At 66.9% G+C, this 57,671-nt stretch carries 46 protein-coding genes, 1 tRNA gene and 6 pseudogenes (1 of these 53 running past the window's edge); 28 read left to right on the top strand and 25 right to left on the bottom strand.

All coding sequences use genetic code 11. From position 1 onward, the window contains the following. Window positions 1–310, top strand: partial view of a hypothetical protein gene (locus GGR47_RS14270; protein ID WP_063685562.1) — the 3' portion only. Its footprint begins 155 nt before the window's first position; only the last 310 of its 465 coding nucleotides appear in the window; its start codon lies beyond the left edge, outside the window; it ends in the stop codon at window positions 308–310. Window positions 311–322: 12 nt separating this feature from the next. Here GGR47_RS14270 and GGR47_RS14265 read toward each other — a convergent pair whose 3' ends face one another. Then, complete coding sequence (locus GGR47_RS14265) at window positions 323–694, bottom strand: DUF4175 domain-containing protein (RefSeq protein WP_221204809.1); 372 nt, start codon at window positions 692–694, stop codon at window positions 323–325. 103 nt (window positions 695–797) lie between these two features. Here GGR47_RS14265 and GGR47_RS14260 point away from each other — a divergent pair, with 103 nt between their 5' ends. Further along, on the top strand, window positions 798–1,466 hold the full coding sequence (locus GGR47_RS14260) for a hypothetical protein (protein ID WP_246343067.1): 669 nt from the start codon (window positions 798–800) through the stop codon (window positions 1,464–1,466). Further along, on the top strand, window positions 1,463–2,260 hold the full coding sequence (locus GGR47_RS14255) for a DUF6630 family protein (protein ID WP_147034877.1): 798 nt from the start codon (window positions 1,463–1,465) through the stop codon (window positions 2,258–2,260). The genes GGR47_RS14260 and GGR47_RS14255 overlap by 4 nt, the downstream gene beginning before the upstream one ends. A 51-nt stretch (window positions 2,261–2,311) precedes the next feature. On the opposite strand, the gene GGR47_RS14250 is transcribed toward GGR47_RS14255, so the two are convergent. Continuing rightward, window positions 2,312–2,884 (bottom strand): hypothetical protein, encoded by a 573-nt coding sequence (locus GGR47_RS14250; RefSeq protein WP_147034878.1) that lies wholly within the window; start codon window positions 2,882–2,884, stop codon window positions 2,312–2,314. Window positions 2,885–2,945: 61 nt separating this feature from the next. Between GGR47_RS14250 and fumC the strand changes: the two genes are divergently transcribed. From fumC to GGR47_RS14235, 3 genes are all read left to right on the top strand, one after another. After that, entirely contained in the window at window positions 2,946–4,334 is a 1,389-nt protein-coding gene (gene fumC / locus GGR47_RS14245; RefSeq protein WP_147034879.1) for a class II fumarate hydratase, read from the top strand. 79 nt (window positions 4,335–4,413) lie between these two features. Continuing rightward, entirely contained in the window at window positions 4,414–4,629 is a 216-nt protein-coding gene (locus GGR47_RS14240; protein ID WP_017979343.1) for a hypothetical protein, read from the top strand. Then, window positions 4,626–4,826: a hypothetical protein gene (locus tag GGR47_RS14235; RefSeq protein WP_147034880.1), complete on the top strand. Its 201-nt coding sequence runs from the start codon at window positions 4,626–4,628 to the stop codon at window positions 4,824–4,826. The genes GGR47_RS14240 and GGR47_RS14235 overlap by 4 nt, the downstream gene beginning before the upstream one ends. A gap of 58 nt (window positions 4,827–4,884) precedes the next feature. Here the strand turns inward: GGR47_RS14235 and GGR47_RS14230 are convergent, their stop codons facing one another. Then, complete coding sequence (locus tag GGR47_RS14230) at window positions 4,885–5,487, bottom strand: DUF2585 family protein (RefSeq protein WP_183949572.1); 603 nt, start codon at window positions 5,485–5,487, stop codon at window positions 4,885–4,887. Between GGR47_RS14230 and gmk the strand changes: the two genes are divergently transcribed. Continuing rightward, on the top strand, window positions 5,486–6,151 hold the full coding sequence (gene gmk, locus GGR47_RS14225) for a guanylate kinase (protein WP_024310297.1): 666 nt from the start codon (window positions 5,486–5,488) through the stop codon (window positions 6,149–6,151). The genes GGR47_RS14230 and gmk overlap by 2 nt on opposite strands. Before the next feature lie 210 nt (window positions 6,152–6,361). On the opposite strand, the gene GGR47_RS14220 is transcribed toward gmk, so the two are convergent. The 3 genes from GGR47_RS14220 to rplU all read right to left on the bottom strand — a co-directional run bounded on the left by GGR47_RS14220 (window position 6,362) and on the right by rplU (window position 7,691). After that, on the bottom strand, window positions 6,362–6,925 hold the full coding sequence (locus GGR47_RS14220) for a GNAT family N-acetyltransferase (RefSeq protein ID WP_244304929.1): 564 nt from the start codon (window positions 6,923–6,925) through the stop codon (window positions 6,362–6,364). A 172-nt stretch (window positions 6,926–7,097) separates the two neighbouring features. Further along, window positions 7,098–7,367, bottom strand: coding sequence for a 50S ribosomal protein L27 (gene rpmA / locus GGR47_RS14215; RefSeq protein WP_018250697.1), 270 nt, complete (start codon window positions 7,365–7,367; stop codon window positions 7,098–7,100). Between the two features lie 27 nt (window positions 7,368–7,394). Then, window positions 7,395–7,691 (bottom strand): 50S ribosomal protein L21, encoded by a 297-nt coding sequence (gene rplU / locus GGR47_RS14210; RefSeq protein ID WP_017979337.1) that lies wholly within the window; start codon window positions 7,689–7,691, stop codon window positions 7,395–7,397. Between the two features lie 254 nt (window positions 7,692–7,945). On the opposite strand from rplU, the gene GGR47_RS14205 reads away from it, so the two are divergent. Continuing rightward, a complete protein-coding gene (locus tag GGR47_RS14205; protein ID WP_147034881.1) occupies window positions 7,946–10,732 on the top strand; it encodes a TonB-dependent receptor plug domain-containing protein in 2,787 nt (928 codons plus the stop codon). Window positions 10,733–10,774: 42 nt separating this feature from the next. Here the strand turns inward: GGR47_RS14205 and hspQ are convergent, their stop codons facing one another. Then, window positions 10,775–11,173 (bottom strand): heat shock protein HspQ, encoded by a 399-nt coding sequence (gene hspQ, locus GGR47_RS14200; RefSeq protein WP_371859724.1) that lies wholly within the window; start codon window positions 11,171–11,173, stop codon window positions 10,775–10,777. Between the two features lie 131 nt (window positions 11,174–11,304). Here hspQ and GGR47_RS14195 point away from each other — a divergent pair. Continuing rightward, window positions 11,305–11,394, top strand: a tRNA-Ser gene (locus GGR47_RS14195). Between the two features lie 198 nt (window positions 11,395–11,592). On the opposite strand, the gene GGR47_RS14190 is transcribed toward GGR47_RS14195, so the two are convergent. After that, window positions 11,593–12,471 carry a LysR family transcriptional regulator gene (locus GGR47_RS14190; protein ID WP_147034883.1) on the bottom strand — a complete coding sequence of 293 codons (879 nt, stop codon included), beginning with the start codon at window positions 12,469–12,471 and terminating at the stop codon, window positions 11,593–11,595. Between the two features lie 203 nt (window positions 12,472–12,674). Here GGR47_RS14190 and GGR47_RS14185 point away from each other — a divergent pair, with 203 nt between their 5' ends. The 7 genes from GGR47_RS14185 to GGR47_RS14155 all read left to right on the top strand — a co-directional run bounded on the left by GGR47_RS14185 (window position 12,675) and on the right by GGR47_RS14155 (window position 20,676). After that, window positions 12,675–13,370 carry a type 1 glutamine amidotransferase domain-containing protein gene (locus GGR47_RS14185; RefSeq protein WP_147034884.1) on the top strand — a complete coding sequence of 232 codons (696 nt, stop codon included), beginning with the start codon at window positions 12,675–12,677 and terminating at the stop codon, window positions 13,368–13,370. A 73-nt stretch (window positions 13,371–13,443) separates the two neighbouring features. Next, window positions 13,444–14,550, top strand: coding sequence for an NADH:flavin oxidoreductase/NADH oxidase (locus GGR47_RS14180; RefSeq protein WP_147034885.1), 1,107 nt, complete (start codon window positions 13,444–13,446; stop codon window positions 14,548–14,550). Next, window positions 14,547–15,698 carry an L-dopachrome tautomerase-related protein gene (locus GGR47_RS14175; RefSeq protein ID WP_147034886.1) on the top strand — a complete coding sequence of 384 codons (1,152 nt, stop codon included), beginning with the start codon at window positions 14,547–14,549 and terminating at the stop codon, window positions 15,696–15,698. Before GGR47_RS14180 ends, GGR47_RS14175 begins: the two co-directional genes overlap by 4 nt. 229 nt (window positions 15,699–15,927) lie before the next feature. Then, window positions 15,928–17,439 (top strand): TolC family protein, encoded by a 1,512-nt coding sequence (locus GGR47_RS14170; protein WP_147034899.1) that lies wholly within the window; start codon window positions 15,928–15,930, stop codon window positions 17,437–17,439. Continuing rightward, window positions 17,436–18,440 carry an HlyD family secretion protein gene (locus GGR47_RS14165; RefSeq protein WP_147034887.1) on the top strand — a complete coding sequence of 335 codons (1,005 nt, stop codon included), beginning with the start codon at window positions 17,436–17,438 and terminating at the stop codon, window positions 18,438–18,440. Before GGR47_RS14170 ends, GGR47_RS14165 begins: the two co-directional genes overlap by 4 nt. Then, window positions 18,437–19,570, top strand: coding sequence for an ABC transporter permease (locus GGR47_RS14160; protein WP_147034888.1), 1,134 nt, complete (start codon window positions 18,437–18,439; stop codon window positions 19,568–19,570). Before GGR47_RS14165 ends, GGR47_RS14160 begins: the two co-directional genes overlap by 4 nt. After that, complete coding sequence (locus GGR47_RS14155; protein WP_147034889.1) at window positions 19,567–20,676, top strand: ABC transporter permease; 1,110 nt, start codon at window positions 19,567–19,569, stop codon at window positions 20,674–20,676. Before GGR47_RS14160 ends, GGR47_RS14155 begins: the two co-directional genes overlap by 4 nt. A gap of 126 nt (window positions 20,677–20,802) precedes the next feature. Here the strand turns inward: GGR47_RS14155 and GGR47_RS14150 are convergent, their stop codons facing one another. The 4 genes from GGR47_RS14150 to GGR47_RS14135 all read right to left on the bottom strand — a co-directional run bounded on the left by GGR47_RS14150 (window position 20,803) and on the right by GGR47_RS14135 (window position 27,186). Next, the gene (locus GGR47_RS14150; protein ID WP_244304930.1) at window positions 20,803–21,888 is read right to left on the bottom strand and encodes a serine hydrolase domain-containing protein; all 1,086 of its coding nucleotides are present in this window, start codon (window positions 21,886–21,888) and stop codon (window positions 20,803–20,805) included. A 139-nt stretch (window positions 21,889–22,027) separates the two neighbouring features. Beyond that, the gene (locus GGR47_RS19170; protein ID WP_167509680.1) at window positions 22,028–23,002 is read right to left on the bottom strand and encodes a serine hydrolase domain-containing protein; all 975 of its coding nucleotides are present in this window, start codon (window positions 23,000–23,002) and stop codon (window positions 22,028–22,030) included. 534 nt (window positions 23,003–23,536) lie between these two features. Next, window positions 23,537–24,787: an aminotransferase class V-fold PLP-dependent enzyme gene (locus tag GGR47_RS14140; protein WP_147034891.1), complete on the bottom strand. Its 1,251-nt coding sequence runs from the start codon at window positions 24,785–24,787 to the stop codon at window positions 23,537–23,539. Beyond that, window positions 24,787–27,186 carry a TonB-dependent receptor plug domain-containing protein gene (locus GGR47_RS14135; RefSeq protein ID WP_183949571.1) on the bottom strand — a complete coding sequence of 800 codons (2,400 nt, stop codon included), beginning with the start codon at window positions 27,184–27,186 and terminating at the stop codon, window positions 24,787–24,789. Before GGR47_RS14135 ends, GGR47_RS14140 begins: the two co-directional genes overlap by 1 nt. A gap of 866 nt (window positions 27,187–28,052) precedes the next feature. Between GGR47_RS14135 and GGR47_RS14130 the strand changes: the two genes are divergently transcribed. Next, window positions 28,053–28,949, top strand: coding sequence for an aspartyl protease family protein (locus tag GGR47_RS14130; protein WP_244305023.1), 897 nt, complete (start codon window positions 28,053–28,055; stop codon window positions 28,947–28,949). 184 nt (window positions 28,950–29,133) lie between these two features. Here the strand turns inward: GGR47_RS14130 and GGR47_RS14125 are convergent. The 8 genes and pseudogenes from GGR47_RS14125 to GGR47_RS14090 form a co-directional block, all read right to left on the bottom strand. Then, window positions 29,134–30,564, bottom strand: a pseudogene (locus GGR47_RS14125) (transposase). Between the two features lie 80 nt (window positions 30,565–30,644). Further along, window positions 30,645–32,378, bottom strand: coding sequence for a flotillin family protein (locus tag GGR47_RS14120; protein ID WP_147035942.1), 1,734 nt, complete (start codon window positions 32,376–32,378; stop codon window positions 30,645–30,647). Between the two features lie 30 nt (window positions 32,379–32,408). After that, entirely contained in the window at window positions 32,409–32,936 is a 528-nt protein-coding gene (locus GGR47_RS14115) for an OB-fold-containig protein (protein WP_246343074.1), read from the bottom strand. Window positions 32,937–33,639: 703 nt separating this feature from the next. Continuing rightward, a pseudogene (locus GGR47_RS14110) lies at window positions 33,640–33,795 on the bottom strand (transposase); the annotation flags it as partial. 152 nt (window positions 33,796–33,947) lie between these two features. Further along, window positions 33,948–35,189 carry a DUF2254 domain-containing protein gene (locus GGR47_RS14105; protein ID WP_244305022.1) on the bottom strand — a complete coding sequence of 414 codons (1,242 nt, stop codon included), beginning with the start codon at window positions 35,187–35,189 and terminating at the stop codon, window positions 33,948–33,950. Between the two features lie 57 nt (window positions 35,190–35,246). After that, window positions 35,247–36,446 (bottom strand): cation:proton antiporter, encoded by a 1,200-nt coding sequence (locus GGR47_RS14100; RefSeq protein ID WP_043060054.1) that lies wholly within the window; start codon window positions 36,444–36,446, stop codon window positions 35,247–35,249. 25 nt (window positions 36,447–36,471) lie between these two features. Further along, window positions 36,472–38,030: pseudogene (locus GGR47_RS14095) on the bottom strand (DUF389 domain-containing protein). After that, window positions 38,027–38,329 (bottom strand): annotated as a pseudogene (locus GGR47_RS14090) (potassium transporter TrkA); the annotation flags it as partial. The pseudogenes GGR47_RS14090 and GGR47_RS14095, both read right to left, overlap by 4 nt. A gap of 556 nt (window positions 38,330–38,885) precedes the next feature. Here GGR47_RS14090 and GGR47_RS14085 point away from each other — a divergent pair. The 4 genes and pseudogenes from GGR47_RS14085 (at window position 38,886) to GGR47_RS14070 (ending at window position 43,126) form a co-directional block, all read left to right on the top strand. Continuing rightward, entirely contained in the window at window positions 38,886–39,092 is a 207-nt protein-coding gene (locus GGR47_RS14085; protein WP_147035939.1) for a TOBE domain-containing protein, read from the top strand. 1 nt (window position 39,093) lies between these two features. Beyond that, a complete protein-coding gene (locus tag GGR47_RS14080) occupies window positions 39,094–39,465 on the top strand; it encodes a winged helix-turn-helix domain-containing protein (RefSeq protein WP_147035938.1) in 372 nt (123 codons plus the stop codon). Window positions 39,466–39,567: 102 nt separating this feature from the next. Continuing rightward, window positions 39,568–41,970, top strand: coding sequence for a TonB-dependent receptor (locus GGR47_RS14075; protein WP_147035937.1), 2,403 nt, complete (start codon window positions 39,568–39,570; stop codon window positions 41,968–41,970). Window positions 41,971–42,103: 133 nt separating this feature from the next. Beyond that, window positions 42,104–43,126 (top strand): annotated as a pseudogene (locus tag GGR47_RS14070) (IS110 family RNA-guided transposase). Between the two features lie 650 nt (window positions 43,127–43,776). Here GGR47_RS14070 and GGR47_RS14065 read toward each other — a convergent pair. Together GGR47_RS14065 and GGR47_RS14060 are read right to left on the bottom strand one after the other, a co-directional pair. Further along, window positions 43,777–44,901, bottom strand: a complete 1,125-nt coding sequence (locus GGR47_RS14065) for a metallophosphoesterase (RefSeq protein ID WP_147035936.1) — start codon at window positions 44,899–44,901, stop codon at window positions 43,777–43,779. A 16-nt stretch (window positions 44,902–44,917) separates the two neighbouring features. Continuing rightward, a complete protein-coding gene (locus GGR47_RS14060) occupies window positions 44,918–46,186 on the bottom strand; it encodes an MFS transporter (RefSeq protein WP_244305020.1) in 1,269 nt (422 codons plus the stop codon). 283 nt (window positions 46,187–46,469) lie between these two features. Here GGR47_RS14060 and GGR47_RS14055 point away from each other — a divergent pair, with 283 nt between their 5' ends. The 6 genes from GGR47_RS14055 (at window position 46,470) to GGR47_RS14030 (ending at window position 52,400) form a co-directional block, all read left to right on the top strand. Further along, window positions 46,470–46,982 (top strand): RNA polymerase sigma factor, encoded by a 513-nt coding sequence (locus GGR47_RS14055; protein ID WP_147035935.1) that lies wholly within the window; start codon window positions 46,470–46,472, stop codon window positions 46,980–46,982. Window positions 46,983–46,985: 3 nt separating this feature from the next. Then, window positions 46,986–47,945, top strand: a complete 960-nt coding sequence (locus GGR47_RS14050; RefSeq protein WP_147035934.1) for a FecR family protein — start codon at window positions 46,986–46,988, stop codon at window positions 47,943–47,945. Further along, a complete protein-coding gene (locus GGR47_RS14045; protein ID WP_147035933.1) occupies window positions 47,911–50,187 on the top strand; it encodes a TonB-dependent receptor in 2,277 nt (758 codons plus the stop codon). Before GGR47_RS14050 ends, GGR47_RS14045 begins: the two co-directional genes overlap by 35 nt. 85 nt (window positions 50,188–50,272) lie before the next feature. Further along, window positions 50,273–50,839: an outer membrane protein gene (locus tag GGR47_RS14040; RefSeq protein WP_244305019.1), complete on the top strand. Its 567-nt coding sequence runs from the start codon at window positions 50,273–50,275 to the stop codon at window positions 50,837–50,839. Between the two features lie 121 nt (window positions 50,840–50,960). Continuing rightward, the gene (locus GGR47_RS14035; protein WP_147035931.1) at window positions 50,961–51,830 is read left to right on the top strand and encodes a hypothetical protein; all 870 of its coding nucleotides are present in this window, start codon (window positions 50,961–50,963) and stop codon (window positions 51,828–51,830) included. 51 nt (window positions 51,831–51,881) lie between these two features. Then, on the top strand, window positions 51,882–52,400 hold the full coding sequence (locus tag GGR47_RS14030) for a DUF4189 domain-containing protein (RefSeq protein ID WP_147035930.1): 519 nt from the start codon (window positions 51,882–51,884) through the stop codon (window positions 52,398–52,400). Between the two features lie 117 nt (window positions 52,401–52,517). Here GGR47_RS14030 and GGR47_RS14025 read toward each other — a convergent pair whose 3' ends face one another. After that, entirely contained in the window at window positions 52,518–53,891 is a 1,374-nt protein-coding gene (locus tag GGR47_RS14025; protein WP_147035929.1) for a sensor histidine kinase, read from the bottom strand. Beyond that, the gene (locus GGR47_RS14020; protein ID WP_147035928.1) at window positions 53,888–54,607 is read right to left on the bottom strand and encodes a response regulator; all 720 of its coding nucleotides are present in this window, start codon (window positions 54,605–54,607) and stop codon (window positions 53,888–53,890) included. The genes GGR47_RS14025 and GGR47_RS14020 overlap by 4 nt, the downstream gene beginning before the upstream one ends. A gap of 122 nt (window positions 54,608–54,729) precedes the next feature. On the opposite strand from GGR47_RS14020, the gene GGR47_RS14015 reads away from it, so the two are divergent. Beyond that, window positions 54,730–57,201, top strand: coding sequence for a TonB-dependent receptor (locus tag GGR47_RS14015; RefSeq protein ID WP_147035927.1), 2,472 nt, complete (start codon window positions 54,730–54,732; stop codon window positions 57,199–57,201). Window positions 57,202–57,226: 25 nt separating this feature from the next. Here GGR47_RS14015 and GGR47_RS14010 read toward each other — a convergent pair. Then, window positions 57,227–57,562, bottom strand: a pseudogene (locus GGR47_RS14010) (DUF2252 family protein); the annotation flags it as partial. Window positions 57,563–57,671 lie beyond the last annotated feature (109 nt).

The raw sequence follows: 57,671 nt of genomic DNA, 5'->3' as shown, positions 1-57,671 counted from the left end.
GACGCTGGGCGAGTTCTTCTTGATCGGCGACAAGATCGATGAGCTGCACGAGCTGATCAGCGACGAATTTGCCGAGCCGCTGCCGCCGTTCCCCTATCGCGAGGATCAAGAAAAGGTGCTCTCGAAGGACTATTTCGCGTGGCTCGACGCGCAATTGCTCGCGCGGCCGACTGCATGGGAAGTGGTGTCGTGGCACAATGGTCTCGACGACAATCTGCACGTCGTCATCGTCCGCCGATCCGACACCGATCGGCTGCTGGCGCTGGCCGGCACGATGGGGCTGCGCGTAGAGCGGGCGACCGCCATCTGAGCGGTGTTGGGTCTAGGTCCGGGGTCGGATGAACAGATCGCGGGTGGCGCGTCCCTCCGCGCGGGCGCGGCGGATCGACCGGACGATGGCATAGGCGAAGGCGGCGAGGCCGGCGATCCAGAGCAGCGGCGTCAGAAGAAACCAACCCAGCAGCGCGAACAGGGTCGCGCCGAGCAACAGCCGGCTGAGCGGTCCTGCGCGGCCCAGCCCGATCCACACGACCGGCGCGAGGAGCAGCGTACCGAGCAGCGCGACGAGCATCGCCGCATAGCCGCACGCCCCTTCGAAACAGGAGCCGAAGACGCCGGGGTCGATCGCCCTCGCGACGCCGGTCCCCGCCAGCGCGAGGACGAAGGCGAGCGTCAGGGACAGGATCACTCTCATGCCCCCGACAGGTGACGGCGCGCGGGATGCGGGTCAAGCCTGTCCGATTCTGACCATTGATCCCGTTGGCCTGCGCTGGCAGACACGCGTCATGATCCGCCGCATGTCCTTCGTCCTGCCGCTCGTGCTGACGCTGTCCCTGCCGCCCTCTGCCGAAGCGCAGGCCGCGCCGGTGCCGGCCGATGCGCCGGCCGCGCTGACGCCGGAACTGCTGAGCGATGCGCTGTCCTGCCGGTCGCGCGACGCGCTGGAGGCCTTTGCCAACGGGCTGTTCCTCGACCCGAAAATCCCCGCCTGGATGAAGGAGGGCGCCCCCGACACGGCAACCGAGGGCATGCTGGGCATCGAAGGCTATACGCTGACGACGCCTGCGTCGCTGATGGGGCAGCGCGTCGATCGCGTCTATTTCCTCGACAACTGGATCGTGACGCTGTGGCCGCGCAAGGTCGCCGAGGCGTTCATCGTGGCGCACGGGCTGAAGCGCGCGCCGATCGCGATCACCGAGCAATATTATCGCTTCGTCGATCCCAAGAGCGGCCCGATGCTTGGGGCGTTCGCGCCGACGGGCAATGCCACCGCCGCGTTGCTGGCCAAGGCGTTCGGGGCGAAGGCACCGCCGTCGCCGCCCGCCGGCAGCCTGTTCGTCGGCTGCAACTATGCCCCGGTGTCGGAAGCGGAATTCCTGGCGGTCGCGCGTCGGGCGTCGGGTATGGCCTCGGATGCGAGCCGTGCCGTCGCCGACGATGTCGGCGCGGTCGTCCCGCCGCAATGACCGACGCTCCGTCCGACCTCGCCGATCGCTATGCGCGTCGGGTGCTCGCCCTGATCGGCCATTGTCCGGTTGGGAAGTCGTTGAAGGCGCAGGACACGGGGCGTTTCGCCGACTGTTCGCGCAAGCGGGGCAAAGCAGAGCTGCGCCTGAAGGTGGGGCTGCGATCCGACGTGACGGGTCGGGCGTTGCTGCATGCCCGGTTCCGGATCGGCTTCCCGTTCGGCCGCGAGCCCGTCGTCGTGCTGCACCATCTCGAAGGGCGACGCGAGACCGACGAGCTGACCGCCCGGCAGGAAAAATTCCTGTCCGCGCTGATGACCTGGGCCGAGCAGGTCCTGCCCGATGTCACCCCGACGGAGCCGGGTCCACGGACCCCGCTGTGGCAACGGCAGTTCGCCGAGCTGTACCATCGACTGTCCGGCCGGTCGCTCGCCAGCGCGCGGCGGCGGTTGCGCGAGGGCTTTTTCGTCGATCAGGAGGATACGTCGGAGTCGATGCGAATCGATTCCTTCCTCGAACTGCTCAGCGAAGAGGGGTGGGTCGCGCTGGTCGACTGGAAGGAAGAGACGGTCGACGAACTCGTGCAGGAGATCGCCCGGCAGCGGCTCGCGGCAGCACGGGTGCGATCGGTGGACACGATCGATCCCACCAGCCTGGCCGAAGCCGGCTATGCCATCATCTCGCTGGAAGACGGCAGCGACGGATCGACGATCGCTATCGCGGCGCGCGACGACATTGAAACGGTCGCGCAGCTGCTGGCGGAGGTCGCCCCGCACATGACGCTGCGGGCCTGACGCTTCGGGCCTGATTTATCGCCGGAGCGGCTCCGGCCGCTAGACCGAACGCTATTTGCGGTCGGGGACGTGGACGACCCGCATCGGCGTCGCGCAGGCATAGGCCGCCTTATAGGGCTGGCCCCAGCAGCGGTCGAAGCCTTCGAACACGTTCATATTGAGCGGCCAGCGGATCGGCAGAGGCTTGCCGTCCGGGCCGTTGAACGTGAACCCGGCGGGCTGCGGCAAGGCCGCGAGCCGCGCCCGGGCGGCATCGAAGGCGGCGCGGTCGCGATCGAGAAAGGCGATCGTACCGTCGACATAATGGTTCCAGCCGATGCGGTCCTTCGCCGCCGGCTTGTACGACTGTCGGAAGAGCGCGATCGCCTGCGCGATCTGGCCGATGTCGGCGCGCAGCTGCCCCTCGTGCCAGAACAGGATGGTATCCTGCGCCTTGTGCGCGATCCGCCAGTCACGGATCAGGTCGGCGGCCTCTGCCTCGCAACCGTCCTCTTCCAGCTTGCGCCAGCCCCCGGTCATGTCCTGATCGAACGCCGCCTGATCGAGCGCCAGCATCGCGGCGCGGTCGTAATGGCAGGGGCCGGCAGCGATTGCGGCCTGCGCGATTAGGGCAAGGAACAGCATGTCGCAAAATTGGCACAGCCCCTGTCTTGCAACAAGCGCTTGTCTGACGAATTGGAGCAGCATGACCACGCGCACCGAAACCGATTCGATCGGACCGATCGAGGTTCCCGCCGACGCCTATTGGGGCGCCCAGACCGAACGCAGCCTGGAGAATTTCCCCTTCGGCCCGCGCGAGCGGATGCCGGTGGAGATCGCCCATGCGCTCGCCATCGTGAAGCAGGCGGCGGCGCGGGTGAATCGGCGCCACGGGCTGGACGCGCACAAGGCCGATGCGATCGAGGCGGCGGCGGCGGCGATCGTCGCGGGCGATCTCGACGATCAGTTCCCGCTCGTCATCTGGCAGACGGGCAGCGGCACGCAATCGAACATGAACGTCAACGAGGTGATCGCCGGCCACGCCAACGAGGCGTTGGCGGGCACGCGCGGCGGCAAGACGCCCGTCCACCCCAATGACGACGTCAACCGCGGCCAATCCTCGAACGACAGTTTCCCCACCGCACTGCACGTCGCCGCCGCACTGGCGGTGACGCAGCAGTTGTACCCGGCGCTCGACCGGCTGCATGCGGCACTTGACGCCAAGGCGGTCGAATGGCGCGATCTGGTGAAGATCGGCCGCACGCATTTGCAGGACGCGACGCCGCTGACGCTGGGACAGGAGTTTTCCGGCTATGCGCAGCAGATCGCCAATGCCCGCGACCGGATCGCCGGCACATTGGAACGCAACATCATGCCGCTGGCGCAGGGCGGCACGGCGGTCGGCACCGGCCTGAACGCGCCCGCCGGCTTCGCGGAGGCGGTGGCGGCGGAGATCGCCGGCCTCACCGGCCTGCCGTTCGTCACCGCGCCCAACAAGTTCGAGGCGCTGGCCAGCAACGACGGCCTGGTCGACCTGCACGGCGCGCTCAACGTGCTCGCGGTGGCGCTGACCAAGATCGCCAACGATATCCGGCTGCTCGGCTCCGGCCCGCGGTCGGGCTTGGGCGAGCTGGAACTACCCGCCAACGAACCGGGCAGCTCGATCATGCCGGGCAAGGTCAATCCGACTCAGGCCGAGATGCTGACGATGGTTGCGGCGCAGGTGATGGGCAACAATGTCGCCGTCACCGTCGGCGGCCTGCAGGGCCATATGGAGCTCAATGTCTTCAAGCCGCTGATCGGCGCCAACGTGCTGCGCTCGATCGCGTTGCTCAGCGTCGGCATGACCAGCTTCGCCGAGCGGACGGTGGAGGGGATGACCGCCAATCGCGCGCGTATCGCCGAACTGCTCGACCGGTCGCTGATGCTGGTGACCGCGCTGGCGCCCGAGATCGGCTATGACAATGCCGCCAAGATCGCCAAGCACGCCCATCAGCACGGCCAGACGCTGAAGGAGGCAGGGCTGGAACTGGGGCTGGTCGATGCCGAGACGTTCGACCGGCTGGTCCGCCCGGAAACGATGATCGGTCGCTGATCGCCCGGACGGGTCCGCCGCGGAACTTCCCCGTGGTTCGCGCGCTTGCTGGGGGCGTAACAAACACGAAGGGCATGGCGTGAGTACGACGACCACGGGCGCGCTGATCGGCGCGGCAATCGATTCGATCTCGGGCGACGACGACAGCGTCGCGGACGGCGCGATCATCGGCGCCGTCACCGCGAACGTGCTGAAGGTCGTGCTCCCGCTGGCGGTGACCTACGCGGTCGGCTGGGCGGTGCTGCGTGGCGCCGAGCAGCTGAAGGATCAGATTTTCGGAAAGGTGGAAGCATGATCGGCAAGATTATCGGTGCATTGGTGGGTCGCGAAGTCGAGCGCCGCAATGGCGACAGCGGCCTGAAGGGCGCGGCGATCGGCGCGCTGACCATGGGCGCGATGCGGCGCATGGGGCCGCTCGGCATGATCCTGGGCGGCGGCTATGTCGCCAAGAAGGCCTATGATCGTCGCAAGGCAGCGCGCGGCCAGATCTGATCGAGGGTTGGTGTGGCCCCGGCGATATCGCCGGGGTCGCGCTTCCTACGGGCTGCCGCTAACCCATCTGCCAATGCCGGATCGCCTCGACCGGCGCGATCAGCATGATGAGGTTCAGCGTCAGATTGTCGCGGATCGCGACCAGCGCCACCACTTCCAGCAACACGACCAGCACGGCGCTCGCCCACCAGGGCAGACGCCGCGCGATGGCGAACCCCAGCATCATGCAGCCGATGTCGCTGAGCGAATTGAGGATGCTGTCGCCGCTATAGCCCCAGGCCATCGTCACGCTGCGGTAGCGATCGATGATGAGCGGCGAGTTTTCGAGGATTTCCCAACCCGATTCGATCGCCACGGCCAGGACGAGCCGGGCGGTCCATGGCCAGCGACGCAACGCCAGCCAGCCCGCCGCATAGAAGAGCAGGCCGTGGACGATATGGCTGAGGCTGTACCAATCGGCGATCTGCTGGCTGTTCTGGTCCGATTGTACCGCCCCATGCCACAGCGCGATTCGGCCGCACGGGCAGATCGGCGAGCGGCCCATGACGAACAATGTCGTCGCAGTCAGCACCAGCACGGCGGCGATCAGCCAGCCACTTTTCGCCGCCAACCACGCGCCCACGCTTGACGCCCGGCCCGCGGCTACGCCAGTAGCGCGCATGCCGTCCTCCTCCCCCAATGATCCGCACAACTTCCGCCGCCGCGGCATGTTGTTCGTTCTGTCCTCGCCTTCGGGCGCCGGCAAGTCCACCATCGCGCGCAAATTGCTCGCGGACGAGCCCGGCCTCGAAATGTCGGTGTCGGCGACGACGCGCGGCATTCGTCCGGGTGAGACCGACGGCAAGGACTATCACTTTGTCGGGCTTGAGGAATTTCGCCGCATGGTGGCGGACGACGAATTTCTGGAATGGGCCCATGTCTTCGGTCACCGCTACGGCACGCCGCGGGCGCAGGTCGAGGCGATGCTGGCCGCGGGCAAGGACGTGCTGTTCGATATCGACTGGCAGGGCGCACAACAGCTGTTCCAGATCGCCGGCGGCGACGTGGTGCGCGTGTTCATCTTCCCACCCTCGATGGAGGAATTGCGCGCGCGGCTGACGAATCGGAACACCGATTCGGCCGAGGTGATTGACGCGCGCATGGCACGCGCCGCCAATGAGGTGAGCCACTGGGACGGGTATGACTATGTCCTGGTCAATGACGACGTCGAGGAATGCTTCCGCGGCGTGAAGACGATCCTGGCGGCCGAGCGCCTGAAGCGATCGCGCCAGACCGGGCTGATCGGCTTCATCCGCAAGCTGACGCGGGTCGCGGAGAAGCATTGAGGGGCCGGGGCGCCTTTCGCTGTCAGTAGGTAGCACCGGGCACCACGAACATTCCGTCACCCCGGACTTGATCCGGGGTCCCGCTTCTTCAGGGGCGCCCGCATATAGCGGGACCCCGGATCAAGTCCGGGGTGACGGTGGAGGTGGGGTTAGCCGGTAGTGGATCGGCGTGACGAGGTGGCGGGTCGGCGAGTCACCGAGCCCCCCCCCTCACGCGGCGATACGCAGGGCCGGGTGATCCTCCTCTGCCGCGTCCAGATCGAGCGTGTAGGCGATCGACGGCGCCGGTTCGGTCCGGCCCAGCGAAGACCTGACGACCGTCTGCCCGGTCGGCCGGAAGCCGAGCTTGCGCAGGACGGCGCCCGACGCCGGATTGTCGGCGAAGTGCCAGCCGGCGATGCGCCGCAGACCCAGCGCGTGCCGCGCCATCGCGATGACGGCATGGCCCGCCTCGGTCGCATAGCCGCGGCCCCAAGCGGCGGGGGTGAGCCAATAGCCAAGGTTGGGCTGGCCATCCATTTCCGAAATGCCAATGCCGCCGACGATTGCCGGGGCGCCATCGGGCCATGCAAGATCATGGCTGACGATCAGCATCCGCGCATCATCGGGCGCATGCGGACGGGCGCAAAACGCCTCTGCATCGGACAGTGTGTAGGGGTAGGGGACCCGGCTCAGCATCCGGGTGACCGCTTCGTGATCGATCGCGGCGGCCAGCTCGGCCGCATCCTCCGGCCACGCCGGCCGGAGCGTCAATCTGTTGGTTCTCGCGAACATTCCTGCTCTCTCCTTGGCCACGCCGCTGCCACGCGCCTGTGACGCGGCAGGGACAGTCGGGGTCGGGGAGCAAGAAAAAAGGGAGCCGGGGTGACCCGTCTCCCTTGTTTGGTTGGCATCTTGTGGAAGATGCGACCGGGTCACCCTGGTGGGCAACCCGGCTGGTTGCCCGTTATTCTGCGGCTTCCGCCATAATCTGCACCGAGCAGAATTTACGGCCGAGCTTGCCTTCGTGGAACGCCACGCGGCCGTCGACGAGCGCGAACAGGGTATGGTCCTTGCCCATGCCCACGTTGGCGCCCGGATAGAACTTGGTGCCGCGCTGACGCACGAGGATGTTGCCCGCGATCGCTTCCTGACCGCCGAACTTCTTCACGCCAAGACGACGGCCGGCCGAATCACGACCGTTGCGCGACGAACCGCCTGCTTTCTTATGTGCCATGCTGCTCTACTCCTGTTCGCGCTGGGCTCAGCCGACCGAAACGATCTTGAGGATCGTGTGGTTCTGGCGATGGCCGTTCTTGCGGCGATAATTGTGACGGCGGCGCTTCTTGAAGACGATGACCTTCTCGCCCTTCGCCTGTGCGACGATCTCGGCGGCGACGGTCAGACCCTCGACGCTCTTCAGCTCCGAGCCTTCGCCCGCGAGCAGGACATCACCCAGCGTGATCGATGCGCCGGCTTCGCCGTCCAGCTTCTCGACGACGATCTTGTCTCCGGCGGCGACGCGATACTGCTTGCCGCCCGTGCGCACGACTGCGAACATGGCTCTAGTCACTTCCCAAAAAACATGTGCCCGCACAGGGAGACCCGGCGGGATGAGCGGCGGCAGCTAAGGAATGTGCAGGCTTCTGTCAACCTTTGAAGCGGGGCACGTCGACATTCATCATGTGGCGGCGCAGCAACAGCGTTATGACAAACGTATGCAAGGTCTGTGACGATGACTTGCCCGGCCCCCAGCGCGACATAAAGTGTCGTCGATCGTGACGGTAACTAAGCCGCACGAAACAGGGGAATATCATGAAGCGCGCAATCTTGCTTGCCGGCGTCGCCGTGCCGGCATCCCTGGCGGTCTTCGCCGCACCCGCCTGGGCGCAGGCGGTGCAGTCGGCGCCCAGCCAGGAAGCGACGGCCGATACGTCGGCGCAAAGCGACGAAGCGGCCAACCAGATCGTCGTCATCGGCAGCCGCGTCGCCAATCGGACCGCGATCGACAGCCCCGTGCCGATCGACGTCATTTCGGGCAGCGCGCTGCAGGCGTCAGGCACCGGCGAGCTCAACAAGACGCTGAACCAGCTGGTCCCCTCGTTCAACTTCCCGCAGCCCTCAATCGCCGACGGCTCCGACGTGACGCGGCCCGCGACGCTGCGCGGCCTCAACCCCGACCAGACGCTGGTGCTGCTCAACGGCAAGCGCCGCCACGTGTCGGCGTTGCTCAACATCAACGGCACCGTCGGGCGCGGATCGGCGGCAGTCGACATGAACATGATCCCCGCACTCGCGATCCAGCGGGTCGAGGTGCTGCGGGACGGCGCCTCCTCGCAATATGGCTCGGATGCGATCGCGGGCGTGATCAACGTCCAGCTCAAGACCGCGAGCGAAGGCGGCCGCGCGCAGGTAAGCTACGGCAAATATGTGACGACGCTGGACGGGGTGGCCAATTTCAACGGCCTGCTCGGCAATTCCCCATCGCTGGACCCGACCGACTCGCGCTACCTGCAGGCGAACAGCAACGGCGAGCGCAAGGCGCGCGACGGCGCTATGCTGACCTATGGCGTCAACGTCGGCCTGCCGATCGGCAACGGCGGCTTCTTCAACTTTACCGGCGAATATCGCGACCGCGACTTCACCAACCGCCAGGGCTACGACCTGCGGCCCAATTACATCCGTCCGTCGTCGACCACCTTCGACTCGCGCGAAGCGAGCTTCAACCGCCTCGACTTCCGCTACGGCGATGCGAAGACGCAGGACTTCAATTTCCTCATCAATATGGGCCAGCCACTGGGTTCGGCCGACTTCTACGCCTTCTTCACCTATGGTCACCGCGACGGCCTGTCGGCGGCGAATTTCCGCCAGCAGTCGGCGGCGACCAACCGCGACTTCTCGGCGATCGCGCCCGGCACGACGCCGACCAACGCCAATTTCGTCGGCCTGACGCCGGACGGCTATTTGCCCAAGATCCAGTCGAGCATCGACGATCTGTCGGCGACCAGCGGCATCCGGGCCGACGTCGCGGGCTTCAAGGGCGACTTCTCGCTCGGCTTCGGCCGCAACGAGCTGAGCTACCGGACCGAAAATAGCGTCAATGTCTCCTTCGGTCCGCAGAGCCAGCGTTCGTTCGATGCCGGCGGCCTCGCCTTCTCGCAGATTCTGGCGAACGCCGATCTGTCGCGCCAGTTCGACGTCGGCCTGGCGGGTCCGCTGACCTTCGCCTTCGGCGGCGAATATCGCCACGAGATCTTCCAGATCCGCCCCGGCGATCCGCAGTCGTATCAAACCGGCCCGTTCTTCCAGGCGACGCGGACCACCACGGCGGCGAACTGCACCACGCTGGGCGGCGTGTACGGCGGGGGCGCCGCGGCGACCGGCAGCTGCTCCTTCCCCGGCCGTACCGCGGCGGCGGGTGCGCAGGGCTTCGGCGGCCTGCCAGCCTCGGCGCGCACCAACGTTAACCGCAACAGCTATGCCGGCTATCTGGAGTTCGACGCCGACCTGTTCACCGGCTTCACCGCGACCGCGGCGGGTCGTTACGAACATTACAGCGACTTCGGCGATACGGTGAACGGCAAGCTGGCGCTCCGCTACGAGCTGACCGACGGGTTCGCATTGCGCGGGTCGGTGTCGAACGGCTTCCGTGCGCCGTCGCTGCACCAGCAATATTTCACCACCACCTCGACCAACTTCTTGTCTGGCGTGCCGGTGGACGTGTCGACCGTCGCGGTGAACAGCCCGGTGGCGCGCGCGCTCGGCTCGCAGCCGCTCAAGCCCGAAAAGTCGGTCAACCTGTCGGGCGGTGCGACGCTCAATCCGTTCCGCGGCTTCAACCTGACGGTCGATTATTTCCACATCAAGATTCGCGACCGCATCGTGCTGTCGGAAAATCTGGGTGCGGCGGGCGTCGGCACGGCGGCGCAGAATGCGGCGGTGCAGCAGGTGCTGGTGGCGAACGGCTTCAACACCGTCGGCGCGGCGCGCTTCTTCATCAACGGCCTGGATACGACCACGCAGGGCGTCGATGCGGTCGCGACCTATCGCGCCAATCTGGGCGGTCTGGGCGCCTGGAATTTCTCGGCCGCGTACAACTACACGAAGAACCAGATCGATAAGCGGTTGAACACGCTGGGGTCGCTGGCGCAGATCCCCGGCCTCGTGCTGTTCGGACGCGTCGAGGGCTTCCGGTTCGAACGGGGCCAGCCGCGCACGAAGGTGGTGCTGGCGACCGACGGCAAGATCGCCGGTATCGGCGTGTCGGCGCGGACGACGCGCTATGGTTCGGTCATCTCGCCCGAAACGACCGCCCCGATCAACGATGCGACCAGCCTGACGCTGCTCGGCCCGGACGATCAGGTGCTGCGCCCCAAGTGGATCACCGATTTCTCGCTGAGCTACGAATATCAGGGCGTGCAGCTGACGCTGGGCGTGGACAATGCCTTCGACGTCTATCCCGATCGCCGGCCGTTCGGCCTGCGCCCGGCGAGCGTTGGCGGCAGCTACCCGACGACCTATCAGTTCCTGCCGTACAGCAACTTCTCGCCGTTCGGCTTCAACGGGCGCTTCCTGTACGCGCGCGCGGCGATCAACTTCTAAGGGGACGGGGAGGGGCGCTACCGCGTCCCTCCCGCTGACCGGTCAGTGGCGGTGTTCGCGGCGCAGCGCGTAGCGCCCGTCGGTGAAATCGTCGAACAGGCCGGCGATCGCGGGATGGTCGACCGGCTCGTCGCTGTCGTCGACGACCAGATTCTGCTGGCTGACATAGGCGACGTAGCTCGAGTCCACATTCTCGGCGAGCAGGTGGTAGAAGGGCTGGTCCTTGCGCGGGCGCACCGCCTCGGGAATCGCCTCATACCATTCTTCGGTATTGGCGAAGACCGGATCGACGTCGAAGATCACGCCGCGAAAATCGAACAGGCGGTGCCGCACGACATCGCCGATCGAGAAGCGCGCATGCGCGACCGCGGGCGCATCGATCTCGACGACATTGGGGCGCCCCTGCGCGGGCAGGGTGCCGATAGGGTCATGACGGGGCATGCCCATAATTTAATCGTCTTTCCGCGCTGCACAAGCACAACGGCGCTTGCCACCGGAAAACCGAGCCGCTAAAGGCCCGCCCTCGACCGACGGATTGCGGGTCTTACCGACCTGCCAAGGACGTCTTCTGCGGAGAGGTGGCAGAGTGGTCGATTGTACCGCACTCGAAATGCGGCGTGCCTTTACGGGCACCGAGGGTTCGAATCCCTCCCTCTCCGCCACTTTGGCCCTTTTGGGCCATATCCATACCACTAAAAAATTGATGTAAACTGACAGAAATCGGCGGTTTTTGCGTGCGCTGACGTATGCGGGGATCCACGCCGATCCGCGCTCGGGGTCCATCGACGAATGTCCACGTCAATCGAGGCCGCCATCCACGGGTTGAGAAGTGAGCCCCACGATGTCGTGTCGACTTGACCTCAAATCCTCAGCGCGGCGATCAAGGCATCGCGGGCTAGCGCAACGCGGGGGTGCCGCAGCGACGAACGCGCCCAGACCAGGTAGAAGGTGTTGCGCGGCACCCTGATCGGCGCAGGTATCTCGACGAGCGTGCAGTCGGCCCGCTGCGCATGGGTCAGATAACCGGGCAGGACCGTCCAGCCGAGCCCCGCGCACAACCCCGATCGCAGTACGCGAAGGTCGGGGGCGGTCAGGGCAGGCTGACCGGCCAGCGCGATCCGGTTGGCCTCAAGCCAGGCGCGCAACAGCGGCCGGTCGAGGTCGTACGCCAGATGCGGTATGCGTGTCAGCGCGTCGGCCAGCGGCTGGCCCGCCATCCGCTCGATCACCGCCGGCGCGGCGACGGCGCGCAAATCCTCATCGCCGAGCCGATGAAAGGCGAGCCGGGGATCGTCCGGCTGCGATGCCGTCACGGCCAGATGCACCTTGTCTTCCAGCAACAGGCTATACAGCGCGTCCCGCCCGCCAATGTGGAGGCGCAGGTCGAGGCCCGCGTCCAGCAGCGGTCCCAGCCGGGGAGCGATCATCTCGCCCAGTAGATCCGACGGTGCGGCGATATGCACCGTCCCGGACATCCGCGAGGATCGCGCCCGCGCCGTGGCGAGCGCCGCTTCCGCTGTATCGAGGCTGTCGCCGATTGCCGCAGCCAGGTCGTCGGCGATTGCCGTGGCGCGCACGCCGCGCGAATGGCGATCGAACAGGGGATGGCCGAGCTGCGCCTCGAGCGAGGCGATATGCTGCGACGCGGCGGGCTGGGTGATGCCGATCGCGCGGGCCGCGTCGCTCAGCGAGCGACGGCGATAGACTTCGACAAAGGTGCGCAACTGCAACAGGGACATTGGGTTTCCATAACCTGTCTTATGGCCGATCGCCATTCCGCTTGGATTTGCTGATGCCGGCAAGGGCCTATCTCACTGGGCACAAGGACGAAAACGAACGCCCGGTCGCCGCTGCCGGATCGCACGGCCCTATGGCCTCGTTGTCGCGGGTGCGGCGGCGGGCACTCCGCGTTCGCGACGTCCACTCAGCAGGAGTTTCAAAGATGACCCGTATCCTCATGGTGACCACGTCCGCCGATCGCATGACCCCGGGGACCGAACCGACCGGCGTCTGGCTGGAAGAGCTGACCACCCCCTATTACGTCTTCCGCGATGCCGGTGCCGACGTGACGCTCGCCTCGATCAAGGGCGGCGCGGTGCCGGTCGACCAGCGCAGCGTCAATGCGGACGGCGAGAACGATGCCTCGGTCGAACGCTATCTGAAGGACGAAGCGCTGAAGGCCGAGGTTGCCGATACGCCGGTGTTCACCAGCATCGACCCCAATGGCTATGACGCGCTGTTCCTGCCCGGCGGCCACGGCACCATGTTCGATTATCCCGGCAGCGCGGAACTGGCGCAGCTGGTGGAGCGGTTCGACCGCGCGGGCAAGATCGTCGCCGCCGTCTGCCATGGCCCGGCGGGGCTGGTCTCGGCCAAGAAGGCGGACGGCACGCCCTTCGTCGCCGGTCGGCGTGTCGCGGGCTTCACCGATAGCGAGGAGCGCGCGGTCGGACTGGACCAGGCCGTGCCCTTCCTGCTCGAAACCCGCCTCAAGGAACTCGGCGGCCAGCATGAGGCAGGTCCGGACTTCGCCCCCTTCGCCCTGCGTGACGGCAATCTGGTGACGGGCCAGAACCCGGCGAGCGCGACCCGTACGGCGGAACTCGTGATCGAGGCCCTGAAGGGCCAGGCGGCGTGATCGTGCGGAATCTCCAGACCATGCTGCGCGTCGCCGATCCTGCGGCGTTGCTGCCCTCCACGGGAGACGCCTGATGGCCCGACTGTTCGAGCCGCTGACGGTCGGCGGGCTCAGCCTCGCCAACCGCATCGTGATCGCGCCGATGTGCCAATATTCCGCCGAAGACGGCGCGATGACCGACTGGCACCAGATTCATCTGGGCCAGCTCGCCATGGCGGGGGCGGGCGCTCTGACGATCGAAGCCACCGCGGTCAGCCCGGACGGGCGGATCACGTACGGCGACGTCGGTCTGTACGACGACCGTACCGAAGAGGCGATGCGGCGCGTGATCGACAGTGTGCGCCGCTGGTCGGACGTACCGCTCGTCGTCCAGCTGGCGCATGCCGGCCGGAAGGCGAGCTGTGCCAAGCCGTGGCACGGGGGCGCGCAGATCGCGCCGGATGCGGAGAATGGCTGGCAGACGGTTGCGCCGAGCGCGGTGCCCTATGCCGCGACCGATCATGCGCCCGTCGCCCTGGACGAGGCGGGCCTAGCCCGGATTCGTGATGCCTTCGCCGATGCCGCCCGACGGTCGGCGCGACTTGGGCTCGACGCGATCCAGATCCATGCCGCGCACGGCTATCTGCTGCACGAATTCCTCTCGCCGCTCTCCAATCATCGCGAGGACGCCTATGGCGGCAGCCTCGCCAACCGGATGCGGTTCCCGCTCGAGGTCTTCAATGCGGTGCGCGCGGCGTTTCCCGCCGACCGGCCCGTCACCGTCCGCGTGTCCGGGGCCGATTGGGTCGAGGGCGGCTGGACGGCGGACGAAACTGCGCAATTCGCCGACGCGCTGGAACGGCGCGGCTGCGCCGCCATCCACGTGTCGAGCGGCGGCCTCGATCCGCGCCAGCAGATTCCGGTCGGTCCCGGCTATCAGGTGCCACTGGCTCGGACGGTCAAGGACGCGGTCACGATGCCCGTCATTGCGGTCGGCCTGATTACCGATCCGCAGCAGGCCGAACAGATCCTGCAGGACGGGCATGCGGACGCCATCGCCATCGCGCGCACCGCCTTGTGGGATCCGCGCTGGCCTTGGCACGCCGCCGCTGCGCTCGGCGCTTCGGTCAAGGCGCCGCCCCAATATCTCCGGTCCGAGCCGCATGAGGCGGGCCGTATCCTGAAGGAGATGACGCGATGAAACGGCCCGCCATCTTACTCCTCGCCGCCGCTGCCGTCGCCTCGATCACGGTCGGGGCAACGGCCCGCGATACGGCTTCGGCTCCCCGGATCGAGCGGGTCGCAGCCTTCGATGGCGCGATGCCGACCGGTGTGACCGTCGCGCCCAACGGCCGCATCTTCGTCAACTTCCCGCAATGGGGCGACGAGGCCCCGTTCACGGTCGCCGAGCTGGTCGATGGCAAGGCGGTGCCCTATCCCGACGCCGCGACCAATCGCCCTGATCCCGCCAACCCGGCGGGTCACTTCATCTCGGTGCAAAGCGTTGTCGCCGACGGCGCGAACCGCCTGTGGGTGCTGGACACGGCGGCACCGAAATTCGCGCCGCCCCAGGCCGGGGGCGCAAAGCTGGTACGGATCGACCTCGCGACCAACCGGGTGGTCAAGACGATCGTCCTTCCCCCAAGCGTCGTGCTGCCGACGACCTATCTCAACGACGTGCGCTTCGACCTGCGGCAGGGGGAGCAGGGCACCGCTTACATCACCGACAGCAGCAACGCGGGCGTCGGTGGCATTATCGTCGTCGACATCGCCAGCGGACGGGCGATCCGCCGCCTGTCCGGCCACGCGACGACCAACCCGGAGCCGGGCTTCACGCCGGTCGTCGACGGCGAGGTGCTGATGAACCGCCCGGCCAGCGGGCCGGCGACGCCGGTCGCCATCGCCAGCGACGCGATCGCGCTGAGCGCCGATGGCAGCATGCTCTATTACGGGCCGCTGTCGGGCCGCACGCTCCATGCCGTGCCCACGGCGCTGCTGCGCGATCCATCGGTGTCCGAGGAGGCACTGGCCCGCGCGGTTCGCAGCATGGGGCGCAAAGGCGCGTCGGATGGCATTGCCGAGGACGATCGGGGCCGCGTCTTCGCCGGTGATTACGAACATAATGCGATCCGGGTGCTCGATCACGGTCATTGGTCGACCCTGGTCAGCGATCCGCGCATCAGCTGGCCCGATACCCTGTCGATCGGCCCCGATGGCTATCTCTACTTTACCGCGAACCAGCTTCACCGCCAGCCCGGCTTTCATGGCGGCCGCGACCTGCGTCGCAAGCCCTATGAACTGCTTCGCATCAAGGTCGGTAGTGGCCCGGTACTGCTGACGCGGCGTTGACGCCGCCGCTGTCGGAAGGGTCTCCCGGGTCGGTGGCGGAGAAGCCGGTCTGGCTCGCCGGGTTGCGATCGTGACGCTATTGTAACCACCGTCCTTATCTGCGACATTTTGTGCTCTGTCAGGCACATGGTTGGAGGGGGATCGCATGCGGGAACCAGTCCTGTCGGAGCGAGCGCCTGACGACCGGCCTTTGCGGGGCCTGTCCGCACGACGGCAAGGCAGTGGCGTGATGCGGCGTCCGGCGGCACGGCTGGCGGTGCTGGCATTATTCGCCTGTGCCGCGATCGCGCAGGCGGAGGCCCAGACCCTGGCGCCACCGGATGCGGCGCAGCCGTCGCTGGGGCTCAGCTTCGATGCGGCGCTGGCCAGGCTCGACGACGCATCCCCCGGTCTCTCGGGCGAGGATCATGCCGTTCGTGCAAGCGAATTGATCGCCGATGCCACGCGCAGTCTTCGCCGCCCGGTCGTCAGCGCCTCCGCCAGCGTCATCGCCTATCAAAAGACGCTGTCCGTCGATCTGACCGGCGCGAAGGACAATGCGGCGACCGGCGCCGCGGACTTCCTGTCGCAGCTTCCGGGCAATTTTCCCGTCGGTCTGCAGCAGATCGTCGGGCAGGTGGTCCAGCGGGTCGGTGCGGCGCTGCCGACGATCTTCGGGGCCATTCCCGATAGCCTCCAGTATCAGACGCGCGACACGGTGTTCCGACCCGCCGTGACCGCAGCCATGCCCCTGTACACCGGCGGAGCGATCCCGGCGGTTCAGGCTGGCGCCGATGCCGCCGTCGACGTAGCGCGGGCCAAGCAGGCCGGGGGCCGCGACCTGGCCCGCGTCGGCCTGGTCCGCAGCTATTTCGGGCGGCAGGTGGCATCGCAGCTGACGCGCTCGACCCGCGACACGCTGGCGGGGTTCGATCGCCATCTGTCCGACGCCCGCAAGCTCGAGCAGAACGGCGTCATCCCGCATGCCCGCGTGCTTCAGGTCCAGGTCGCCCGCGACGCCGCAGAGCGGGCCTATCTGCGCGCGCAGCTTGAGGAATCGAGCGCGGCCGATGCGTTGGCGCGGCTGCTCGATCAGCCGCAGGGCATAACGGCGCTGACGCCGCTGTTCGTCAATTCGACGCCCTTGCCGCCGGTCGACACCTTCCTCGGCGGAATCGACACCTCGCCGCGCGCGCGGGGCGCCAATGCCGCACGCGGCATCGCGCGGGCGGGCGTCGACCTGGCGAAGGCGCGATACCGCCCCCAGGCTTTTGCGTTCGGCAGCTATAATGCGAACCGCGACCATGCGCTGCCGACCGAACCCGACTGGGTCGCGGGCGTCAGTCTGCGCTACACGCTGCTGTCCAACTTCGACCGCAAGAAGTCGCTGGATGCGGCGCGTGAGCAGGAACGCGCCGCGGCCGATGCGGCGGCACAGGCGCGCAAGGACGTCGCGGGCGAGATCGTGCGCGCCTGGAATTTGGTCGAGGCCGCGCGGCGGTCCTTCCTGCTGCTCGACAGCAACCTCGCGGCAGCGCGCGAGAATCTGCGGGTTCAGCAGCTTTCCTTTGCGGAAGGGGAGGCACCGTCCTCGTCGCTCGTCGATGCCTGGGCGGTGCTGGCGACGACGCAAAGCCAGCGGATCGCGGCGGCCTATGAATATGATCTCGCGCTCGCCGGATTGCTCGCGGCCAGCCACCGGGTCGACGACTTCACCACCTATCTGGCGCGCGCCGATCGACGTTTGGGGGATGAGCAGTGACCGACGAAGCCACCACTCCGCCAGCGCGCGGCAAGCGGCTGTTAGCGGTCGTCGCAGGACTGATCGTCGTGATCGTCATCGCGCTGGGCCTGTGGCTGGCGAGCCGCCCGGCGCCCGAGCAGCTGCAGGGCATGGTCGATGCCGACGAGGTCAATGTCGGGACAAAGGCGCTCGCCCGCGTCGATCGGCTGATTGCAGAGGAGGGACAGCGGGTCCGGCCGGGATCGCTGCTTGCCACCTTGTCCAGCCCCGAGATCGCGGGCGGGCAGGCGCAGGCGCAAGGGGCGCTCGACGCGGCGCGCGCGATCGCCTCCGAAACCAACGAGGGTGCCCGGGCGGAGGATATCGCGACGCTGCGCGCGACGTGGCAGGCGGCGCAGGCGGCGGCGGATCTGGCGGCCGTGACCAGCCGACGTACCGCCAACCTCTATGCCGAGGGCGTGGTCGCCGCCCAGCGCCGCGACGAAGCGGCTGCGGCCCGTGACAGCAGCGCGCGCAATGCGGAGGCCGCCCGCCAGCAATATGCCAAGGCGCTGGCAGGCGCGCGGCCGCAGAACCGGCAGGCCGCCAACGCGCAGGTCCGCATCGCCGAGGCTGCGCTGCGCACCGCCGACGCCCTCGGGCGCGAAACGCGGCTGGTGTCGCCGATTGCGGGAGAGGTCGCGCGCAAGCTGGTGCGGCCGGGCGAGGTCGTCAGCCCTGTCATCCCCGCCTATCAGGTCATCGACATCGACCACCCCTGGGTCGCGCTCAACCTGCGCGAGGACCGGTATCACGCGATCGGCATCGGATCGGTGCTGCACGGCCATATCCCCGCGCTGCAACGCGACGCCGCCTTCCGGGTCTATCTCGTCGCGCCGCGCGGCGACTTCGCAACGTGGCGCGCGACGCGTGAGGCGTCGGGCTATGACGTGCGGACCTTCGAAATCCGACTGCGTCCCGTATCCGCGATTCCCAAGCTGCGCCCAGGCATGAGCGTCCTGTTCGACTGGCCGCAATGACCGCCTTCCGCCGGGCGCTTGCCCGCGAGATGCGGCACCTTCGCCGCGATTGCTGGGATCTGGCGGGGATCACGCTGCTGCCCGGCATCCTGATATTCCTCGTCGCCGCGCTGTTCTGGCAGGGGCCGTTTCGCCAACTGCCGCTCGGCATCGTCGACAGCGACGGCAGCGGCGCGAGCCGGGCGATCATCCGCGCGCTGGACGCATCGCCGCTCATCCGCCGCGGCGGCAGCTACCGCGACGAGGCCGCCGCAGGGCGCGCCGTCCGCACCGGCACGATCATGGGGTTCGTGCACATTCCCGCAGGGCTTGGCGACAGCATCGCCCGGCATGGGGAGCCGGTCGTCCGCATACTCTACAATGGCAGCTTTCTGACCGCCGGCGGGCAGGTCGCGCGCGCGGCCGGTGATGCGGTGACGGCGGCGCTCCCCACCATCGCGGCCAGCCAGTTGCCGAACCACGCCGTGCCGGCCAGCCGCGTCCGGCGTCTGGTGGTGGAGGCGACGGCGCTGGGCAATGCGCCGGTCAGCTTCGAATGGTTTCTCGGGCTGCTGATCTTTCCCGCAGTCCTGCATCTGATCGCGGCCTGTGTCTGCGCGATGGCGCTGGGTCGCGAACTCGAGGACAAGTCGCTGTCGGCCTGGGCGAAGGACAGCGGCGGGGTGGGGGCGGCGATGGCGGGCAAGTTGCTGCCCTATGTCGTGGCGATCAGTGGCTGGGGGCTGGTCTGGCTTCTCTACCTGACCCTGGCGCGCGGCTGGCGCGTCGAGGGCAGTCTCGTCCTCATCGCTTGCGGTCAGACGTTGTTCTACGTCGCAACCGCCGCGATCGCCGCGTTGCTGGTGGCGGTCACGCGCGAGACCGCCACCGCGCTATCGGCCAGCGCCGTCTATGCGGGCTCCGCGCTCGCCTATTCGGGCGCGACGCTGCCCCTGAACGGCGGCAATGCCTTTGCGCGGATTTGGAGCGAGGTGCTGCCGCTCACCCATTATATCGCGCTCCAGATGGGGCAGGTGAGCGGTCAGACGGTCGCCGCGGCGGTTTCGCCGACCCTGGCGTTGATCGCCTATGTCGTCGTGGCGGGCGGCGGCGCGCTGGCCCTCATCACGGCGCGGGCGGGGCGGACATGACCTTCGCTGCGGCGTTCCTTGCGACATGGCGCGCGATCCTCACCTCGCGCACATTGCTCAGCACCATGCTGCTCGCGGTCGTCCTCTATGCCTTTTACTATCCTGCGCCCTATGCGCACGAGGCACCGCGCAAGCTGCCCGTGGTGGTGGTCGATCAGGACGCCAGTGCCCTCAGCCGCGCCATGATCCGCGACCTGGATGCCACCCGCGCCATTCACGTCGTGGCGGTGGCCGGTGATCTCTCCGCCGCGCGCGCCGACATGCGCAGCGGCAAGGCCGACGGGATCATCCTGATCTCCGGTGCTCTGGAGCGCCAGCTGCGGGCCGGGACGGCCGGATCGGGGATCGCGGTCTGGGTCAACGCCACCTATCTGCTCCGCGCCAGCACGATCGGCGAGGCGGTGACCGCGGTCGTCCAGGACATCGCGAAGACGCGTCTTCTGCCGGGAGGGCAGCTCGATCGCGGTGGCCCGCCGGTCGCGGTCGTCGAGGAGCCGCTGGCCAACCGGACCGGGGGCTATAAGGGCTATGTCTTTCCTTCGGTGGCCGTCATCATCATCCAGCAGACGCTGCTGTTCGGCGCCGCGACCTTCATGGGCGGGCGGCGGCGGCTGGGCTGCTGGCGGATGGGGCGCGCGGAATTTGGCGGCACGCTCGCCGCCTTCGCCTCGGTCGGCTTGCTCGGCTGCTATTTCCTGTTCGGTCTGATCTTCTGGGTCCAGGGCGTGCCGGTCGACGGGAATGTGCCCGGCATGCTGCTGGTGGTGCCGATCTTCGCGACCGCGGTCGCTGCGCTGGGTCTGCTGGCGGGCAGCACCTTCGACCGGGCGGAGCGGGCGATCTACATTCTCGGCCCGACGTCGGTGCCCCTCTTCTTTCTGACCGGTGCCACCTACCCGCTCGATCAGATGCCGCGCTTCGTCGCCGCCTTCGCGCAGCTGATACCCTCGACGGCGGGGGTGCATGCCTTCGTCCCGCTCAATCAGATGCGAGCGTCGATCGGCGAGGTCGCAAGCCCGTTGCTGACGTTGGTGGTGCTGGCGGTTGGCTACGCCGCTTTCGCCTATCTGCGGCTGATCGACCCATCGCCTCGGCGTCGCGGCTGACGGCGCGAGGAGACGGCTGGCATCGCTCGTGATCGGCGGGCTGCCTCGCCGGTCGTTCTCCCCGCGCGCAATATGCCGGCAGCGGTCCGCAGGCGGTGCAGCGCGGTCGTCCTGGCTGCGGTCCCGTCAGCTCATCTGGCCACGAAGGAAGGCGATCAGCTTCGGATCGCTACCCGTGCGTTCGAGGATCGGCAGGATCACCCGCCACCCATTGTCGCTGTTGGTCAGGATGACGATGCCGTCGCCGCTCGCCCGGTCGATCGCGGCGAAGGTGAACGCTCCGGCATCCTTGCCGGTGTGGAGCATCGTCGTTCCACCGGGAAAGCCGAGAAGCTGCCAGCCAAGGCCGAAGCCGGTCCAGGGCGGACAGGTGGTCGCTTTCGTTCCGGTACAGATGTCGGGCGTCAGATCGGCCTGCGACCTGCTGCGTTCGGCTGCAATGACCCTGGTCAGACCGCGATCGTTGCGGGCATCGATGAGGAAACGCGCATAATCCCGCGCGGTGGCATGCGCCAGATCGGCGGCATTGTATCGCGTCACCCGCTCGACCGGCAGCGGCTTGCCTGCATCGTCATAGGGCACGGCGATCGGCGCCGTCTCGCCCTGTGCTGAAACATAGCCCGAGGCGCGCATGTGAGCCGGAGCGAACAGCCAGCGCCCAGCCAGAGCCTCGAACGATCGCCCGGTGCGGTGCTCGGCATAGCGCGCCGCATATTGATATCCCTCGCCCGAATAGCCGGTGGTCGTGCCGGGATCGTGATCGAACGCCAGCCCCTTGGCATCGCGCCAGTTCGGCAAGCCGGTGCGATGGCTCAGTGCCATGCGCACCGTCAGCTTGATCCGCCGGGGATCGCGCGACAGGTCGGGATCGCTCCAATAGCGGTCCATCGGTTCGTCCAGCGACAGCGTGCCGGCCGACACCAGCCGCAGGATGACCTCCGCCGTGAGCGGCTTCGTCAGCGAGGCGAGATTATAGGGCGTGGAGACGGTCGCCGCGCGGTTGGGGCCAGCCATGCCCCAAGCCCCGGTCGAGACGATCAGTCCATCGCGGATCACGGCGACCGAAGCGCTCTCCACATGCTGCTCACGCAGGGTTGTGGTCAGATCCGGCAGCGTGGTGTTCGTCCTGGCGTCCGCAATCGAAGACCAAACCACCAGCGCGACCAAACCGCGATAAACTGCCTGCTTCAGCACAGCGACTGTATTGCCCATGTGCAACACTTAGTGATGTTGAAGCGTGGCGGCAATCTCGCTGGTGGCGAGCAAAGCTACGCTCCGGCTCTGCCTTGCTGCCAACACGAATGGGTGGCCGAAAGCCGCAGGCTGTACGGAGGCGGGAACACCCTCGACGTCACGGCTGCAACCACGTCAAGGCGTCAAACTCACGTCCGAACCGGACGCGGGCGGCTCGTTCGTAGACCCGCTGCCCCCCGGCCCCGTTCGTCAGCATGACCAGCCCGTCGTTGCTGACGAGATCGAGGATGAACAGGTTGGCGACACCGTCATTGGCGCCCCAGTGCCAGGCGAAGCGGTCTGAGCCCGACTGTTCCAGTCCCCACCCCAGGCCCCAGGCAAGACTGCCTTCGACGGCCACCGTCGGCGTATTCATGGCCGGGTAGCGACGCGCGAAACGGGCGAAGCGGCCATAATCGCTCGCGGTCGTCCACAGTCCCGCCGCCATGTTGGGAATCATAAAGACGGGCAGGGCCGGCTTGCCGAGCGCCTGGGCCCCCGCAACGCGATCATCCTGCATCCATGCCTCCACGGACCGGCGAGGGCCGGCGTCCCGGCTCCTCTGGAACTGCGCAGGGCCCTTGTCCGCCATCAATGCGCCCCCGGCATCGTGCGCCCACGCCACCGGAGGCGATTGGCCGGCTGACCAGCCATAGCCGCTTCGCGTCATTCCCGCAGGCGTCAGAATTCGGGAACGGACGACCTCCGCTGCCGTCTGCCCGGTGACTTTTTCGGCGAGGCGAGCGAGCAGTACGTAGCCCTCTCCCGAATAGCGGAAGTCGGAACCGGGTCTGAACCTGCTCACCAGATCGCTGCCGGCCTCGGTCCGCCAATTCGGCAGACCACTGGAATGCGATAGCAGGTGACGAGGGGTAATAGCCTTGGTCGCGACATCCGCCGTGAAATCGATGTGCTTGGCCACAGGCTCGTCGAGATCGACGCTGCCGTCGCGGACAAGGTCGTGGATGGCAGCCGCCAGGACCGGCTTTGACAGGGAAGCGGCTTCGAACAGCGTCTCCGTCGTCGCGTTCGCCTCACCGACTTTGGCGTATCCTACCGCAGAGCTGACCGGCTCCGCTTCGCCGTCGAACACGGCCCAGCTTGCCCCCGGCACGGAAGCAAGCGCCATCCATGACGGGACTGGCATCGCCGTACGCCTCTGGCTCCTGGCCAGCGCCGGCACGGAGGCGCAGCCGGCAGCGACTGCGGTGCCGATCAGGATCGTTCGCCGTGTCGGGTTCATTCGGGCATTCGCGAGGACGTCATGACATAACCGATCGCTTGGTGTATTGTGCCTACAATACGGTCCGTCGCGCTATTTGCAATTGACCTTCGTACGTACCGGAGGGTCTGACGTACGGCGTCCTCAGCTCTCGAACTGCACCAGACCGGATGACCAAACGTCCGCTTCTGCGCAGTGGCGGTGTCACGGCGAACGTTTACTTTTGGGTCAGGGCAGCGAAGTCGAATTGGTACTGCCTATGTGATCCAAGCTCTGAGACATATCACCATCAGCGCCGTCTCATGCTCCAACGTTTTACGATCGCTAAGTACCACGGTCATTCTTCGGCAGTGTGGCGATCAATTGCGGCCTCAACAGCCCATCGGATACACGCCCCCCGTGCCTTCAATGAACGGCTGACAGAGCCTGCGCCAGACGGTCGACGTCGCTCGCCGAATTGAACAAGGACGGCGTTATTCGGACACATGCGCCATGGGCGGCTCCTGTCCGATGAACGGTGAAGATGCGATGCTGCTCAAGCAGTCGCTGGGCAAGGGCGGCGTTCGCTTGCGGGCTGATTACCCCTTTGAACCGGAACGACGTGATCGCGCCATGCGACGCGGGGTCGTCCGGCGTCAGTATCTCGATGCCGGGGATCGCCCGCGCCTGCCGAACCCAGCGGTCGCGAAGCGCGCGCAGCCGTGCGGCGCGGGCGGCACGGTCGATCCGGTGTTGAAAGGCGAGTGCGGCGGGGACGGTGAGCCAGGACGCATAATCGAGCGTGCCGGTGTGGATCCGGGCCATGACGGTGTCCGGGCCGTTCGCGTCTTCGGCGGGATCCCGGTCGATGCGGGACAGCGCGCCTTTGCGGATATGGAGGATGCCGATGCCGAGCGGCGCGCCGAGCCATTTGTGGCCGTTCAGTCCGACGAAATCGCAATCGAGGTCGGGCAGCGCGAAGTCGAGCTGTTGCCAACTGTGCGCGGCATCGACGATGACGTCGATACCGCGGGCACGGGCCATCGCAGTGATCTCGCGAACCGGGATCACCAGGCCGGTCCGGTGGCTCAGGTGGGTGAGGAGGATGAGCTTCAGCCGCGGTTCGTCAGCCATCACCTGTGCATAGGCGTCGATCAGGCTGGCGCGCGTGGCGGGTTCGGGTAGCGCGATGCGACGAACGCGCACGCCACGCCGCGGCCCAAGGCTCTCCATGCACGCCTGCATGCTGTCATAGTCGAGGTCGGCATAGACGATCGCATCGCCTGCGGTCAGACGATTGTAGCCGAGGATCAGCGCCTTGAGAGCTTCGGTCGCATTGCGGGTGAAGGCGATCTCATCGGCAGGTACACCCAGTTCCGCCGCGACGGCGGTGCGGGCGGCGCCAAGGTCGGCAAGCATGCCGCGCCGGGCGTAATAGCTGGTATCGCGGTTCACACGCGCGACGGCCTGTTCGTAGGCGGCGCGGACGGGGCGGGACATCGCGCCCCAATTGCCGTTTTCGAGCTGGATGACGTCCTGGGGCAGGTCATACTCCGCAGCGACGGTCGCCCAGAACGCCTCGTCGTCCGGGGCGGGATGCGTTGGCGCGCCGGCGCGCGCGGGCAGGGGGAGGGTGGCGGCCATCCCGCCGGCCAGAAGCTCGCGCCGATCGATCATCAAAAGCTCAATCCGAGCCGGACATAGTACCGGCCGCCATCGGTATCATAGGGGGCGTTTCGCGAATAGATCAGGCCGCGATTGGCCTGATTGGTCGCCTCCGCCGGATAGGTGTCGAACAGGTTTTCGGCACCGCCACGGATCGAGATGTTCGGCGTCATGCGATAGGTGAGCGAAGCGTCGAAGAGGGCGATGCCGCCGAAGCGCTGGAACAGCTCGCCGGTCGCATTGCCCGTCACGTCGGTCCAGGGGCCATAATAGCGGCCGCGCAGGATCATGCCGACTGGACCGATATCGTAGCCGAGCGTGCCGGTCGCATTATGCTGGGGCAGGCGTTCCTGGAAGATGCGGCGTTGCGTGTCGTTGGCGATCGCCGCACTCGTCCCGCTACGAACGGTGGTGCGGTTGTAATTGTAAGCCAGCGTCGCGCTGGCCCGACCGCCGCCGAGGGCGCGAGCATAAGTGATGACGACATCGACACCCCGGGTCCGGGTGTTGAAATCGTTGGTGAAGTAGCTGATCGAGGTGAAGCGGTTGGGGTTGGCGAAGCCCGCCGGGATGGCGATGGTCGCCGACTGGCTGAAGCGGTCGTCGACATCGACCTGGTAGAGATCGACCGTCCCGCCCAGCCCGATATGCGTCTGCGCGACGAGGCCGGCGCTGATGTTGTGTGAGGTTTCGGGGCGCAGCGGCTTGGCTCCGAGCGCAACCGCAAGCGGGTCCGTTGGCGCGAGGCGTCCCTGATTGAAGACCTGCAACGTCCGGGTGTCGAGACCCTGGCTCACGACGCGGGTGTTGAGCTGCGCCGGGGTCGGCGCGCGGAATCCGGTGGAATAGGTGCCGCGCAGCGCAAGCCATTGGACCGGCTCGACCCGGCCGGAGAATTTGTAGGTGAACTTGTCGCCGAAGCTCGAAAAGTCCTCGTAACGGCCCGCCGTGCCGAGGGTGAGCATCGTGATCGGATGCCATGTGACGTCGACGTAACCCGCGTTGCTCGTCTGCTTGAAGCTGCCCGCCTGTTGCGGGCCGAAGCCGGGGAAGCCGTTGGCGTTGGGGGCAAGACCCGTCGCGGCCCCCGCTCCGATCGCATAGGAGGCCGGATCGCCGACACCGACCGCGTAACGCTCGATCCGCCGTTCCCCACCGAAGGCGATATTGAGCGGTTCGATGCCGCCGACGGGCAGGCGATAGACGAAGTCTGCGTTGAGGTTTGTCTCACGCTGCGTCAGGCGGCCGAGGTAGAAGCTCGTCGGGCTGGCTGGCCCCAAGGAGGCGTTGAGCGTTTCGGCGATCGTATAGTCGATACGGCTGCGGCCGGCCGTGGCGCTGAGGTCGTAGCTCAGCGCGTCCGACAGGTCGCCGCGCAGGCCGCTGACGAGTTGCAGGTCGGCGAACTGCGTGCCGAAGCGCGGGGTGAAGCCGGCCGGGTAGATGCTGCGGAAGCTGAAACCGGGGAAGACGCTGCTAGCGTTGTAGACGCTGCCGGTGTTGCTGGGATTGCGCCAGTTGAAATCGGTCAGCCCCTCGCCCTGCTGCACCGTACCGAAGGCGTAGACCTTCGCCGCATCGCTGATGTCATAGTGCATGTCGATCGCGCCGCTGATGCGCTCTTCGTCCGGCTGCCCCCAGCGTTGTACCGGGTTCGGCACCGCGAGCGTCGGGTTCGCCGCCTGGAACGCGAGAGCGTCGGGACGCTGGCGGGTGCGCGAGGTGGCCTCCCCATGCGCGAACTGGCCGGTAAAGACGATCGCGCCCTTGTCGTTCAGCGCGATGCCCCCGCGGGCGCCGGACTGGTAGGTGTTGCCGTCCCCGGCATAATATTGGCTGAACTGGCCATAGGCTTCCATCCCCGGCTGGTCGTCGAGGATGATGTTGATGACGCCGGCGATCGCGTCGGAGCCATATTGGGCCGACGCGCCGTCGCGTAGCACCTCGATGCGCTTGATCGAGAGAGTGGGGATGCTGGCGAGATCGGGGGCCTGCGCGCCGCGCGTTCCCAGCAGAGCCGAGCGATGATAGCGCTTGCCGTTGACGAGGACGAGCGTCTGGTCGGCGGACAGGCCGCGCAGCGTCGCCGGGCGCACGAACGCCTGTCCGTCGGCGGCGGGCAGGCGCTGCACGTTGAAGGACGGCAGCAACTGCGCCAGCACGGTGGTGAGATCGCTCGAGACGCTGGACTGCACCAGCGCTTGCGGCAGCACGTCGACCGGTGCCAGCGTATCGAATTGCGTCCGGCCGCGCTCCCGCGTGCCGGTCACGACGATGTCATCTCCACCAGCAGCATCCATCGTGGCCTGACTGACCTCCGCATCCCCCTGGGACGCAGTGACCTGCGCCGAAACGGCAGGCGCGAAGAGAACGTGCAGCGCCGCAACGGCGCTGGCGGTAACGAATTTCATGATGACACAGTCCCTGAAGGGCGGCTCTCTCGGCGCCTGTGGACTGCGCGCTAGAGCAGCTTTGTTGCAGTGTCGTTGTGCTTCGAATGCAAAGACGGGTCAGGCCGATGACCGTTATGTGTCACCTCCTAACCGGCAGTATAAATCGCGACGGGAGGATTGGCGCGAGCCGTCCTGCAAAAACGGGCCCGGTCGCCGCGAACCGCCTCGTTCCTTTATTGTCGAAATTGAATTGAGCGTTCGGCACAGTCAGGCGCCAGAACCAACGTTGGACGTGGTCCGACACACACAGCATCTCCTGCGCTAGCGTATCGAAGACTGCGATCAACAGGATCTAGCGGGCAAAGCGCAACTTGATCGTCAAGCGTCGTGCAAACTATGCACACCCAAGGATACGCCGTCGCCGGTGCGCGAACGGCCGTACCCTGCGTCTCTCGAAAACCGCTGGTTCGATTAGCAACACACGGGCGCGGCAGGGTTGTTAAAACACCTGCCATAAGCGCCGTGCCTGCTCGGTGACCGTGGCCACGACACCGATCGGTTCTCGGACACACGTGAGCCATAGGGCCCCGGTGCCGCTGCCTTCGTCTGACGACGATGCACGTCGATGGACGACGTCACCGACGATAAAGAGTGCATCCGCACCGGACATGACCGCCCCTTATGCCGGCTGACCAACCAAAAGACCGAATGTCCGTGGGTGATAGATAGGTTGGAGGCTCCGCATGACCGTTTGTGGGTCTCCTGAGCGGCCTCTATCACCCCCGCCTTCCGTCGATCATCGCCGCCGTCTCCCCCTTGCGCTGTTGAAGAGCCAAAACGTCGTGTGTATTACATAGGCAATACGCATATATTCGGGGGAAAGCATGCACTCGAGCATTCTACGGACAGCGACCGTCGCGGCGACCGCCATTGCCAGTCTCGCAACGCCCGCTTTCGCAATCGAGCCGGACAAACCAAAAGTTTGTTCCCTGGCGCGCAAAGTAATGATTGGCGCGGTTCTGAGCGTTCCGTTCCGCGTCGTCGATGGTCGGATCTATGTGACTGTTAAGGTTGATGGAAAAGGGCCGTTCGTCTTCGCCGTCGATACGGGCGCGAGCGGCATGGGGCGTGCCGATGCCGGCTTGGTTGCCGCGCTGGCTATTCCCCCGAGCGGATCGGGCCATACGTCGGATGGCGTGGCAACGTCAGAAGTCCGGACCGTTCGCTTGGCATCCGTTGCACTCGGCGGCTTCGTCCGACGCGATCTCGAGGTCGTCACCCGGGACTATAGCAGCAAGCTTAGCCCAGAAGCGGCGTTCTCCGGCATTTTGGGGCGCGCGTTCTTCGGCGATGGCCTGTTGGTCATCGACTATCCGGCTCGTCGCCTCACCTTCACGCGCGCCGTCGCGCTCTCCGGCGAGGGCAATGGCGTCATGTCGTACGAGCGGGCCTTCCGCGTGCCGGTGACGATTGGCGATACCCTGACGGAGGGCAATCTCGACACAGGCGCCAACGTGTCGTTCGTGCTGCCGAAAACGCTGTTCGATCGTGTCGGCGGTGGTGCCCTCCAGTCGGCCGGCCAAGGCAAACTGACCAACACGACGGTCAGCACCGGCAAGGCGATGGTGAAAGGGCCGTTCCGCATCGGCGCAGCCTCGCTTTCGGACGTGGAGGTGCGGGTGTCGGATCGCTATCCGGAACTTCTGGTCGGGGCACACGCCTTGCAACATGTCACGCTGCTGATCGACCAGCGATCCAGGCGGATCGCTGTGTGCCCGTGACGACGCGATCAGCTCCGACGACATGGGGGCAGAAGGTCGCGTGGGCCGGTATGACGATTCTGAGCGTCGGGATTGCGATCTTTTCCTACCGCTACCTTTTCGCCGCGGGGTCCATGCCACCTGTCATCGCGGCCAACAGCCGTTTCGGCCCGATTGCGTTGAAGAAGTCGGGGTGCCGACCGGCTCAGGCGGGTAGTGGCTGTTTCACCATCGGGATGAGCTTGGCCATCTTGCGGAGGTTCTGGGCGGTGGCTGCCATATGGAACTCGTCCCTGGCGCCGTTTGGACCGCGCAGGCGCAATCGGTCGAGCTTCAGGATGCGTTTGAGGTGCGCGAACAGCATCTCGACCTTCTTTCGCTGGCGCCGCGACGTGACGTAGGCGTCGGTGGTGGCGATGTCGCGGGCCAGGTCGCGAGCCCCTTCGTGGATCGAGCGGATGACCTTGCGCGCGGGCATGTTGGGCGAAGCCTGCCAAGGTTCCGGCGATGCGCAGCATCGTTGGAAAGCAGGCGGAGGGGTGCAGCGTTCCCGCAGGGCGCAACCGCCTCAGTCCTGCTGTCGCGCGCGATAGCGGATGAAGCCGTCCTGGCCGACATCGCCCCGGGCGGTTGCGAAGTTGCGGTTCCTGGGCCTTAGGCGCTTGCCGCCGGGGCAGACGTAGCTGTCGTCGTCATGGTCGTAGGTGAAGGCATCGCGTTCGAACGTGCCGTCGCCGCGAGCGGACTTGTCGAACACCGGGATATGCGGATGGATGTCGCGCTCGTGGACCAGCCAGGCGAGCATCTCCGCCGAGCCGTAAGCGGTGTCGGCGGCCAGCCGCTCGGGCCAGACGCCGAAGCGGTCCTGCACCCGCGCGATCATGCGCTTGCACGCGGTTACCTCGGCCTGGCGCACCGCGGTGCTCGCTTCCACGTCCCTGATGACGGCGTGGTCGAGGTCGATGAGGTAGTTGGTCGAGTAGGCGTAGAGGGCCGGCCCGCGATGCGCGCTGGTCCAGCGCGATGCCGGATCGGCCGGCGCCAGATACTTCGGCACCACCGGCGTCGCTGCACCGAATGCGGCATCATCGAGCACGGCCAGATACTCGCGCACCGCACGGCTGTCGGCGTCCGGTGGCATGCCGTCACTGCCCGGCCCGCCGGTCTGGCGGTTGGCATCGGCGCGGATCAGGCTGGCGTCGACCGCGAACCCTTCGCCGCCCACCAGCCCCTCGGCCATGCAGCGCGCGACCGTCGTCTCGAACAATCGGCGGAGCAGATCGCTGTCGCGGAAGCGCCCGTGCCGGTTCTTCGAGAAGGTCGAGTGGTCGGGCACGTCGCCGTCCAGCCCCAACCGGCAGAACCAGCGATAGGCCAGGTTCAGATGCACCTCTTCGCACAGCCGCCGCTCGGACCGGATGCCCATGCCATAGCCGATGATGAGCATCCGGATCATCAGCTTCGGATCGATCGAGGGGCGACCCGTCTCACTGTAGAACGGCTTCAGCTCCTCGCGAATGCCAGACAGGTCGACGAACCGGTCGATCGATCGCAGCAGATGGTCCGCCGGCACGTGCCGCTCCAGGCTGAAGCTGTAGAACAGCGCTTCCTGCGCCACTGTCCGCTCGCCCATCATCGGCCCGTCTCCGCTCGCCTCGCAGAGATTGAATCAGACCACCAACATCACTGCAAGACGGCCTTTTCGACACAATCGGGTCAGGCTGGTTTTGAAGCGGGGTCGTTTTTGCCCGGATTCACGCCGTTGAACGGCATTGACCTCTGTGAAGGTTCAACGGCAGCGCTTGTCCCCGAGAGCATCCCATTGAGAGAGCCTCCAGCGATGCCGAGCTCCGCCATCAATCCATCGATCAACGGACCGCCCACCCGGTATCGCATCGCTGCGGAGACTGCCGCATCTGCCAAGTTGACCTGACCGCCGTTGCCGCCTGGCTCGCCGGCCAGCGCCTCGCCGTGAAGGCCGCGAGCATCGACGATGCTGATCCGATCGATGTTCTCCATAGGCTTGCTGGCAGCGGCTATGATCGCAGGCAGGGCCTCCAGCATAGCCTTGCGGATCAGGAGTGCGGTCTGTGCATCGCTGAGGATGTTGGTGGCCTCGTTCAGCGAAGCCTGGCCGGCCGCGTCGACCTTGAAGGCAGCCTCACGCCCTTCGGCGCGCGCCTTTTCGGCATCGGCTTCGGCTACGGCCTCCGTGCGAAGCGCACTCGCGCGGGCTTCCGCAGCCTCTTTCTCAGCAGTGGCGGCGACAGTGATCTGAACGGCCTCTTCCTGCGCGCGCTGTGTCGCTGCGATGACTGCTACGTTCTTGTTGCGATTGGCGATTTCCGTTGCTTTGGCGGTAGCGACACTTTCCTCGGCGCGGACCGCGAGCGCGCGCGCCTCGTTAGCGGCGGCCGTCGCGGTGGACTCTTCTTCAGACTTTTGCGCGGTCTGCACAGCGGTCGTGATGCGCGCGATCTCGATCGTACGGTCGCGCTCGATCGTCGCCGTCTGGATCGCGCCATCGCGCGCGATCGTGGCGGTCTTGATCACCTTGTCCGCCTCGGTCTGCGCCACGGTCTGTGCCTGGGTGGCCGTGATCCGCGCAATTTCGGCGAGGCGGGTCTGCTCCGCCTCGGCGGTCGCGATCGCGGTGGCCTGTTCGGCGCGGCGCGCGGAAAGCGTCTGTTCCTGAAGCAACCGCGCCTGTTCGGCAGCCTGAGCGATCTCCAGCGACTGGTTGTTGGCTTCCAGGTTTCGCTGCTCGATCGCCACTCGGTTGGTCGCAACAATATCGTTACGGGTCTTCTTGCGCTCCTCAATGGTGCGCGTCAGCACCGTCAAACCTTCGGCATCGAAAGCGTTGTTTTCGTTGAAATGCTCAAAGGCGGTCTGGTCGAAATGCGTGATCGACACCGACTCCAAGTGGAATCCGTTCATATCGAGATCGGTGAGTAGCGCTTCCTGCACCTTCTGGATGAAGTCCGCGCGATTGGCGTGGAGGTGCTCCATCGTCATCGTTGCGGCTACCGACCGTAACGCCGAGACCAGCTTGCCATCGAGCAGTGACTTGACCGCATCCGGATTGTTCACCGAATCGCCCAGCGTCTGTGCGGCAGCTGCGATTGACTCCGCGTCGGGCTTGACCTTGATATGGAACAGGCCGACGACGTCGACCCGCAGCTTGTCGAGCGTGATCAGCGCATCCTTGTTGAGCCGCGACACCTCCAGCTTCACCGTCGTCAGGCGGACCTGCATCAGCTCGTGAAGAACGGGGATGACCATGATGCCGCCGTTCAGCACCACCTTTTCGCCGCCAAAACCCGTTCGGATCAGCGCGACATCTTTGGTCGCACGGCGATAAAGACGGGTCAGGATGATGCCGATGACCATGAAGGCAAACAACACGATGCCTGCATAGATCAGGACGTTCAGTAGCGATGCAGGCATGTGTTTCCCCCCTTTTAGTCGTCACATGTATCAGATCGATCGAAGAAAAGAATCTTCTTCGGCCAGGGCGAAAAATATCTGCCCCTCACGGCGGACTAGCAACGCGCGCTCACCCGTCCCAATGACGGCCGTATCGTCGTGCGGCTCAACCATGATGATATGGGCCTGTCCGTGCTGGTCGACGACTTTGGCCCGGGCAGGGGCCCCGCGCCGCGCGGCGCCTTCCAGAATGGTGCTACGCCGTCTCAACAGATCGTCCGTCGAGATCACGCTGCTTTCAAAGCCCGGCATGATCCGGGCAAGGCCATGAGCAGCGCCGATGTTGAGGAGGACACCGCCGATCAGCGCACCGATACAAGCCAGCGGCCATGGCATCGGTGCACCGGAAAAAGAGGAAGCCCCCTGCTGAATGGCAACCCCGGTCAGGGTGAAGCATCCAAGTAGAGAGGTCAGCCAGATCAGGACTGGCAATTCGCCGCTCAGTCCCAGCCAGTCTAGCACACCGTGATGTCCATCGACACCGACGTCAGCACTCAGGTCGAGATGGCCAAGCCCCAGCCCGACAGCCTCGATCAGGCCAATTCCGATCATGACGAAGAACGCTATCGCGAACGGTAGATAGGCCGGCGTTAGAAAGTTGGCTAGCATCCGTCGAGACTATCATGATGGCGTACCGATACCACCCGCTACGTGACTGTATTACCCGGCTGCGAATCGCCATCGATGACCTCTGAAGCCGCCAGCTGGCTCCGCTGCTTATCCTTTTTGGGAGAACGAACGGCAGAAGTCGAAAACATCGAACCGGCCTGTGAATGGCCGTTTTGGGGTCCTGCCCTTGGCAGGTGTCGGCCACTAGCGAACATTGCGTAAGCCGTAGTCTGCCAGCGATGATCGATCTTGCCGGGTAAACCTTCCCGGACAACCGGGCGTCAGTCGTATGCACCTACGTTTGTGACGAGTAGCCGGTGCGGCTATTCGTTCAAAAAAGGGATTGTGAAATTCAGTTTTACTGTGATGAGGAAAGCCGCTTCGGGGCCGATGCGTTGGTGTTGGGCTTGGGAGAGGTAAGAAGTCATCTAGACCTGATGCTGGACATCCCGACCGTAAGGCCAAGTTATTATGCGGAGCGGCCCCGCCTTGGTGAGACTTGGACCTCTCATCGGATTGAGAAATAAACGTCAGATGCGACCTGCTCCCCGTTTTAGGCCGTTAATAAAATAGCTTGCTTGTCCTCACGCCCGTGGCTGGGACGGTTCGCGAACTCGGCGGGTGCCATGCCGCCGAACTTCGCCTTCCACGCATAGTAGGTCGCGCTCGACTTCCCGTGCTTGCGGCACAGCTCCATCACCACCGCACCTGCCTGAGCCTCCTTCAGGATGCCGATGATCTGCTCTTCCGAAAACTGCTTCCGCCTCATTCCGTCCGTCCCTTCGAGGGCCGGTCTCTAGTTCCAGATGGATGAAGAAACGGGGGTCACGTCAAAACTAATCCATCCGAAACGGCCGCCCTCAGCGCCGAAGAGCGGCTCGCTCGGGGAACGGACATCGCCGTCGAACGACCGTTTGTGGGTCAACCCTCACCGAAACAGGAAGCATACGCCCGCTCGATTGCCGCCCGGTCCGCGCTGCTCGTCAATGCCGCCTTTGCGCGCTCAACGGCATCCCGCGCCTCGCGTCGGATGAGGGGACGAGCGTCCTCGGCATGCCCGGCTAGCGCACCAAGAGCCTTTTGCAGACGTATGCCGACTTCGATCGTGGCGGCACCGTCGCGTGCGATCGGGCGGCACCAATCGTCGAGCAGGTCGGCGAGGTGGATGGCAGGAACATGCACCCGAGCGGGCAAAAACGACACATCGGCCTGATGATCGACGATCCGCCGCAGGACGCGGGCACCCGCCTCGATCACCGCAATCGCCGTGCCCGGATCGTTGATCGCGGGGGACAGCGCCCGCGACGCGATTTCCGACAGAACGATCAGGCCGAACCGCGGATCATGGTCGAAGGCCCGGTGATGCGACAGGGTGAAGGCCGAGCGGATACGCGCGATACGGTCATCGTCGCACGTACGGGCGACGAGCGCCATGGGCCGTTCGGGTTCCACCAGCTTACCGGGCAGGGCGAGAATGTGGATGTCGGTATCGACGGCCTCGGCGATTTCGCCCAGCAGGGTGATATCGACATGAGTGACCCGTGCGACCGTCTCCGGGCAAATCGCGATCATGCCGCGAGGGGGCGAGCCGTCGGGCCGTGCATCCAGGGCCAACGGCATGGCGATCGTGTCGACCGCGGCCAGCGCCGCGCGCTCCACCCGGTCGATCGTATCCGCGACGCGGCCGAACCGCGCGATATGTTCGATCCAACGCAGCAGCGTGAAGACGATGAACAGGATGACGACGATTGTGCCGAAGAACAGGATCACGCGCCCCGTCTCGCCGTACAGCCCTGTCGATAGCGCGATGATGCCGACGATCGCGAACAGGAAGCTGCCGAGGAAGGTCGCAAGCGTATTCTGCGCGGTGCTGTCGTCGATCAGCAGTTGCACGGCACGCGGGGTGAGCGTGCTCGTCGCGCCCGAGTAGGCCGAGACCATCGCGGTCAGCGAGAAGGTCGTTACGGCGAGCATGCTCGAGGCCAGGATGGTGAGGATGTTGTCGACCGACTTCGAACCGATCTTCGCGGCGAAGTCGTACGATATCGTATGCCCCACCAACGCGCCCGCCAGCGCGAGCGCGCCGCCGAAGGCGCAGACCAGTGCCGCCCTGAACCACATCCTGCGGCTGAGCAGGCGGATAAGCCACTGCCATCGGGTCAACGTCGTCCCCTTCCTTGCGCGTTCAAGCGCCGGGATCGATCCGGGGTTCCGGGTGCGTCACTGGTCCGCGTCGGCCGATCCGGTCAGGCGCCAGCGGCGCAGCAACCACGGCATCGTCAGACCTTGCGCAAAGATCGAGAAGGCGACGATGCCGAACGTGACGACGACGATCTGCCCGCGCTCTGCAACGGTGGCCGGCACCGCCAGCGCCAGCGCCAGCCCGACCGCTCCCCGCAGCCCGCCCCAGACCAGGACATGCTGATAGGTGGCTGGCAATCGCAGCCCCGACCGCGCGAAGGGCAACGCCAGCGGATAGACCGCCGCCGCGCGACCGATCAGCGTCAGGACGATGGCGATGCCAAGCGGGAGCGACACGAGTGCGATGGGCTGGTGCGCCTCATGACTGCCGATCAGCAGGAATAGGCACGAATTGGCGAGGAAGGCGGCATAGGTCCAGAAATCCTGGACATGCTGGCGGCCGGCGACCGAAATCGATCCGCGCGGGCCGAGGTTGCCGACGATCAGCCCGGCTGCCAGCGCGGCGAACACGCCCGAGGCATGGATGTGTTCGGCGAGCAGGAACGATCCCCAAGCGACGACGGTGGTCAGCGTCACCTCGACCAGATGATCCTCGGTGCGGCCCGCGACGGTCAGCACGACGAAGCCGATGACAGCGCCGATGGCAAGGCCGCCCGCCACCGTCCACAACAGGGCGAGCGCGGCGCCAGAGGCGGTCAGCGCCTCGCCGTTCGCGATGCCGATCAGGATCGCGAAGCCGACCGCGGCGACGCCGTCGTTGAGCAGGCTTTCGGACTCCACGACCATGCTCAACCGGGGTTCGGCCCGCATCTCCTTGAATGCGGCGATGACCGACACCGGGTCGGTGGCGGCGATCAGGACGCCGAAGAACGCCGCGCCCAGCACGCTCCAGCCGAGCAGCAGATGCATGCCGCCCGCGACGACGGCGGCGCTGATCGCGACGCCCAGAAAGGCGAGCACGACGGTCAGCGGCATCTCCGTTCGAAAGCGCGACCAGCGCAGTTGCATCGCCGCTTCGAAGATCAGCGGCGGCAGGAAGACGTTGAAGATCAGCTCGCGCGACAACGGCAGGTCGGCACCGACCGGGAAATAGGCAAGGCCGATGCCCGCCAGCACGAGGCCCGCTGTATAAGGCAGGCCGATCCGCCGCGATACCATAGCCACCAGCGAGGCGACGATCAGCATCGTTCCCAATTCGGTCAGTCCGATCTCTGCCATCAATAGTCCTTCGATCGTCTGGGGATCATGGTGCGGGTGTTGCGGCGGGCGTCAGGGCGAACCGGCGACCCGCAGCCGGTGCAGGGGTTGCGGCTACGCCCTGCTGGCGCAATGCGGCGGCGATCGACAATGCCCGCCGCGTATCGAGATTCGGATTGGCGGGCGGTGCGCCGGCAGGCAGACCCGGCACGGCCAGGGTCGATACGTTCCAGCGTCGCGCCGCCCAAGCCGAAGTCGCGACGGCGTCACCGGCGTCGGCGTCGAGCGTGTCGGAGCCGTCGGCGAAGACGATCTCCGGCAACGGCCCCTGCGGCGGCACGATCGCCACGTCCCAATCTTCGCTCTGCTGCGCGGCGCGGCGCTCCAGCATGCGATAGGTCGCGACGGTGGCGCCGGGTAGCGGGGCGGCGGGTGCGATGGCGCGATGGTGGTCCCGGTCGATCGTCACTGCATCGGGCGCGACGCCGGTGATGAGCGCGATACTGTTTGCCAGATCGGTAACATGCTGCGCCGCCGTGTTGGTCGCTTCCCCCGCCTGGCGCAGCTCTTCGCGCTGGGCGGCGAGCGCGTCGGCGCCTGCGCCGAGCAGGATCTGGTCGAGGTTCAGCCGCACCGGCCGGGCCAGTTGCTGTGCCAGCGCGGCCTGGATCGCGCGCGTCTTCTGCATCGAACGGCGCGGCGTGATGACGACCGCACGCACCACGATGGGCCGGGCGGTGAAATCGATGTCGAGTTGCGTCACGCGGGCGTCCGCGCCGAACCGGTCGGACAGCAGTGACCGCGTCTGCGCGGGGCGAGTGCTTCCCGTCCGATCCGGTTGAGCGAGATGCCGAGCGGGATCGCCATGACGATGAAGACCAATGTCAGCAGACCGGTCTGCACCCAGCTCTGCCGTCGGGACAGATGATGGCCGAACCCGTAGAAGCGCGCCATCACCGTGGCAGACAGGGCGATGGTGATGAAGTTGGTGGCGAACAGCGCGAAGGCGCCCATGCCGACCGGTGCATTGCGGGTCGCGATGCCGTAGCCGACCACCGCGAGTGGCGGCATCAATGCGGTCGCGATGGCCACGCCGACGATCGTGTCGCCACGCCCGCGGATGATCGCGAAGGTGCCGGCGAGCGCCGCGAACAGCGCGACCGCCAGGTCGAAGAGGTTGGGCCGCGTCCGCGCGACGATTTCGGCGGTCGGCGCCTGTAGCGGCGATACGAGCACCAGCAGGGCGGTGAAGGCGATCGCCGCGACCGACCCGATCACCAGCGCCTTCAGCGATCGCCGTAACTCACGAAAGTCGAACAGCGCCAGGCTGAAGCCGAAGCCCAGGATCGGGTTCATCAGCGGCGAAATCAGCATCGCGCCGATCACCACCGCCGGCGACGACAGCAGCAGTCCCAGCACCGCGATCCCTGCCGACATCATCGTCATGAAGGCGAAGCGCGGGCTCCATCCACTTTCCTCGATGACGCGCGCCAGCACCGCCTCGTGATCGACGCGCCCGACCACGGAGCGCCGCCACCAGCGGTAGAGCGCGATCCGGCCGAGGCGCCCGGCGGGGTCGGGGCGATCCGATGCGGCGACGGTCATGACAGGCGCTCCGTGGGGACGATCTCGACGATTCGGTCGCCGATCTCCAGCCGCTGCGCCTGCGGTTCCCAGAAGCCGATCGCAGTGCCGCCGCGATGCAGGCGAACGCCAAGACCGGTAGTAAGGGTGGCCAGCGGCCGGCCCACTTCCGCCGGTGCGACGTCGCGTTCGTGCAGCGCGACGCGGCCGCCGTGCGCGGCCAGATCGGCGATGTAATCGGCCAGATGCTCGCCATGCGTCGAGCCGGCGAGCAGCAGCCCGGCAAAGCTGGCCGGGTTGATGACCGTCGTCGCGCAGGCCGGCACGATCGAGCCAATGGCCCGCCAGCGCGATCCCGAGCAGCGCGAGGACCAGCCCGACCCTCCACAGCAGCGACAGCCAGACCGGCGTGCGCCGGCGCCGTCGCAACGCACCGGTGGTGGTATCGCCGCGTGTCGAGCGATGGTCGCGTCCGATCATGCAGCCCTTGTGCGCAGACCCGCGCGGCGGCATCGATGCCGTGAGGTGCAAAGGGCAGGTACGGGACGGCGCGCGCGATCGGTCATGTCCGGCCTTCCGTCACGGTCATCGGCGCTGGCGGCCCGACCAGCGCAACATGCCTGCACCCCTGGTAAAGGCGCACCCACGCAGGGCTATCGCAGCCACGGCTCTTTAGGACAAGACAGGTGCGGCATTCGCCGGTGCGGCGGAGTAACAGTCCCGCGGATATCCCGACGCGCGATCCGTCATGCCTCATGGCCACGTGTACCGTCGGCCTTCCTGCCGGCGGATGTGCTCTCGTCCCGTTCTCTGGACGATATAGGCTGGGGCGACCAGTGCGGTTAGAACCGATGGTCATCCAATCGAAGGGTCATCATGAAGCTCAGCGCACGCAACCAGATCTCCGGCACGATCGTCTCGATTGCGCCGGGCGCCGTGAACGGTTCGATCAAGGTCGACATCGGCGGCGGGAATGTCGTCACCGCCAGCATCACCGAAGAAGCCATCGCAGACCTCGGTCTGGCGAAGGGTGACGCCGTCACGGTCATCATCAAGGCCAGCGACGTGATGATCGGCAAATAAGATGAAGCTCGGGCCCCTCTGGCTAAAGATTCAGATCGCCTGCGGCGACGCACTGGCTATGGGGCCGGGCAAGGCCGACCTGCTGGAGGCGATCATCGAACACGGCTCGATCAGCGCGGCCGGGCGGGCGCTTGGCATGAGCTATCGCCGCGCCTGGCTGTTGGTCGACGAAATGAACCGCTGTTTCGATCCGGTCGTGGTCGAGACGATCAAGGGCGGCGGACGCGAACGGGGCGCACGGGTATCGCCGACGGGTCTCGCCGTCCTCGAAGCCTATCGCGACATGGAGCGGGAGGCCTCAGCCATCGCCGACCGCCCGGCCTATGCGCAGCTTCGCCAATATCTGCGGCAGGAGCCGGTAGCGCCCGATTGATCGCTTTGGGCCCAGTAAATCTCTGTATACGGCTGAATACACCATCAATATACGACCGGATATAAAGCGGCGGAAACGGCCGCTCTAAACGGGGTATTGTCGATGTCGAAGCGGCTCGCGGGTCTTCTGTGTGCGACGGTCATGCCGGCGTTTAGCGCACCCGCCTTGGCGCAAACGACCCAGAGCGCGATCGCGAGCACGCGGGTTCGGGGAGGGGGCCTGCCCGACGTCATCGTCACGGCACGCCGCCGGGCGGAGGATGCGCAGCGCGTGCCTGCAGCCTTGTCGGTGGTGGGCGGCGACCTCATCGACCAGAGCTACACGGTCAATACGCAGGGTCTGACGACGCTGATCCCAACGCTGAACTACAGCTCGGCCAACCCGCGCAACACCGCTTTCACCATCCGCGGCCTGGGGTCGAGCGTGGTCGCCGTCAGCCAGGCCAATGACGGGCTGGAGCCGGGCGTCGGCTTCTATGTCGATCAGGTCTATCACGCGCGTCCCGCGACCGCGGCGTTCGACTTTGCCGACATAGAGCAGGTTGAGGAACTGCGCGGACCGCAGGGCACGCTGTTCGGCAAGAACACGACGGCAGGCGCGCTCAATATCACCACGCGCGCGCCGACCTTCACCCGCGAGGGCTTCGCCGAACTGTCCTACGGCGACTACAACTTCGTGCAGGCCAAGGGCTGGGCATCGGGGCCAATCACCGACACCATCGCCTATCGCATCTCGGCCGTCTCGACGCGGCGCGATGGTGTGCTCGACAACGTGCGCACCGGTCGCGCCGCCAACACGATCGGCACGCAGGCGGTGCGGGGGCAACTGCTGTTCAAGCCCGACGACACAATCCAGATGCGCGTCATCACCGACTTCACCAACTTCCAGGCCTATTGCTGCGGGCAGGTGTATCTGCGCACCGGCACCAGCTTGCGCGCCGCCAACCGCCAGTTCGGTGGGCCGAACGGTCTCGCCGCACAGTTCGGCTATGCGCCCCCCAGCACCAATGTATACGACCGCAAGACCGACATCGATGGCCCACTCGGCGTCGACACCAATGAAGGCGGCGTGAGCGCGATCACCGACTGGAACCTGGGTCCAGTGACGCTGACCTCGGTCAGCGCATGGCGCTTCTGGAACTGGGATGCGGAGAACGACCGCGACTATACCGGCTTGCCCGTCCAGCTCTCGCAACACATCCCGTCGCGACAGGACCAGTATAGCCAGGAACTGCGCCTTGCCTCGAACGGCACCGGACCCCTGTCCTATGTCGTCGGCCTCTACGGCTTCCGCCAGCGCCTGACCGGGCAGCCGATCAGCATTTATGGTCCGGCCGCCGCCCGCTATCTGATCGGGACGACCGTCACGACCGGCACGGGCGCAGCCGCCGTGGTAACGCCGGTGCCGTCCAACCTGCTAGACGGTTACGGGCAGGACGGTCGCACGGACTTCCGCAGTCTCAGCTACGCCGCGTTCGGCGAGGTCAATTACCGCGTCTTCGACCGTCTGACCGCGACGGTCGGTTTGCGTTACACGCAGGAAGAAAAGGACGGCTATTACAGCACCACCGTATCGGGCGGCCCGTCGACCACGAACACCGCGCTCATTAACGCCCGCCTCGGTGTGTTGCGCCCGCAAAGCTATGAGGCGCATGACAGCGACGGTAGCCTGTCGGGCCGCGGCAACCTGGCGTGGCAGGTCACCGACACGACGATGGCCTATGCGAGCCATGCGCGCGGCTTCAAGTCGGGCGGGATCAACATGTCGGGCCTGCCGCTCGACAGCAACAACCGCCCGGTGCTGGCGACCGCCGTCGTGCGGCCCGAGCGGAACGAGACCTATGAGATCGGCCTGAAGAACACGCTGTTCGACGACCGCCTGATTTTCAACATCGACGGCTTCTACACCAAGGTCCGCGACTTTCAGGCGACCGTCGTCGAGAACTCGCTGACGCAGACGGTGCAGTTGCGCGGCTACCTGTCGAACATCCCGCAGGTGACGGTGAAGGGGATCGAGGCGGACGTGACCGCGCTCATCCTACCGGGGCTGAGCGCACGCACCAGCTTCGCCTATTCGGACGGGAAATATACCGACTATCCCGCCGGCCCATGTCCGCTGGAGGTGCAGACCGCTTCCACCACGCGGTGCAGCCTCACCGGCCGTCGCCTCGCGTCGCTACCGCGCTTCGCGATCACCGCGGGGCTGGATTATCAGCGACCGGTGGGTGACGGACAGGTCTTCGTCCATATCGATACCGCCTCCCGCAGCGGCTTCAACGGCGACCCCAGCCTGTCGCGCTTCACCTATATCCGCGGCTACAACCTGACCAACGCAAACATCGGCTACCGCTTCGCCGATGGGCTGGAACTGATCGTCTGGGCACGCAACCTGCTCGACGCCGATTACATCCAGAACCTGACGATCCAGGCGGGCAATTCGGGCCTAATCGTCGGAACACCGAGCGATCCGCGCACAGCCGGCGGGACGATCCGCTTCCGGATGTAAGTTTTGCCGGGCTGGTGATTGAACGGCTGAGGTTCGAGATCCGGAAGCAGGTCGCGAACGTTTGAATGTGATGGCGTGGACGGCTCTCCAACCCTCCAGCAGGATAACCTGCGGAGAGTCGGAAGGATTCACAATGGGCAGCGTCATTACGATAGGTCTAGATCTCGCGAAGAACGTGTTTCAGGTGCATGGCGTCGATGCGTAGGGCGTGGCGGTGATCCGCCAGCGGCTGACGCGCGGGCGCATGCTGAGGTTCTTCGCCAAGCTACCGCCGTGTCTGGTCGGGATCGAGGCGTGTGCGACCTGGCATTACTGGGCACGCGAGCTGGTAGGGCTCGGGCATGACGTGAAGCTGATGCCGGCGCAGTATGTGAAGCCGTACGTCAAGCGGGGCAAGAACGACGCGGCCGATGCGGAGGCGATCTGTGAGGCGGTGACCCGGCCGACGATGCGCTTCGTCGGCATCAAGTCGCCCGAGCAGCAGAGCGCGATGATGCTGCATCGTGTTCGCCTGATCCTGAATCGCCAACGGACGCAGCTGTCAAACGCGATGCGGGCGCACCTGGCCGAGTTCGGAATCGCGGTACCGATCGGCAGGAACGGCCTTGAGCAGCTTCTCGACGTCATCGCCGACCCGACTGACGAGCGGGTGCCGGCCGATGCGCGGTTCTGCCTGGAGATGCTGGCGGCTGAGCTGCGCATCGTAAAGGAGCAGATCCTGGAGAACGACCGCCGCATCCTGGCGAGCGCACGCGAGACCGAGCTTGGCCGTCGGCTGATGGAGATACCCGGCGTGGGGCCGCTGCTCGCCAGCGCCATCGTTGCCACCGTTCCCGATCCTGCGATCTTCCGCTCAGGTCGCAACCTCGCCGCGTGGATCGGCCTGGTGCCGCGGCAAAACTCAAGCGGCGGCAAGGAGCGGCTCGGTGGCATCACCAAGGCCGGGCATCAGTACCTGCGCCAGATGCTGATCGTCGGCGCCATGGCGGTCGTGCGCTTTGCCGAACGTAACGGGGCCAAGCGGCTGTGGCCTGTTCAGCTGCTGGCCCGCCGCAAGGCCAAGGTCGCCGCGGTTGCGCTCGCCAACAAGAACGCGCGCATGATTTGGGCGATGATGGCCAGCGGTGAGCGGTATCGTGAGCCGCTAGCGGCATAAGGAACACGGCGCGGGCGACCGCGCCTGACGAGGTTGGAAAGGGCGATCAGGAGCTAATGCAACAAGCCGGTTGAACCGCCGGATCGGGAAAACCCACAATGACCCAAGCGCATCAAGCGCGTGAATGTGATCGGGACTCGAGACGCGCGAATGGCATTACAGCCAGCGGCACCATGCGCCGCACTAACAGGTCGGACACATGGCCGCACCAACCAGCAATGCTAGGCGAAAGTCGTACTTGCCAACGGAGGGCCGTCCACACATGGGTCGTCATGACTGAAGAGCAGGGTAGCCGCTTACGCTCAATGCCGGACAATCCTCAAGGGGAAGTGGTCTGGGTCAGCTAACGTCTGCGATGCAAACGAATAGTAGAGAAAGGGCACCTACCAGCCCGCGATGAATGACGGCAATTATATTCCCTCTGGGTGATGCCGCTCGGACACCAAATCAGTCTCTGCCTCGGTCGATTAGTTGAGGAAGCAACTGGCCCCGTGGGCCAGTTGTATGGTCAGAACGAGGGAATGATGACAAAATATTCAAAAATACAGTGGCTTATGAGGCGGGCGCGCTTCCTTCTCTCTGCGCCGTTACTTCCTGATATCGTCGTCGACTGACGACCGCATTGTGCGGCGGGTGGGCGTTGAGCCGTGTCATTCCGGTGGTCCGCCGTTCTTGTTCGGGCCCAGCTGCAATCCGTCGATGCCGGCGATCGGCCAGGCGCCGATGGCGTGGGCGTCGGTGCCGAGGCCTGCGTGGAGACGGCGTTTGGGGATATCCTGTTCGCCGCGGACGAGGACGTCGATCCGGTCGTGCGCGTCGCCGCAGGTCACGGTGACGGCATGCGCGCCGGCCTGTTCAACTGAAACGGTCGCCTGCCATAGTCCGTCGTCGGCGCGATGCATGGGGGCGGGGGCACCGTCGTCGATGCGCACCTCGACCGTCGCATCCGCCGCCGCACCAAGAAGGCGCGCGACGATGGTGACGGCGCCGGGGCGCGGCACCTGATGCGGATCGGCGGGGCGCGTTACCAGACGGGCGTCGCATGGGCTGACGATCTGGACATGCGGCCAGGCGGCGTCGAGACGACGGAAGCGCCAGCTGGGCACGCGGCCATGGACGCAGACGATCGCAAAGCCGACGCGGCCGGCGTCTTCCTCGATCTGCGCGGTCGAACGCGTCGCGCCGTAGATGACGCGGCCGTCGTTCAGCAGTTCGTTGTAATGCGTGTGGCCGGTATCGACGAAGGCGACGCGCGCGTCGGCGAAGGTGCGGGCGATGCTATCGCCATCGGCCGCGAGGTCGCCCGGATAGGCGTGCATGAACACCAGCGGCACCTGATCGGCCGCCTCGGCCCGCGCGAGCTCTTCGGCCAGCCGGTTGCGGTGGTGCATGGTCACGCGGAAGTCGGGGCCGCCTGCCCCCGCCGATATGATGTCGAGGAACAGGCAGCGATAGCCCGCGATCGTCTCCGCCTCCGGGCGGTTGGCGGCGGGGATGGCGGCGTCGTAATGGGCAAGATCGCCGGGTTCGAAATCATGGTCGCCCGGAATGATCCGCCACGGCGTCTGGAGCGGGGCCAGCGCGGCCATCATCCGCGCATATTGGTCGGGCGTGCCGTGGTTGGCGTTGTCACCGGGGACGAAGACGAAGTCGATCCCCTCGACGACGAGATTGATCTGATCGACGATGGCCTCCAGCCGGCCGAGGCCCTGCCAGTCGTCGGCCTCGTCAAGGTGCAGGTCGCCGATATGCGCCCAGCAGATTGAAGTGCCCATCGGATCGTCCTTTCGCCTAGTCCTGATCGGCGCCGGCGCAAGCCGGGCGCAGCGTGGCGGCAAAGCCGATCCACAGCGCAAGGCTGGCGATCGCGAAGCTGCCGAGAATGAAGAAGCAGGCGCGATAGCCGAAGGCCTGCGCAATCCACCCGCCGATCGCGGGCGACAGGCTGGCGCCGACGCCCTGCACGGTCATCACCGCCCCCTGGCCGACGTTGACGCGCCCCGTGCCTTTGAGAAGGCAGGCGACGAGGCCCGGCACCGCCACGCTCTGCAGCCCCGCGCCGATGCCGTCGAGCGCCTGCACGGGCCAGACGCCCCAATGCTGGATGATCGTGCCCGCGAGGAACCCGCGGAGCGGCAGCGCCGCAAACGAAATCAGCAGGACGAGCCAATAGCCGCGCCCTGCCGCGACCTTCATCGCGACGATGCTGGCGGCAATCATCACCGCCTGCGCGACGACGACCGTGGTCGCGGTAAACAGCGCCGGATTGCCCTGGCCCGCGCCGACGACCGCCAGCGTATACAGCGGTAGCATCCCGCCGTTGCCGAGGTGGAAGCAGGCGAGCGCCAGCGCCAGGATCAGCATCGGCTTGTTGCGCATCAGCACCTTGAAGCCTTCGGCCTTGCCGCCGTCCTGCCCTTCGTCGCCCTTTTCCAGGCCACGTGCCGCCTGATGGTCGATCGCCCGTTCGGGGATCGAGAGGACGGAGATGATCGCGAGCACGCCAAAGGCGGCCGACAGATAGAAGATGGCGGGCATGCCAAACTTCCATCCCAGCCACCCCGACAGGCCGGCGCCGATCATATTGCCGGCGTGGTTGAAGGCCTGGTTGCGGCCGTTCTGCGCGTTGAAGCCCTTCTGCCGGACGACGCCCAGCGTCATCCCCGCCACCGCCGGGCCGATCGCGGCGCCGGCGATCGCGGTCGCCACCTGGCTGACCGTCACCACCGCCCAGGCCTGCGACCACAGGATCAGGAAGGACGCGAGCACGGTACAGATGCCGGTGACGACGACGACCAGCCGCTTCTTCGTCGTGTGATCGATGAACGCGCCCGCCGGCGCGGTGAACAGCATGCCGGCGACACCGCCAGCGGTCATGACGGTGCCGATCGGCCCGGACTGCCAGCCACGCTGTTGCAGGAAGACGCCGAGGAACGGGCCGATGCCCGCCTGCATGTCCGCCATGAAGAAATTGAGGGCCGCCAGCGCGCCCGTCGCCCGTTTGCGATCGGCTTTGCCGTCAGTGGAGGGCGTCGTGATCGTACCTGCCGTCGTTGCCATCGCCGCCTCCAGATCGTGGGGCCCCAACACAGCAACACTTTGAAATATCCGTGTCGGACATGATTTCGATCAAATAAGAATGGCCGCAGCAGGGGCGGTGGTACGAGCCGCGGTATGCCGCGCTGTCATGATCCCATCGGCTGTCGCGGTGCCGCGTGGAGCGGTCCGCCACCGAGCCACAGGGTTGCATAGCGTCGCCGGTGCGGCGATGAACGGCGCCATTGCTGCGGATCACGGTGGTCCATGCCCGTCGCGGCACAATCGCAACGAAGATGGTATCGGCTTGCTTCGCAGTTCCGGGCTACTCCACGTCTATACGTCGCTTCGGCCCGAGGTGCTGCGTTTCCTGACGGCTCGCCTGGGCGAACCGGCGCTGGCGGAGGACGCGATGCAGGAGTTGTGGTTGCGACTGGAGAGTGGCGCGACCGGCCCCATCGCCAATCCCCGCGCCTATCTGTACCGCGCAGCCCAGAACGTCGCGCTCGACATGATCCGCACACGGCGGCGGCGCGTCGTGCGCGATGATGCGTGGGCGGTCGAGCGAGGCGGGGCGGGCGACGAGCCGGTGGACCCGACCCCCGGCGCGGACCAGCAGATCGTCGAGCGGGAAGAGACGGCGCGGCTCGCCGCGGCGATCGCTGCGCTACCCGAGGCGGCGGGGCGGGCCTTTCGGATGCATAAGTTCGACGGGCTGAGCCATGCGGAGATCGCCGCGCGGCTGGGAATCAGCCGGAGCGGAGTCGAAAAACACATTGCGGTGGCGATGGTGCATTTGCGCCGCGCCCTGAAGGACTGAGGAATGGTGGACGGGCGGCGTCTGGACGACATGAGCGCGGACATCGACGAAGCGGCGGCGCGTTGGCATCTGGCGCAGGCCGATGACGATATGGACTGGGCGGCCTTCACCGACTGGCTGGAGGCCGATCCGCGCCATCGCGATGCCTATGACGCCATGGCCCTGCTCGACGATCGTATCGACGCGGCGGGGCCGGCGCTGCATCCTCGATCCGCCGATCCGATACCTGAGCGGCGTAGTCCGCGCTGGGGTGCCTGGAGCGCGATCGCCGCCGTCGTCATCGCGGCGGTGCTGGGCCTGCTGTATCAGGGGCGACGAACCGGCGAACCGGCAATCATCGCCTATCGCAGCGGTCCCGGACAGGTGCGGACGATCCATCTGGCCGATGGGTCGCGCGCCATCTTGGCGCCCGGCAGCGTGCTTCGCGTACCGGCATCGCGCGACCAGGCGCTGACGCTGGTCGGAGCCGCGTTTTTCGATGTGCGCCACGATGCCGGCCGACCGCTGACCGTCCAAGCCGGCCGCTACACGATCCGCGACGTCGGCACGCGGTTCGATATCGCGATGGGCGAGGGAATGGTGCGGGTCGCGGTCGCGGAGGGAGAGGTGGCGGTCTCGTCGCCCGACCGCGGCGAGGCGACGGCGGTGGTGGCGGGCCGCGCGCTGACGATCCGGGGTCAGGATCGCGGCGTGCTACGATCGATCGACATAAGCACGGTCGGCGGATGGCGGAGCGGGCCGCTGGTGTATGACGACGTCCCGCTGGGCCTCGTCGTCGCGGATATCGCGCGGGCGAGCGGAACGGCGGTGACGGTCGATCACGCCGTGGCGGAGCGCCGCTTTTCGGGGATGATCGCGCAAGGCGACGGGCGGAGGATGGCCCAGTCTCTCGCTGCGCTGACCGGGCTGGCACTGCGGGTGGACGGTGATGCGATACATCTGGCCGATCGCACCCCTCGTTAGCCTCGCCGCAGTGCCGGTAGCGGCGGAGAGTGGACGCTATCGCCTCGATATCGACGCGCGTGATCTGACCGCCGCGCTGGCGCAGCTGTCGGCGCAGGCGCATATCTCGATCGCGCGGGATGGCGCCTTGCCACGGCTGGCGCCGGTGCGGTTACGCGGCAGGATGACCGCAGAGGACGCGTTGGCGCGGTTGCTCGATCCGCTCGGGTGGGAAGCAGTGCGCGTCGCGCCGCAGGCCTATCGCTTGCGCCCCCGCGCGGTGCCGGTCGTCACGGCGCCCGTCGAGGAACCGCCGCCGCCCGACATCGTCGTCACCGGCCGCAAGCGCGACGAGGTCATGTCCACCATTCCGGCCCCGGTCGCGATCCTGCGCCCGGGCATGGTGGGGGGCGGAGCGATCGGCACGACGCGAGACGTCGCGCGGGCGGTGGACGGCCTGACGCTGACCGGGGCGGGGCCGGGCGCGGACCGGCTGTTCCTGCGCGGTATCGCCGACAGCGTCTTCAACGGCTTCAGCCAGTCGCCGGTCAGCGTCCAGCTCGACGATGTGCGTATCGCCTTCGATGGCGCCGATCCCGCCCTGCGGCTGGTCGATGTCGCGCGCGTCGAGATACTGAAGGGGCCGCAGGGGCCCTTATATGGGACGGGCGCGCTGGGCGGCGTGTATCGGATCGTCACGAACCGGCCGGTGCTGGATCGGGTGGAGGCGGATATGGGCGTCGGCCTATCCGGAGTCGCGGGCGGCGGCATCGGGCCGTCCGGACAAGGCGTCGTCAACATGCCGCTGATCCACGATCGGCTGGGGCTGCGCATCGTCGGCTATGGCGCGGTCGATCCCGGCTGGATCTACGATGACGATGGTCGCCGCAATCTCAACCGGACGTTGACGCGCGGCGCGCGGATCGCGCTTCGCGTGGCGCCCGTCGGGTCGTGGTTGATCGACGCCAGCGCGGTGCGGCAGGCGATTGATGGCCGCGATACGTCCTATGTCGATCGCGCCGACGCCTATCGCCGCAGCGTGCCGACCGCGGAGCCGTATCAGGCGCGCCTGTCGCATTATCAGGGATCCATCACGGGTCCGATCGGGGCGCTGCGGCTGACCGTCGCGACCGGGCTGACGACGCAGAGCCAAAGCCAGCGCTACGACGGTGGTGTCCTCACCCCCGGTGTGCCCATCGCCATCTACAACGATCGGATGCTGCGCGTGGTGGACCAGGAAATCCGCGTCAATTCGGCGGAGGGCGGGGGGCTCGTCTGGGTGGCGGGTGCCGCGTTCCTGTCGACGCGGACCGAGGGCGATCTGGTCGGCCTGGCGCGCAACGGGATCGTCACGCGTCGCGGGGCCGCCAGTCGCGCGGTGACGGAGGCGGCGGTGTTCGCCGACGGGTCGGCGGCGCTGACGGCGCATTGGCGATTGGGGCTTGGCCTGCGGGTCTTTGGCGCGGGAACACGCAACGACAGCTTCGGGATCGATCGCGCGGTCGGCCGCGCGCCGGCTGAGATTGGGCTGACGCCCAACGTCTCTTTATCCTACACCCCCGATCCGGGCCGGATCGTCTATGCCCGCATCGCCACGGCCTATCGCCCGGGCGGATTGAATACCGACGACGGCGTTACGCGGCGCTACGCGTCCGATCGGGTGCGCGCGATCGACCTCGGCGGCCGGATGCGACTGCTCGGCGGGCGGCTGGGCATCGACGGCAATCTGTTCCTCACCCGGTGGAGCGATATCCAGTCCGACTATCGGCGGCCCGAAGGCTGGATCGGCACGCGCAACGCGGGGCACGCCAGCATCGTCGGCTTGGACGCGAGCATCGACTGGCAGGCCACAGAAGAAGGCTGGCGGATCGCGGCGGGTGGGGTGGCGCAGCGCCCGCGGCGTCGCGATGGGCCCTCACGCTATTTGCCGCTGGTCCCCGATCTGTCGGCGCGGCTGGCGGTGTCTCGGGCGCAAACGCTGGGCGGATGGCAGGTCGTGCCGCGTCTAACCGCCGAACTGACCGGCGCCACGCATCTGGGGCTGGATGGCCCCGACGATCGGCGGATGCCGGCCCGCGTCATCGGGCGGTTCGGTGTGGTCGGCCAGTCCCATCAGCTGAAGCTGGCGCTCGACGTCGACAACTTGACCGGGGTGCGCGCCGATACGCTGGCTTTCGGCAATCCTTTCGCTGCGACGACCGCCCGCTATTACACGCCGTATCGTCCGCGCACCCTGACCCTTTCGGCCACCCGGCGCTTCTAGAAAAAAGTTCGCGGCCCGGACTGCGGTTCCTTCGTGTCAGCACGTCGATGCGATCGTGCGAGACGATCAACACGAAGGAATGACGATGCGATGGACTGCCGCCCTTTCGATTCTGGCCCTGATCGGCGCGATGCCTGCCGCCGCGCAGGATCGCGTGGCCCGACCTTTCGAGGGGGGCAGCGTCACGTTGATCGTCGGCGTCGACGGCGCTAACCGCTTCAGCGACTGGAGTGCCGGCGCGACCTATGGCGGGCAGATCGGCTATGACTGGCAGCGGAACGGTCTGGTCGTCGGCGTTGAGGGCGAATTGACCGGCTCGTCGAACCGCCAGTGCAGCGTCCGCTATTCGACGAGCGGCAGCAATAGCAGCCTGTGCGTGACGACGGGGCGGGACGCTTATGTCGGGGGCCGTATCGGAACGCCGATCGGCGATGCGACGCTGCTGTATGGCAAGGCGGGTTATACCAATGTCGAGCAGACGTTCGCCGCGCGCCAGACGATCAGCGGTACGGTCGACGGGTTTCGTCTTGGCGCAGGGATCGAGCATCACGTCAGCGATCGCGCGACGCTGAAGGCCGAATATCGCTACGCCAACTACGCTGGCAGCTACGACCGGCATCAGGCGGTGGTCGGCCTCGGCCTCCGGTTCTGATCCCGTTCCGTCCGGCGCGCGGACGCGCCGCGCAGGACCCGACATTGCGGGTTGATCTGCATCAATCCGTCCTATACGGGCAACACAGCCATTTGGTCCATTCCTGACGCAGGAGATCCCAATGCGGTTCATTCCCATCGCGCTCGTTCTGGCCGCAACGGCCTCCACTGCCTGGGCGGATCGGCCCGGTGAGGATCATCCGCTGTTGCCGCGTTATGCCGGTGCCGCGATCAAGAACTACCGGCCGCCGGCGGAGGATCAGGTGGTCCTGCCGATCGCCCGCATCGACGATGCGACGACGACGCGGGCTGTGCGGACGCTCGAGGGGCGGGTTACGCATATCGACTATGCGACGCCCACGGCGGTTCCGACGCTGGCGGTGGGCCGCTATTACACCGGGCTGTTACAGCGTGCCGGCTATCGCACCGTGTTCGACTGCACGGGCACAGTGGCGTGCGGCAAGGACATGGGGCGGCTGATCTTCCTGACCGATCGCGTCGCGCCGGACGGGTTCGCCGATGGGCTGTTCGGCAACCGGATGCGCGTGATCGTCGCGCAGCGCGGGGACGATTGGGTGATGCTCCATCTGTTCGAAGGGCCGGACCGCACGACGATTTACGAAGTGACGGTTGACAAGAGCGCGGCCGGGGCAGCCACGGGCGAGGCGACCGCGTCCGCCGCCGGCGGGACGGGACCCAAGGTCCACACCTCCAAGGCGCGCGACGTCACCGACTGTTCCAAGACGGTCAACGGCGGCATGAAGGCGGCCTATGGCATGGCGCTGGGCGGGCTGCTCGGCAGCAAGATCGGCGGCGGCGGGCAGGGGGCCGTGGCCGCCAGCGCCGCCGGTGGCGCCGTGGGGGCCGAACTGGACAAACAGCATCGCTGCGGCCCCGGCGCCCAGATCGAAAGCAACGCCGCCACCGACACGCCGCCCGAGAAGCCGAAGAAGCGGAGCCTCGGCGGCCTGCGCAACGCGCTGGGGCTGTAGCACATGCTGGCTCGATCCCGTGCGCGGCGCCGCGCTGTGCTTTGGGGGACGATGGCCTTGGCGGTGCCGGCGATCGCCCTCGGTCTGTCGCGGATATCGCGGGTCGACGCGCAGGTGCGGCCGCCCTTCATCTGCAACGGTGTCCCCCAAGGCAGCCCGAACTGCGGACCGCCCGTGCCGCGCCTGCAAGGCTTCCACCGGATCGACCGCGCGTTCGGCGCCATCGCCTATGACAAGGGCAAGGGCGTTTGGTTCGGCAGCTATCAATATCCCTCGAAGCGCGAGGCGCAGGACGGGGTGCTGGCCAATTGTCGGCAGAATGGCGGGACGGCGTGTCAGCTGATGCTGTCCTACACCAACCAATGCGCGGCGGTCGCCCGCGCCGTGGAGGGCGGGCGGCCGGTGGTGGGGCATGACAGCGTCGATACCGGCAGCACGCAGGACGAAGCGATCGCCCATGTTCGCCATTCGTGCGAAAGCGACTGGAATACGAAGCAATGCACGGTCCAGCTGGTCAATTGCAGCCACCACAATGTCGTCAAATGGTCCGAGTGGGTCTACGACGATTGAGCGTGGGAGCGTGACGGTTGCAGGCTGGGGCCGTCGGGCGGGCGCTAGGAACGTCTGATGCCCCGCATGGCCTCGTCTCTCGCCGCGATCGGAGTGTCGAGCAGGCGGCGGCGCCGCTCAGGCGCACGGCAGTCGCAGTGTCGCTATCGTGCCGCCGTCGGGGCCCTCGCCCAGGGTGAAGGTGCCGCGGTGCTGCGCGGCGAAGTCATGGACGATGCTGAGGCCGAGGCCCGCCCCGCCCGTGCCACGATTGCGCGAGGCCTCGCCGCGTTCGAAGGGCAGCAGCAGGCGCTCGCGATCCGCGGCGGGAATGCCGGGGCCCGTGTCCGTGACCGACACGAGCACGGTGGCGCCATCCTGCCGCACCGCGACGTCGCCCCCGCCCGCATAATCGGCCGCGTTGCGCACCAGATTTTCGACCGCGCGGCGAAAGGCCGGTTCGGGTAGCCGCACCCACGCATCCTCACCGGGCAGCAGGCGGATGCTGGCCCCGGCGTCATGCGCATCCGCGACGATCGCGGCGACCAGCGAGCGCACCTCGACGATCGCGGCGGGGGCGGCGGCGTCGCGGGCGAAGGCCAGCACCTCGCCGATCATTGCCTGCATGCGGTCGACATCCGCGACCATGCGCGATCGCTGCGGCTCGGGCGCGGTCTCGACACGCAGGCGCAGGCCCGTGAGGGGTGTCCGCAGGTCGTGCGCGATCGCGGTCAGTATCCGTGCGCGCTCGGCCGCTTCGATGGCAAGCCGGTTGCGCATCGAGGCGATCGCCGCCGCCGCCTCACGCAACTCGCGCGGGCCGCCGGACAGGCTTGCGACCGTATCGTCGCGATCGATCGCACGGGCCAATATCCGGAACGGGCGGGTCATTCGCCGGGCGAAAATCCAGGCGAGGGGGGCGAGCAGCAGCAGGCTGACGCCCAACGCAATCAGGATGTTCCGCTGCCAGCCACCCAGCAGCGGCTGCGTTGCCGATACGGTCAGCCAGCGTCCGTCGGGCTGGCGCACGCTCGCCGCGAAGGCCGTCATCGGCACGCCGATCAGCGCGGCTCGGATCGCTCCGCCGGCCGCCTCGGGCCTCACCATGTCGAACCGCGTGCCGCCCCGCCGCAGCAGGACGATGGACGGCGGTATCGTCGTCGCCCCGGGCGGGGGAATATGGGTGACGGTCGTGCGCTGGACCATGATGTTCGACCGGCGCGTCCCATCGGGCCAGGTTACCCGGATATCGCCCGGCGATCGGTCGAGTGCGCCGGCGATCAGCCCTTCCAGCATCGGCACGCGCGTGCCCGATGGCGGATCGGTACGCCAGCGTCGGTTGAAGCCGGGCATCGGTTGGCGCAAGGCGGCGACCGCCTCGGCCGCGCTGAACCGCGGTGCGGGCGGTTGCGGCGCCAGGATGACGATCGCCGCGGTCGTCGCGACGCTCAACGTCGCCACGGCGACGCCGAACCCGCCGATCGCGACGAGCGCGCTGGGCGGTCGCCTCATGCCGGCCGCACCGCAGGCAGAAAGCGGTAGCCGACGCCGCGTACCGTTTCGATCAGGGGTGCGGGATCAGCGTCCCCCAGCTTGCGGCGCAAGCGGCTGACCGCAATGTCGATCGCGCGATCGTAGGAGGCCGCATCGAGACCACGGGCTAGATCCAGCAGTGCATCGCGCGTCAGGATGCGGCCGGGACGGCGGACGAAGGCCGCCAGCAAGGCATGCTCGCCCTCGCTGAGCGCCAGCGGGCGTCCGGCCGGATCGCGCAGTCGCCGCTGCTCCATGTCGAGCCACCAGCCGGCGAAGCTGACACCGTCTTTCGTACCGGGATCGGCGCGCTCCGCGCCGGGGCGGCGCAACAGCGCGCGCACCCGCGCCAGCAGCTCGCGCGGTTCGAACGGCTTGGTCAGATAGTCCCACGCGCCCACCTCCAGCCCGACGATCCGGTCGGTGACCGCATCCAGCGCGCTGAGCATGAGGATCGCCGTCCCCGCCGGGGCAAGGCGGCGGCAGAGCGACAGGCCGTCCTCGCCCGGCATCATCACGTCGAGCACGATCAGGTCGACGGGCGCCTGGGCCAGTTCGTGATCGCAGGCCGCGGCATTGCGTGCGGTGCGCACCGCATAGCCGTGGCCGCCCAGAAAGTCGGCGATCGCATCGCGAATGCTGGCGTCGTCATCGACGACGAGGATCGTACTGGGGGCGATGGCCGCGGACTCCATGCCGACCCTTCTAGCAGCGCTGTGTAGCATTTGCGTATCAGCCACGGCTACCGGCGCGCCATCGCCACGCTACCCACCTCCGCTTCCATGTCGATCGAAGACACCAGCGAGGGAGGAACGGTGTGACGGTTCGGCATGGATGGGCGGCGATTTTGCTGACGGGGGGTGCGGCAAGCGGCGTCGCGGCACAGGAGGCGCCGGCACCGCCCGCGCCCGCGCAAGAGGCGAAGCCCGCGGCCAAGGCGGGGCCGCGGATCGAATTTCGCGGTGCGGACGGCAAGCCGCTTCCGCCGGAGATCCAACGGGAGCTGGAGGAACGGTTTCGCAAGAACCCGCCGCCCGGGTTCGGCAAAGCGCCGGCGCACACGCCGGACGATATCGTCGTCGCCGCGCAAAAGCCGCGGGGCGCCGTGGTCGGCAACCTGCCCCCGGAGCGCACGTTCAGCCCAGTCGATCTGCGGGCCTATGGTGCGGACTCAATCGGTGCGCTGCTCGAGGCGCTGGGGCCGCAGGTTACGAGCAACCGCGGGCGCGGCGATGGCACGCCGGTGACGCTGCTCAACGGCCGGCGCATCTCCGACTTTTCGGAAATCGCGCGCCTTCCCACGGAGGCGATCGAGCGGATGGAGGTGTTCCCCGAGGAACTCGCGCTCCAATATGGCTATCGCGCCGACCAGAAGGTCGTGAACATCGTGACCTTCGCAAATTTCCGGTCGCGCGTCGGGCAGCTCGGCTATGTCGCGCCGACCGAGGGCGGCCGGGATAGCACGATCGGCAGTGCCGACTATCTCGCGCTGCGCGGCGATACGCGCGTCAGCCTGGGAGCGACGTACAGTCGCGCGGCGGTGCTGCGCGAGAGCGATAGGGGCATCGTCCAGATCGGTGGCGCATCCGATCTGGGTCGGTTGCGAACGCTGCTGCCCCAGACCAAACAGATCGCGGTCAACGGTCTGGTCAGCGGCCGGATGTCGGGCGATTCGACGGCGACGCTGAACGGCCGTTTCGAATCGAACCAGAGCCACAGCCTGTTGGGACGGGTCGGTGACGAGGTGCTGCGGCGGGATGGCGAGCGGTCGGTCGCGCATCTCGGCACGACGCTCGGCGGCCGCGAAGGGCAGTGGCAATGGACGGTTACCGGCACCTATGATCGCATCGGCAGCATCCTCCGCACCGATGTCCCCAGCGGCCTGGGGCGGCGCGATTCGGCGCGGTTCGTCGATACGCTCGCCGGGGCCGACCTGCTGCTGAACGGTCCGATCGCAGACCTGCCGGCCGGGCCGCTGTCGGCGAGCGTTCAGGCGGGCGTCGCATTCCGGGGGCTCGACAGCCGGTCGTCGATCGGCGGCGTCACGCAGATCGGTGAGCTCGCGCGCAACCGGGGGGCGGCACAGATCGACATCGCTTTGCCGATCCTCAGCCGAAAGCCGGGTTCGCCGTCGCCCTTCGGCACGCTCAGCCTCAACGCCAATGTCGCGCTGGAGCGCCTGTCGGACGTCGGGACGCTGCGGACGTTCGGCTATGGCCTCGCCTGGTCACCCGTGCCTGCGGTCAACGTGATCGCTTCCGCCACGCATGAGGAGGGCGCGCCGACGCTGGAGCAACTCGGTGGCCCCACGCTCGTCACGCCCAACGTCCGGACGTTCGACCTCGTGCGGCGGGAGGTGGCGGACGTCACCCGCGTGTCGGGCGGCAATCCTGCCCTGCGCAGCGACGACCGCCATGTCGTCCGACTGGGAGTCAACATCCGCCCGCTGGCGCGGAAGGACTTGACCCTCAGCGTGGATTATGTCGCGACGCGGATCGATCGCCCCATCGCCGCCTTTCCGATCGTGACGCCCGATATCGAGGCGGCCTTTCCTGGCCGGTTCACCCGCGAAGATCGCGGCCGGCTGACCGGGATCGACGGGCGGCCGCTCAATTTCGCCGAATCCCGCCAACGGCAGTTGCGCTGGGGGATCAATTTCACACGCCCGCTCGGCGCGGTGCCCCCCGGATTCCAGGCGGCCCGGATGCGGGTGTACAGCAGCGAGGCGGAGGCGATGCGGGCGAACCCGGGCGCCATCATGACGCGGGCGGATCCGGGCAGCGCCATGGCGCGCGCCGGGGACAATCTCCGCAGCCGGCTATTCGTCAGCCTGTACCACAATTGGTATCTGCAGGACGCGATCGTGCTGAACGACCGGCTGCCGATGCTCGACCTGCTGGATGGTGGCGCGATCGACCTGCGCGGCGGGCGCCGCCGTCACGAAATCGAGGCACAGGCGGGGGTGTTCAAGCGGGGGCTTGGCGCGCGGGTCACGACGACGTGGCAGAGCGGCACGACATTGCAGGGGGCGGGCGGCGCGGGCGATCTGCGGTTCCAGAGCTTCGCCACGGTGAACGTCAATCTGTTCGCCAATCTCGCCGATCGGTTCGGCGGCAAGACTGCGCCCGCGTGGCTGAAGGGGACGCGCGCCTCGCTGGGTATCATGAACCTGTTCAACACCCGGCCGCAAGTTCGCGACCGGCTGGGCGCGACGCCGCTCAGCTACCAGCCCGCCTATCTCGATCCGCTGGGGCGGACGATCAGCTTGACGCTGCGTAAGACGGTGTAGGGCAAGACGGTGTAGCCACGATCGCCTACGCCGCCAGCGCGTAGCGCCGGCAGTGATCGAGATAGCCTGACTCATGGCTACCGGAGAGCGAGACGACGCTTTCCCACAGCCATGAGGGGGCATCGAGCTGGCCGTGCCGGCCCGATTCGAGCTGGTCGATCCAGTCCGCGCGCGCGGCGGAATCCATCTGGCGGGCGTGCGCCGTGCCGACGACGAAGGCGAGGTGGCGGGCGGCGCGGATCGCCTCGCCGCGGCTGAATTGCTCAACCTCCAGCTTCAGGTCGTGCGGGGTCAGTTCGCGGATGAACAGCGACCGGTCGAGCATCCGGACCGGCATCATCCGCGCGCCGAGATAGGGCGAGAGGTGACGGGCGGGGGACTGTCAGGAATTTTGTGCGGGAGGCCGGTTACCGTCATTAGATGACGAAGCGCTCACCGAAGATTACGGCGAACTGACTTTTGGCCTCACC

This window comes from Sphingomonas aquatilis (genome assembly GCF_014196115.1).
GTDB lineage: Bacteria > Pseudomonadota > Alphaproteobacteria > Sphingomonadales > Sphingomonadaceae > Sphingomonas > Sphingomonas aquatilis.
The sequence above is the reverse complement of the archived record's forward strand: the minus strand, read 5'-3'. Positions and strand labels throughout refer to the sequence as shown.

Bases quoted from the DNA above. Each gene is read 5' to 3' on its own strand.
- GGR47_RS14265 (WP_221204809.1), bottom strand. From the start codon at position 694: ATGAGAGTGATCCTGTCCCTGACGCTCGCCTTCGTCCTCGCGCTGGCG.
- GGR47_RS14260 (WP_246343067.1), top strand. From the start codon at position 798: ATGTCCTTCGTCCTGCCGCTCGTGCTGACGCTGTCCCTGCCGCCCTCT.
- GGR47_RS14255 (WP_147034877.1), top strand. From the start codon at position 1,463: ATGACCGACGCTCCGTCCGACCTCGCCGATCGCTATGCGCGTCGGGTG.
- GGR47_RS14250 (WP_147034878.1), bottom strand. From the start codon at position 2,884: ATGCTGTTCCTTGCCCTAATCGCGCAGGCCGCAATCGCTGCCGGCCCC.
- fumC (WP_147034879.1), top strand. From the start codon at position 2,946: ATGACCACGCGCACCGAAACCGATTCGATCGGACCGATCGAGGTTCCC.
- GGR47_RS14235 (WP_147034880.1), top strand. From the start codon at position 4,626: ATGATCGGCAAGATTATCGGTGCATTGGTGGGTCGCGAAGTCGAGCGC.
- gmk (WP_024310297.1), top strand. From the start codon at position 5,486: ATGCCGTCCTCCTCCCCCAATGATCCGCACAACTTCCGCCGCCGCGGC.
- GGR47_RS14230 (WP_183949572.1), bottom strand. From the start codon at position 5,487: ATGCGCGCTACTGGCGTAGCCGCGGGCCGGGCGTCAAGCGTGGGCGCG.
- GGR47_RS14220 (WP_244304929.1), bottom strand. From the start codon at position 6,925: ATGTTCGCGAGAACCAACAGATTGACGCTCCGGCCGGCGTGGCCGGAG.
- rpmA (WP_018250697.1), bottom strand. From the start codon at position 7,367: ATGGCACATAAGAAAGCAGGCGGTTCGTCGCGCAACGGTCGTGATTCG.
- rplU (WP_017979337.1), bottom strand. From the start codon at position 7,691: ATGTTCGCAGTCGTGCGCACGGGCGGCAAGCAGTATCGCGTCGCCGCC.
- GGR47_RS14205 (WP_147034881.1), top strand. From the start codon at position 7,946: ATGAAGCGCGCAATCTTGCTTGCCGGCGTCGCCGTGCCGGCATCCCTG.
- hspQ (WP_371859724.1), bottom strand. From the start codon at position 11,173: ATGCCCCGTCATGACCCTATCGGCACCCTGCCCGCGCAGGGGCGCCCC.
- GGR47_RS14190 (WP_147034883.1), bottom strand. From the start codon at position 12,471: ATGTCCCTGTTGCAGTTGCGCACCTTTGTCGAAGTCTATCGCCGTCGC.
- GGR47_RS14185 (WP_147034884.1), top strand. From the start codon at position 12,675: ATGACCCGTATCCTCATGGTGACCACGTCCGCCGATCGCATGACCCCG.
- GGR47_RS14180 (WP_147034885.1), top strand. From the start codon at position 13,444: ATGGCCCGACTGTTCGAGCCGCTGACGGTCGGCGGGCTCAGCCTCGCC.
- GGR47_RS14175 (WP_147034886.1), top strand. From the start codon at position 14,547: ATGAAACGGCCCGCCATCTTACTCCTCGCCGCCGCTGCCGTCGCCTCG.
- GGR47_RS14170 (WP_147034899.1), top strand. From the start codon at position 15,928: ATGCGGCGTCCGGCGGCACGGCTGGCGGTGCTGGCATTATTCGCCTGT.
- GGR47_RS14160 (WP_147034888.1), top strand. From the start codon at position 18,437: ATGACCGCCTTCCGCCGGGCGCTTGCCCGCGAGATGCGGCACCTTCGC.
- GGR47_RS14155 (WP_147034889.1), top strand. From the start codon at position 19,567: ATGACCTTCGCTGCGGCGTTCCTTGCGACATGGCGCGCGATCCTCACC.
- GGR47_RS14150 (WP_244304930.1), bottom strand. From the start codon at position 21,888: ATGGGCAATACAGTCGCTGTGCTGAAGCAGGCAGTTTATCGCGGTTTG.
- GGR47_RS14140 (WP_147034891.1), bottom strand. From the start codon at position 24,787: ATGATCGATCGGCGCGAGCTTCTGGCCGGCGGGATGGCCGCCACCCTC.
- GGR47_RS14135 (WP_183949571.1), bottom strand. From the start codon at position 27,186: ATGAAATTCGTTACCGCCAGCGCCGTTGCGGCGCTGCACGTTCTCTTC.
- GGR47_RS14130 (WP_244305023.1), top strand. From the start codon at position 28,053: ATGCACTCGAGCATTCTACGGACAGCGACCGTCGCGGCGACCGCCATT.
- GGR47_RS14120 (WP_147035942.1), bottom strand. From the start codon at position 32,378: ATGCCTGCATCGCTACTGAACGTCCTGATCTATGCAGGCATCGTGTTG.
- GGR47_RS14100 (WP_043060054.1), bottom strand. From the start codon at position 36,446: ATGGCAGAGATCGGACTGACCGAATTGGGAACGATGCTGATCGTCGCC.
- GGR47_RS14085 (WP_147035939.1), top strand. From the start codon at position 38,886: ATGAAGCTCAGCGCACGCAACCAGATCTCCGGCACGATCGTCTCGATT.
- GGR47_RS14080 (WP_147035938.1), top strand. From the start codon at position 39,094: ATGAAGCTCGGGCCCCTCTGGCTAAAGATTCAGATCGCCTGCGGCGAC.
- GGR47_RS14075 (WP_147035937.1), top strand. From the start codon at position 39,568: ATGTCGAAGCGGCTCGCGGGTCTTCTGTGTGCGACGGTCATGCCGGCG.
- GGR47_RS14065 (WP_147035936.1), bottom strand. From the start codon at position 44,901: ATGGGCACTTCAATCTGCTGGGCGCATATCGGCGACCTGCACCTTGAC.
- GGR47_RS14060 (WP_244305020.1), bottom strand. From the start codon at position 46,186: ATGGCAACGACGGCAGGTACGATCACGACGCCCTCCACTGACGGCAAA.
- GGR47_RS14050 (WP_147035934.1), top strand. From the start codon at position 46,986: ATGGTGGACGGGCGGCGTCTGGACGACATGAGCGCGGACATCGACGAA.
- GGR47_RS14045 (WP_147035933.1), top strand. From the start codon at position 47,911: ATGCGATACATCTGGCCGATCGCACCCCTCGTTAGCCTCGCCGCAGTG.
- GGR47_RS14040 (WP_244305019.1), top strand. From the start codon at position 50,273: ATGCGATGGACTGCCGCCCTTTCGATTCTGGCCCTGATCGGCGCGATG.
- GGR47_RS14035 (WP_147035931.1), top strand. From the start codon at position 50,961: ATGCGGTTCATTCCCATCGCGCTCGTTCTGGCCGCAACGGCCTCCACT.
- GGR47_RS14030 (WP_147035930.1), top strand. From the start codon at position 51,882: ATGGCCTTGGCGGTGCCGGCGATCGCCCTCGGTCTGTCGCGGATATCG.
- GGR47_RS14025 (WP_147035929.1), bottom strand. From the start codon at position 53,891: ATGAGGCGACCGCCCAGCGCGCTCGTCGCGATCGGCGGGTTCGGCGTC.
- GGR47_RS14020 (WP_147035928.1), bottom strand. From the start codon at position 54,607: ATGGAGTCCGCGGCCATCGCCCCCAGTACGATCCTCGTCGTCGATGAC.